Source organism: Nonomuraea turcica, from assembly GCF_030718205.1.
GTDB lineage: Bacteria > Actinomycetota > Actinomycetes > Streptosporangiales > Streptosporangiaceae > Nonomuraea.
In genome coordinates, this window is sequence record NZ_JAUZQF010000034.1 from 57,491 (window position 1) to 101,152 (window position 43,662).

Consider the following 43,662-nt stretch of genomic DNA (forward strand, 5'->3'; position numbering starts at 1 on the left):
CGGGCACGGGTTTGCCGCTGTCGGCGAACGCGGACTTGGCCCGCACGGCGCCCAGCTCGTCCCGCAGGGCCGCCACGCCGACGGTGACGAGCACGCCGCGCAGCGCGTCGATGTAGGTGGCGCGCAGCAGGCCGCGGCAACCCGCCTTACGCAGGGCCTTGGCCGCCTTGGCGTCCACGGAGTCGCACGCGGTGTGCGGGGAGATGCCGATCCTGCTGGCCCGCTCCTGCCCGCCTTGCTCGGCGGAGTACGGCAATGTGGCGGGGAAGATACGTCCCGCGGGCCAGGTGCGCCAGCGCTCGGCGACTTCCCGCTTGGCCGCCGCGTGCAGCTCGGCGGTGCTCGGGCCGCGGGTGAGCTCGGTGCCCGCCGCGCTGCCCGCGACCCCGGCGGCCACCGCGCAGACCAGGGTCAGCGCGGAGGCCACCACCAGGGTCGGCCAGGGGCGGGCTGGGTTCACGCCATCGACCTTAACCGGGGCGTCCGGCAGAGCACCGCCAGAAGATGCTTAATAGCTGGGCAGGCTGGGGTCGACGGTCTTGACCCAGCTGAGCACGCCGCCACCCACGTGGACGGCGTCGGAGAACCCGGCGTTCTTCACGACCGCCAGGGCCTCGGCCGAGCGCGCGCCCGACTTGCAGTGCAGGACGATGCGCTTGTCCTGCGGCAGCTTCTCCAGGGCCGAGCCGTTGAGGAACTCACCCTTGGGGATCAGCGTGGCGCCGGGGATCGAGACGATCTCGTACTCGTTCGGCTCACGCACGTCCACGAGGAAGATGTTGTCGCCGCGTTCCTGCATGTCCTTGAGCTCCAGCGCGGTGATCGTGGAGCCGCTAGCGGCCTCGGCGGCCTCGTCGGAGATCGCGCCGCAGAAGGCCTCGTAGTCCTCGAGCAGCTCGGTGACCGTCGGGTTCTTGCCGCACAGGACGCACTCGGGGTCCTTGCGGACCTTGACGTCGCGGTACTTCATCTCCAGGGCGTCGTAGATCATCAACCGCCCGACCAGCGGGTCACCGATGCCGGTCAGCAGCTTGATGGCCTCGTTGACCTGGATGGAGCCGATCGACGCGCAGAGCACGCCGAGCACGCCGCCCTCGGCGCACGAGGGCACCATGCCGGGAGGCGGGGGCTCCGGGTAGAGGCAGCGGTAGCAGGGGCCGTGCTCGGCCCAGAACACGCTGGCCTGGCCGTCGAAGCGGTAGATCGAGCCCCAGACGTACGGCTTGCCGAGCAGCACAGCGGCGTCGTTCACCATGTAGCGGGTGGCGAAGTTGTCGGTGCCGTCGACGATGAGGTCGTAGCCGGAGAAGATCTCCATGACGTTTTCCGTGGTCAGCGCCGTGTTGTGAATGACGACGTCGACCAGCGGGTTGATCTCGCGGACCGACGCCGCGGCGCTCTCGGCCTTCAGCCGGCCCACGTCGGACTGGCCGTGGATGATCTGCCGCTGCAGGTTGGACTCATCGACCACGTCGAAGTCGATGATGCCGAGGGTGCCGACACCCGCCGCCGCGAGGTACATCAGCGCGGGCGAGCCCAGGCCCCCGGCGCCCACACACAGCACCTTGGCATTCTTCAGCCGCTTCTGCCCCGCCATGCCCACGTCGGGAATGATCAGGTGACGCGAGTAGCGGCGCACTTCGTCGACGGTCAGCTCTGCGGCCGGCTCGACCAGCGGTGGCAACGACACTTTCTACGCTCCCGTTATCCAGGGGATCCCTGTCCTCACCTTGAAACCTAGCTGGCGAGTGGGGCATTCCCCAATCGAGTCTCACCGATCAGACGGCGTGCTTCGGCCGCCACGACCTGCGGCAGCTCCATCATCGCCACATGACCCGCCGTCGGCAGCAACACGATCCTGGCGCTCGCGAACGTACGCAGCGCCTTCGCGGCCATGGCCGGGCGGACCAGGCGGTCGCGCCGGCCGTGCATGATCAGGGTCGGCGCCTGGACCCTGGCCGCCTGGCGCCAGAGGTTGTCCTCACCGCGGCGGAAGTATTCGGCCACGATGCCCCGGGCCGCGCCGATCATCGCCGCTCCGGCGTACGGGACGTCGTCGCGCCTGCGGAGCTCGTTGATCGCGTCGCTCAGGCGTACCGGGTGGACGGCGTTAGCGTCGGCCCAGACCATGGACACGGTGGCGTGGACGCGCTGCTCGGCCGGGACCATGCGCATCATGCCCGCCACCCACTCACCCAGCATGGGGATCGCGGCGGCGGCCACGCGGATGGGGCCATATCTGGGCAGCAGGTCCGGGAGGGCCGGCGAGATGAGCGTGAGCGAGCGGACCAGGTCGGAGCGGGTGGCGGCGACCCTGACGGCGATCGCGCCGCCCATGGAGTTGCCGAACAGGTGGGCGGGGCCCGTCTCCTCCATGAGGCTGATCACGGCCCTGGCCTGCCCGGCGACCGTGTAGTCGCCGTCGTCGGGCTCGGGCGAGTATCCGGCGCCCGGCAGGTCGAGCGCGTGGCCGGTGACCGTGTCCTTGAGCTCGTCCATGAGGTCGGTCCAGTTGGTGGCTGAGCCGGCCAATCCGTGCACGAACACCGCTTGCTCGGCGGGTCCCCCGGGGGTGGACCTGACGTGCACTGAGCCCAGCATGCGTCCTGGCCAGTGCGGGATCGGCTTGGTTGCCATGCCTCCTCCTCGTCGTCACTCCCACGCTGCTTGTCGTTAACCCCCACGATAACCATGCCGCCGCACCAGACAGCCCCATATCGGACATTTCATACTTATCGCCATTTTATGGGGCATAGAGAGTGCCGCATCGCCGCCGCCCGCCGAGGAAGTCGGACAAATCATCTCAATTCATTTGATTTAAGTTTAATGGGAGCAATGAGAGCGTTCGTGTATAGCAAAACCGTTCGATGCTCGTTTGTAGAACCTTCGCATCGGACATCAAAGGGACAGATGACGCATTGTCGCCATCCACGACATTTTCCGATCAACTAGAAAATGTCGGGAACCAGGGCAATCGATCCTTTGGGGGGGAACTCAATGCCCACGTTCAAGACAATCGTCGCAGGGCTGGCACTCAGCACAGCAGCGACCGGCGGCGCCATCAGCATGAGCTCGCTGACCACAGCCTCCGCCAGCGCGACGACCGCCTCCGCCGCCTCCGGCGCCACCACCACGACCGGCTTCCTCGCCGGCTGCCGCAAGCGCTGCGGCTGGGGATGGGGCGGCGGCGGATGGGGCGGCGGCGGATGGGGCCGCCACCACAACCGCCACAAGCAGAAGATCAAGATCCACATCCACAACAACAACCAGCAGCACCAGAACCAGGGTTCGCGACAGGCCCAGAAGCACGAGGTGGGCCAGGACCAGTTCCCGTTCAACTTCCTCGAGGATGACGATGACTGACAGCTCCAGGCAGTGACCCTGGAGCGATCGACGGAAAGGTCCTGAGCGATCGAAAGGCGGTCCTGCGAAGGCATCCTGGTTGACGTGAGCCGTGACCGAAGTCCGTAAGTGTGATCGGGCAGCGTCGAACCGACGAGCCGATGCAGTACGCCGACACGGAGCACCGGCACTGACTCAAGAGCCAGATCAGGAAAGGACACCCACCGAGCGCTCAGGCCACCGGATCGCACCACATGCGCCCTCGGCAATTCACCGCCGAGGGCGCATTCATGCGTTCCCGGCTCCACGGAGCGGACGGACGGCCACCGCACCAAAAGGGACAAAGCATCTCAACTTACGTGAAAGTTACCGAATAATAGCAACGAGAGCGTTAGTGGGGAGCAAAACATCACGAGGCCCGTTACGCGACATTAGTACCCGGAAACAAGAATGAACACGGATGACGCATTAGCCAGCCATCCACGGTGTTTGTCGATCAATCGGGAAACGTCAAGAACAGGGCAACCGAACCTTTGGGGGGATTCCAATGCCCAAGTTCAAGAGTGTCGTCGCAGGCCTCGGCCTCAGCGCCGCCATGGCCGGCACCGTCGCGGGTCTGGACGCGCTAACCACCACCTCTGCTGCCGGCGCGACCACCGCCTCCGCCGCCACCACCACTGCGGCCGGCTATTTGGCCGCCTGCCGCAAGCGCTGTGGATGGAGCGGAACGATTCGCCACGGCCGCTACCGGCTGAAGATCTATATCCATATCCACAACAAGAACCAGCAGAGCCAGAGCCAGAAGCCCCGCGAGGACGAAAACCAGAATCAGAATCAGTCCCTGCACAACACGGCGGACAATACGGCCGGCAACACGGCGGACAGCACGGCCGATAACACGGCGGACAGCACGGCCGACAACACGGCCGACAACACGGCGACCGGCAGCCCTTGAGGCGAGCGCACAGTGCGCCGAACGGTCCAAGCGGGACTCTTGCGACCGTGTCCCGAGTGACGTGAAGCCCGTAACCGAGTGCCCGTGTCGCCCAAGAGCGACGTTGGCACTCTGCTTCACTTACTGCGATCAGGCAGCACACATTCGCCGTCATCCGGATCCCCAGGCTCTCGACGAGAGCCTGGGGCCGCTTGCGAGGCCGACCGCCGTTGACAGCCGCTCCGGCTCCAGGCGCAAGAGAGGGAAGGCGGCCTCACAACCCCCCTCCGGCACCGCAAGGCCGACTCTTCCCTCCAGAATCCACCCTCGCATATCACGCCGCTGAGCTGCAGGGATCGGTTATTCCTAGGAAGACTCTTCCAAGGAAATTTCTCCGCACCGGTGCAATCATCGACGGATATGGACAGCATTGAGGTTGCCTCCTCCAGGGGACCGCTGGCCGATTTCCTCACCGCCCGACGCGCCGCCGTCAGCGCAGCCGAGCATGGCCTGCCCGAACCGCCATACCCCCGGCGGGTTCCAGGCCTGCGCCGGGAAGAGGTGGCCCTACTGGCCGGGATCAGCACCGACTACTACACCCGCCTCGAGCAGGGCCGGGTACGCACCGCCTCCCGGTCGGTCCTGAACGCCATCGGCCGCGCGCTGCGTCTCAACGACGATCAACAACGGCATCTATTCCAGCTGGCCTACCCCGAAGCGCAGGAGCAGTCCGGTGAGGCCGACCAGCGCATCACCCAGCAGACGGCCCGGCTGCTGGCCAACCTCGTCGACACCCCCGCCCTCGTACTCGGCCGCTACCTGGACATCCTGGCCTGGAACCTGCTGGGCACCGCCCTGCTGGGCGACCTGGCCGCCATGAAGCCGGCCCACCGCAACTACGTGCGCCTGATCTTCCTCGACGATCACGTCCGGTCTCTGCAGGCCGATTGGCGCGCCCGCGCGCAAGAAGCGGTCTCCAGCTTGCGCATGGCCGCGGGAGCCTACCCCGATCAGCCCCGGCTGCAAGAACTCGTGGGCGAGCTGTCGGTACGGGACGAGGACTTCCGAACCTGGTGGGCCGATCACCTGGTGACCGTGCACACCTCCGGCCGCAGCCTCCTCCGCCATCCCGTCGTCGGGGAGTTCAGCCTAGACTGGCAGGCCCTGACCAGCATCGACGATCAGGAACAAGCCATCGTGCTGCTCACCGCCCCATACGGCAGTCCCGATCAGGAAGCAATCAAACGACTGGACGCCTGGGCCCGCCGGCAACAACTCCGGCCAAGCCATTCCTAACCGGACGCGCCGCAACAGCAGTCCAAGATCGATAAGTCCAGCTTGCCAGCAATACAACGAATCGCGGGACCCAACGAGGCGCACCCTCGCCGCGTTGGTCAGCGAGAGCGCATTTACACGTCTCAACGGCGGATCGCTACGCCACATTAAGAGCAATTCGGACAAACCGCATCAACTCATTTCATAAATGCTTAATGAGAGCAATGAGAACGTCAGAGTAGAGCAAAACGCCACGAAGCCCGTTTACCTGACAGTCGGCCGGGAAATATGAAATGCAACGGATGGTGCAATCGCCACTATCCGCGATATTTTCCACGCAGTCCGGAAAATATTTAGAACAGGGGCAACAGAACCTTTGGGGGGAAATTCAATGCCCAAGTTCAAGACTGCCATCGCGGCTCTTTTCGCAGCCAGCGCAGCCATGACCGGCGCTGCCGCGCTTACCACCTCCTCACCTGCCAACGCCACGCCGGGCGAGGGCTTCGTCGCCGGCGGCGGGGGCTGGGGCTGGGGCGGCGGCCACGGCAAGCACCGCCACAGGAACAAGCAGAAGGTTCGTATCTGGATCCACAACAACAACCACCAGACCCAGAACCAGGCCGAAAGGCAGGACCAGAAGCAGGCCGAGCTCCAGGCCCAGCTGCAGAAGGCCAAGAACAAGGCCGACGCCGACGCCGACGCCGCAGCCGCAGCCGCGGCCGCGGCTTACCCGCCGGCGCCGTAGCCTCTGAGGGGAAGCCTGACGCGATAATCCCCTAGCAAGAAGCGCCCTGCATGAGCGCATTGAACCGTCGAGTGGCGGTCAGGCGACCGCATCCTGGTCCGCCGGAGCCGCACCAGAGTGCCTGCGTCCCGCAGTGGCGTCATCCGCTTCACCGAAGCGGTGACGCGACGCGGAACGCAGGCACTTCGCTTTTACCAACAACCCGCCGAGAGAAGCTCGAGGGACGCTTCTCCACAGGATCTATATCACACGAACATGCGCTCTCGACATTTCGCTGTCGAGAGCGCATTTATGCGTTTACAGGTCTCCGCATCACTCCACAAGGGGGAAGCGATACGAACCAGTCATCTAGCTCCGCGAAACGCCCAAAGAAGGCGATGAGAGCGTTGGGGAAGGGTAAATTGCCGCGAAGTCCGTTTAGTCCGAGTCGCCCAGGAAACAAAATGGACAGATGGCACATTAGCCATGATCCGCAATATTTTCCATGCAGTCCGGAAAATATGGATAACAGGGGCAACCGAACCTTTGGGGGGAAAAATGCCCAAGTTCAAGACCGTCTCAGCACTCGCCGTCATCACCGCCGTGTCCGGCGCCGTTGCCGCGCTGGCGGGTTCCTCTACCGCCAACGCCGCCACGGGCTCCGCGGTCACCTCGATGGCCAACGGCTTCGTTGCCGGCAACGGCTGGGGCGACCACAACCGCCACCACAACAGGCAGAAGGTACGCATCTGGATCCACAACAACAACCAGCAGAACCAGAAGCAGCACGCGTACCAGAAGCAGAAGCACCACCAGAGCGAAGGCCAGTCGTCCTTCCTCGATTCCTTCTTCAATGACTGAGGTGGAGAAGTAATCCAGCAACGCTCAGCAGTAGCGTGCTGAGCGACTGCTGGGCGGATCATGCCACCGGATCCCGGTCGGCATGAACCGCGGCCGAGGTGCCTGTGTCGGCAGACATGCCACACGCTCCGGCGAGGCGATACCGGAACGAAACACAGGCACCTCGGCTTTATCATGCGCCAGGGCCGGTCATGCACCTGGTCGGCGCCGTCGTTGATTATGCGAGCTGGTTATCTGATGTGGGCGACCATACGATCCCGTGATGGGAATCCAGCTCAACAAGGGCGGGCGGTTCTCGATATCGACGATACGAGAACCGCCCGCCCTGATAGTGCCTCATGGTTGGGCAGCCGCCCATGGAGTGCAGTTGGTCAGGGGACCGCTGATCGGGAACAGCACCGGCGACGCAGGAACTGCTGAGGAAGTTCCTCCGTTCTGGACATGGCATCGCGTCTCGAAGACACCGGCAGCGGTCCGCGCCCTGATCAGCAACTGGACGTCGCCGGTACCATCGAGACCGCCGCGATCACCCGCGATGGAGACGTTGTACACGTAGTTGCCCTGGCTTCCCGGCACTCTCCTGAGGCTTTGCCAACGCTGCCCGGCAGGCAGGCGAGGGTCGTACACCCACGCGACACCGCGGTCGGCCGCGACGGCGAAGAGTCGGCCTTCATATGAGCCCGCGGTGCTGCCCCGGAGTGCCACGGACGCCGAGTCGTACCAAGGTCCGCTCCCCGGAACTTCCTGCTGGTGGGCAGGGGCCCCCTTCGATCCGGTGGCTGCGTGGGCGGTCGTCGCACCTGAGAGTCCCACGGCCCCGTAGGCCATCGTCGTCGCGACGGCCCACGTCAGCAGGCGGCGGGTGACGCCCGCGTGAGGCCGCGCTGCTCATACGAGAAACCAATTGATTTCCCTCCATTGCGAGAATTGGTTTTTTCGGGGACATCGCGAACGCAGAGACAAATGCGCAATGATGGCAAAGAAGCGGAATGGCGATACAAAAGATGCTTGCACAACATCCGCCTTTTCCGATTTAGCCTCGATTCGTCAGCGGGCTGTGTTGTGTGAGAGGCACCGCGGTTCGCCCGTAATGTCCCCGATGCGGTTGGGGTGGGCCGTCGCATGACGCTGCGGGGGCGCCGGGTTCTACGGGCCCGGGCTGGGCTCCTTCCTGATCGTTGCGGCGAGGTCCGGCTCTCAGGCGAGGGCGGGTAGCTGGGTGAGGCGCTGCCAGGCCAGGACGAATGCCTGTGCCCAGGGCCAGCTGCGCTCGATCCGCAGGTGCCGGCGCCGGGCGTGAGTGCTCAACCGGGCTGGCAGGTGGTAGAGCCGGTAGCGCATGGTGTCCGGCTCGGCGCGCTCCAAATCGTCTTGATCGTGAAGGGTCAGCAGACGTACCCAGCAGTCCAGGTCGTGGCCGAGGTTGGCGGCCAGCATCCACCCTTGGTTGACGGTCCAGTCCTGGCTGGGCGAGCGGACCGTCGATGAGATCGGCGTTGGCCTGCTCCTGCACCGCGTGATCACGATGCTGCTCCCCGCCTGGAGCAGGGTATAGGGGCTGTCGGTGAAGATCGGGTAATAGCGGTAGGCGGGAAACAGTTCGCCCTGACCATCGGCGGCGGGCGGATCGAGCTTCTTCTTGACTTGCCGCACGATGAGCCGGGCCGTCACCCGCTTGCCTTTCTTGCTGGTGAAGGCGGTGTAGGAGGTCTCGGCGACCTCGGCGTCGGACACCCAGCCGCCGGCCTGCTCATCAAAGACGGCTCGCGGGTATTTGATGGGTGTCCAGGCACCTGGATCGATGGCGGCGAGCGCTGCCTTGACCTTGCGGTCCAGCTTGGCCGTGATCGAAAACCGCGTGTCCTGGGCGCGGCAGGCGGCGACGACCTCAGCGCTGTAGAACGCCGAGTCGCCGCGGAGGATCAGGGCGCCGGTGCAGCCTGCTTGCCGGGCGGTGGGAATGGACTCGGCCACCAGCGACTTCGCGCCGCGTGCAGAGCCGTCACGCGATCGTCGCGGCGGATGTGTCGGGCTGCTGGGACGGTGAACAGACCCTGGCCTACTCCCTGTACGAGCTGCTGGTGGAAGACATGCTGCTGCTCGCCGATCGCGGCTTCTACAGCTTCTATGCCTGGGGTCAGGCCCGCCGTAGCGGCGCCCAGCTGCTGTGGCGAGTGCAGGCCGGGCTCCGCCCGTACTGGCTGTGTGACCTTGACGACGGATCCTGGCTCGCGGTCATCACCAACCCCGTGGTCGGCTTGCACAGGTCGCAGAAGGACCGGCTGCGTGAAGACGCCCGCCAGAGCCGCTTGCTACCATGATCGCTGGGAAGCGGAAACCGGCATCGACCAGCTGAAGACGCACCTGCGCGGGCCGGGCCGGACTCTACGGTCCCGCACTCCCGACCTGGCGCGCCAGGAGACCTGGGCCTACCTCCTCACCCACTGGGCCTTAGCCACCCTGATCTGCGTCGCGGCCACCACCGCAGGGGTCGACCCCGACGGGATCAAGTTCCTGGCCACCCTGCGCATCGTGCGCCGCTCAGTCACCGACCGGGCGGTCTTTCCGCCTGCACACCACGGCACCCTCTGGACGCGCACCGTCCACCAGGCCGGCCGGCCTCGCAATCGCAACCCCCCCGCCGGCACCGCAGCTACCCCCGAGCCGTCAAAGGCACCCGACGAAGCGGCTACAGAGAACGCCGCCCCTCCGACAAGGGCATCCGACACGCAGGACCGCCCACCGTCGCGCTCTTGCCGCGGCAATCTCGAACCAGAGCATGATCGTTAACTAAACGGCATTGGGGTCAACACCAGTCAGCCACACGCCACGGAGCACGCCATCAGGCCGCCCCGCAAGAGGCCCGACCCTCGCAACGCCGCTTCCACTGAGCCAGACGAAGGAACGTCAGCGGAACCGCCAACGCCTCGACGCACCGCCACTCCCGTCCGGGGGCGCGTCGCGACCTGGACCAGCCTGCACAACACGGGCACCCGCGTGGATCAAGCCACCGATAACCGCATGACGAAGGCACACGACCGCACCGGCAAGGGCGTCAGGGACATCTGGGAAGACGCCATCAACTCCTACTGCGACAAGCTCGGCATCCCGAAGGAGATGCCCGAGGACGCCGAACTGAAGATCCCCGCGCCGAAGAAGAACAACATGGGCGGTGGCAAGCTGACCATGGTGCGGCTGACTCGGAACACACGAGCGCGTCTCGTCGAGGGATGCCCTGCGGGAGGACCTGGGCGGCCGGCCGTTCATCTCGGATGCACTGAACGACTACTTCGACGACTTGGGAATCCCTCGGCCGAAGGAACCTCAGGAGCCCGGGGTACCATCTCCCCCATCTCTGTGATGAGAGATCTTGAAAGGCCGCCCCCGCTCACCAGGGGCGGCCTTTCTGCGTGGTCGGTGTGCGGGATCTCTCCAGGATGGGCGTCCGTCTTTCTCTCCGGTCCTGCACGCATACAAAGTGCAGATGATCATCGATCCAGGAGAGCTCGGCTGTGACCCTCGGCGTCCAATCATCGTGGAGCCTGCCGGGGCGCAGGGACACATCAAGCCGGGCTTGCACCTCCGTCGCCGGCCCGCTGCCGCTCCGCGATGGATCGACGCAGACAGGATGGACTGGGTTACTCGTCGTCTCCGCTCGCGGCGGCTGCGGCCGCGTCGCCGTCGTCGCGTTCGCACGCGGAGCTCGCGGCGGCTGCGGCTGCGGCTGAACCTCCGCACGCGGAGCTCGCGGCGGCTGCGGCCGCGTTGCCCGCGGCGGCGGCCGCGGCCGCGTCGCCGTCGTCGTCGCCTTCGCACGCTCCGGCGGCGGCTGCAGCTGCGGCTGAACCTTCCGGTACTTCCTGGCAGCAAAGCACTGAACCTTCGCACGCGGCGGCGGCGGCGGCCGAACCGCCGTCGCCTCCGCTCTCCGGTGGCTCGATCAGGGGCCGGTTCGGGAACTGGTTCAGGAACTGGTTCTTGCCCATGGTGTAACCGCTGCTGGGCGCGGCGTGGGCAGTGGAGGCGGCCAGCGCAACGACGGCGCCGGTCATAGCGGTGCTGGCGGCGAGAGCCGCGATGACACTCTTGAACGTGGGCATTGAGTTTCCCCCAGGGTTCAGTCGCTCCAGTTTCGCGATATTTTCCGGACTGGTTGGAAAACATCGTACATGATGGCTAATGCGCCATCCGTACGGTTTATTGCCAGAGCGATCGTCACGTAAACAAACTTTGTAGTACTTTACTCTACTCTAGCGCTTTATTACCCCTTCTCGAGGCTTGCAGGTGAAATGGGACGAATTGTCTGGATTGCTCCCTGATTCATGATGAACAAGGGCTGCAGGAAATTATTGCGCCCCCCGGCACTGGAATGTCGATAGTCGTATGGCTGTGCCTTACTTCAACTAATCACGCCATAATGAGTGCTCGACCGGGTCCAATGCCGTTTAGTTAACGATCATGCTCTGGTTCGAGATTGCCGCGGCAAGAGCGCGACGGTGGGCGGTCCTGCGTGTCGGATGCCCTTGTCGGAGGGGCGGCGTTCTCTGTAGCTGCTTCGTCAGTTCAAGACTGCCATCGCGGCTCTTTTCGCAGCCAGCACAGCTATGACCGGCGCTGCCGCGCTTACCACCTCCTCACCTGCCAACGCCACGCCGGGCGATGGCTTCGTCGCCGGCGGGCACGGGGGCTGGGGCTGGGGCTGGGGCGGCGGCCACGGCAAGCACCGCCACAGGAACAAGCAGAAGGTTCGCATCTGGATCCACAACAACAACCACCAGACCCAGAACCAGGCCGAAAAGCAGGACCAGAGGCAGGCCGAGCTCCAGGCCCAGCTGCAGAAGGCAAAGAACAAGGCCGACGCCGACGCCTACCCGCCGGCGCCGTAGCCACTGAGGGGGAAGCCTGACGCGATACCCCCTAACGAGAAGCGCCCTGCATGAACGCGTTGAACCGTCGAGCGGCGATCAGGCGACCACATCCTGGTCGCCGCGAGGCGCACCAGACTGCCTGTGTCCCGCAGCGGCGTCATCCGCTTCACCGAAGCGATGACCCGATGCGGAACGCAGGCACTCCGCTTTTACCGGCACCCACCTAGAGAAGCTCGAGGACGCTTCTCCACAGAACCCATATCGCACAACCATGCGCTCTCGACATTTCGCTGTCGAGAGCGCTTTTGTGCGTTTACAGGTTTCCCGCCTCACACCCACAACGGAAGCGTTACGGACCAGTCATCTGACTCCGCGAAACGCCCAAAGAAGGCGATGAGAGCGTCGAAGAAGAGTAAATTGCCGCGAAGTCCGTTTAGTCCGAGTCGCCCGGGAAACAAAATGGACAGATGGCACATTAGCCATCATCCGCGATATTTTCCACGTAGTCCGGAAAATATGGAAAACAGGGGCAACAGAACCTTTGGGGGGGAAAATGCCCAAGTTCAAGACCGCCGCGGCTCTCGCCGTCGTCACCGCAGTGTCCGGCGCCATTGCGGCGCTGGCCGGCTCCTCGACCGCCAACGCCGCCACGGGCTCTGCAGTCACCTCGGTGGCGGGCGGCTTCGCCACGGGCCACGGCTGGGGCGACAATAACCGCCATCACGGCAGGCAGAAGGTACGCATCTGGATCCACAACAACAACCAGCAGAGCCAGAGGCAGAGTCATCACCAGAAGCAGACCCACAAGCAAAGCCATGGCCAGTTCCCGTTCGACTCCTTCCTCAATGACTGATGAAGGGGGAGAGAAGTAATCCTGCAATGCTCGGCAGTAGCGTGCTGAGCGCCCGCAGGGCGGGTCATACCACCGGAACCCGGTCGGCGTGAACCGCGGCCGAGGTGCCTGTGTCGGCAGAAAGGTCGCACGCTCCGGCGAGGCGACGCCGAAACGAAACACAGGTACCTCGGCTTAATCATGTGCCAGGGCGGGCGGTTCTCGATATCGATACCGAGAACCGCCCGCCCTGATCGTGATCTTATGGATAGATGGCCGCCCATGGAGTGCAGTTGGTCAGGGGGCCGGCCGTCGGGAACAGCACCGGCACCTCAGGAGCGGATGGGGCAGTTCCCTTGGCCTGGACACCGCAGCGCGTCTCCCAGATACCGCTAGCGGTCCGCGCCCTGATCAGCAGCTGGACGTCTCCGTTACCGTCGAGGCTCTTTTGATCACCCGCGACGGAGACGTTGAACACGTAACTGCCCTTGCTTCCCGGCACTCTCCTGAGGCTTTGCCACCGCTGCCCGGCAGGCAGGCGCGAGTCGTAGACCCACGGGACACCGCGCTCGGCCGCGACGGCGAAGAGCTGGCGCTGATACGTGTCCGTGGTGCCCCGGAGTTCCACGAACGTGGAGTCGAGCCATGGCGCGCTCTCCCGAGTTACCTGCTCGTTGGCAGCGCCCTCCGTCGATCCCGTGGATGCGTGGGCGGATGTCGTCGCACTTGAGAGTCCCACAGCTCCGCAGGCCATCGTTGTGGCGACGGCCCACGTCAACAGGCGGCCGGTGGCGCTCGCGCGTGAGGCGGCGCCGCTCATACGAGAAACCAATTGATTTCCCTCCATTGCGGAATCGGTTTTCCGGGACACCGCGTTGCCGTGCGATGCAAGTGCGAAGATACCCGGCCACACAAAATCGAAGGCGCTGACAAACATGCAATGATGGCAAAGAAGCGGAATGGTGACACAAAGATGTCCGCGCCACATCCGCCTTTGCCTATGCGGTTATCCGATCTGTTCCACATATCGACATACGGGTTAATACCGCACTATTAGTTAAGCGGGAATGGCACGGTTTCGGCTCCCTCGTGTGGTTGCGCACCGTGACCGGAGGCATTGGTTGGCCGGGTTGCGGAAGCCGTATGCGCAGCGGGCTTCGAGCTTGATGACGCGGTTGGTGCCCTCGCTCTTGGCGTTGGTGATCCCGGTGAGCAGGAGCGCCTCGATCTCGTTCCACCAGGAGGCGACGGTCTCGGCGAGCGTGACAGGTCGCGTTCCAGGATGGCGATCTGCTCGTCGGTGAGGTCTTCGAGGTTGGAGCGCAGCTGCCGCCAGTGGTCGTATTCGGGATCTCCTGTTCGGCCGCGACGGTCACGCATCTTCCAGGTCAGGCGGCGGCGCAGGTCGGCGAGCTTGCCGTTGGCCAGCTGCACGCGGTGGAAGTGGTCAACCACGGTGATCGTGTGGGGCAGGGCGGCGCGGACCGCGCAGCGGAAGGTCTGGCACATGTCGATCGCCACGTGGGTGACCGCCGTTCGCCATGCCTCGGGGCGGGCGTTCAACCAGGCCGCCACTGATGTGGAGACGCTGCCTTCGACCTGGCCAAGCAGTCCCTGGCCGGTGGCGAGGTCGGTGAAGCCGACATGCCAGCGGTCCGCGGCCAGCCGGTATTTCCCGGTGTCGGGGTCTTGCTCCCAGCGGGGGCGGCCGCGGCGGATCTCGTCGATGCCAATCACGGGGGTGGGTTCGGGCTGGTCGGGCAGTGCCTCGGTGGCGTAGGCGCGTAGTTCGCACATCGCGATGGGCTAGGAGAGGCGGTGATCGCGGGCGGCTTGGGTGACGGTGCGGCCGCCGTCGGCGATCGCGCGTCCACAGGCGCGGCGCAGCCGGGCGGTCGTCCGCATCCCGGCGCTGACCTGCGGGATCTGCTCGGTGAACGAGCCTCGCGGGCACAGCGGTTCGCGGCAGCTCCACCGGAATTTGTGCCACAGCAGGGTGTACGGGTAGCCGCCCGCGCACAGGTCCCGTGGCCGGGTAGCCACCCGTTCCTTGGCTGTGACGGAGAAGACGCCGCAGGTCGGGCAGGCACGGGCAGATTCGTCGGCGGTGACGACGTGGACGATCCGGTGGCCGTCGTGGTCGCGCTCGACCTTGACCACGTGCAGGCCCTCCAGATCAAGCAGCAGTGTCGCCTCGGTGGAGGTCTCGATAGGGTTGTGCACGCCCGTGGTTCCTTGGGGGTTGACTGCGTAGAGAACAGTCATGATCCACAAGAGCCACGGGTTTCGCATGTCCGGGTCCGACGTCCCCATCAACGGAGACCCGGTTATGCCGGTGCCGGCACCGGCATTCCGGCAGATCAGACAATCGCCGAAGTATGGGAAGACTGGTCAATCGATCGCAGGCGCAGGGCAATCAAAGCCGCCGTACGCGAAATATCCGTCCAGCCACCACCCAGCGGGGTGCCGCGCAACATGTATGGATGGATCAAGGACAAGAAGATGCGAACGGAAAAGCAGCTTCCGACCATCGAACAGCGTTTGGAATTCGACTGGCGATTCTAGATTCGTGAGCGCAGGCACGAGGGAATGGTCCGGCGACCCCCTCGTTGTGTCTGGTGGCACCAGGCTCCTTCCGAGATTCCCCGCAGCGGTGGGGTGATTACGGGTCAATGCGGACAAAGTGCATCTTATCTATATATATAACAATAAACACATGATTAATTGAATCGGGACGTCTATAAAATAACAAGAATAGATCAAAGGTGGGGAACCTCTCGTTTACGACAGAATCCACCCGGGCATCAAGAAGCGCAGGATGACAATAGGGATACGAAGGATATTCCCTGTTGAGTGGAGAATGGCCAACCAGCTCGGGAAACCAAATCTCACCAAGGAGTACATGCAATGTCCAGACGCAAAAGGCTTCTCGCTGGCATGGCGCTAGGAACCGCGATCGCCGGTGGCACTCTCGCTTTGTGTGCCACAGCCGCCAGCGCCGACGACTCGAACAAAGTGGAGCAGCTAATCAAAGATTTGACAGTGACACAGCTGGACAATATAAACTCGGTGATAATCGAAAACATTCGAGAGGAAACAGAGGAAAACGATTAGTGACCCGAGTCGCGGGCCGGATCGGACAACAGGGCGGGGTCACCGAAATAGACCCCAGCGAACAGTCGTCACGCCACCAGCAGGAGACACTTACGTAGCGTAACTCCCAACTTCAAACGCTCTAGCCTGATGTGACAAAAGAACGGCATCGTGGGGGCTTCTGCCTTCGCGATGCCGTTCCGGCTTATTCCTTTGGAACTCTTTTGTTGCTAAGGGTCTTCTTTGGCTTGGCATCTCACTTTAGTTCTGTTTTGGCTTGGAATAGCGGAAGGAGTTCCGCAATACCGGGTCTTCGAAATTAAGCGAGGATGGCTCGGTTTCTGCTTCCGCGAGTGGTTGCGCAGCGTGACCGGACTCGTTAGTTGACGGGATTGCGGAAGCCGTGCGGCAGCGCGGCGCGGATCGCCGAGCGGAAGATGGCACACATGTCGATGGCCACATGAGTGATGGCGCCACGCCGGGCGGCGGGCTGGGCCTTCAGCCAGGCGGCCACCACGGTGGAAACGCGGCCCTCGACCTGGCCCAGCAGGCCCTGGTCGCCGGTCAGGTCGGTGAAGCCGACGTGCCATCGGTCGGCGATCATCCGGTATTTGCCGGTGTCGGGGGTTCTGCTCCCAGCACGGCCGGCCGCGGCGGATCTCATCGATCCCGATCGCGCCGGTCGGTTCGGACTGCTCGGGCAGCACCCGGTCGGCGTAGGCGTTCAGCTCGCGCATCGCCACCGGCCAGGAGACCCGGTGATCGCGGGCGGCTTGGGAGACGGTGCGCCCGCCGTCGGCGATGGCCCGCCCGCACGAGCGCCGCAGCCGCAACGTGGTGCGCATCCTCGCGCCGACCTGGCCGATCTGTTCGGCGAAGGAGTCACGCGGGCAGGCGCGCTCGCGGCAGACCCAGCGCCTTTTGTGCCAGCGCAGGCTGATCGGCTCTCCGCCCACGCACAGGTCACGCAGGAAGGTGACCACGCATTCCTTGACCCTGGTGGCGAACACCCCGCAGGCCGGGCACGCCTTTGCACTCTCGTCATCGGTGCTCACGTGCACCGTCCGGTGTCCGTCCTGGTCTACCTCCACCCGTATCACCGCCACGCCCCCCAGGCCCAGCAGCAGCGTCGCGTCAGAGGATGTCTCGACAGAGTTGTTCACGTCCGTGGTCTCTTGAAGATCGGCTGCGTAGAGAACAGCCATGATCTACGAGAGCCACGGACCTTGCGTATCCGGGATGATCACCACTTGCCACCGTCACCCACAGTGACTGCCGCCAGGCCTCGATTCGCATACTCCCCGATCGAGCTCGAAGAGCGGGTTTCGTAGTTGAATGTCCGTTTTGTTGGCGTCCCTGTAGGGCTGTCTGGCATGCCAACGAAAACTCGGTCCAGGTTGAGCGCCCGGAGGTGCGACCTTGGCGATGATGTTGCTGGCCTCCGGGCCGCGGCGGGCGATGATGGCGGTCATGATGCGGCCGATCGTCAACATACAGAGAACGATCGGCGAGCATTCGGTAAGGAAGAGACGGGCGAAACGCACATCTTCCCACTGCCGACATATAACGGTTTCGAGTGAACACGCCGCCAACATTCCAGGCGAAATGTTCGGACAGCCGACAAAGCGTGGTGGACCGAAATGGCACGTGAGATCACGAGATCTCTTTTGCTCGCCGCAACAGTGCTCGGGGGTGGAGTCGCATGGGGAAGCATCGGGTCGGCGACGGCCACGTACGGCAGGCCATACCCGCCGCACCCATCACAAGAGCGGGCGACCCAGTTCCAGCACAAGGACAGGGACGCGAAACAGACGTCGAGGCGGCAGCAGAGGAGCCACTCAACGGAAGACGTCCACGTCCGCCTTCGCCACGACGGTGACGAACACGAGCACAGCGTCCACAAGTCGTACGTGAACGACCGATGAACGGGGTACCTGCGGCGTCCACGACCGCGACAAGTGCGGGCCTGCTGCTCGCCGGAACCTCCGGCACAGCGATCGCCACGCGGCGTCGCGAAACCGCCGGTGCGAAGTAGGAGCTGATCTACCAGTGAAAAATAGGAAACGTCGGCTCGTGGTCATGGGCCTGGTCTGCCCCGCGGCAGGCCTCACGCTGGCCGTGGGCTGGACGGCGTACCTTGGCTTGAGCGTGCGGGGTCACCTGGAGGCGGCCGAGGACGCACTGACGCGGCTGCGTGCGAGCGATAGGTCAGGGGCGGCCGGAGCTCTCGCCGACGCGCAGCGCCATGCCGAAGAAGCACGGCAGATCACCAGCGGTCAAGACTGGTCGTTGATCGGTCGCATCCCACCGATGGAAGAGGGCGCGGCGACCGTCCATGGACTCGCCGTCGCTGCCGCCGATCTGACCGGCGTGCTGACGGACGTCCACCGCGTCGTGACGAAGCTGATCTCAGTGAAGGGTCTCTCCCTCGACAACGTCGACACGCTCCCAGCCAGCCTCGAATCGGCGACCCCGGTGCTGCGCGACGCCGCCGGCCGCATCGAGCAGATCCGATCCGGCCTCGCCGCCACCCCGGCCAACACCGGCCTCGACGCGCTGAACCAGGCCCGTGCCACAGCGCTGAGCGAACTGGACAAGCTGCAGGGCTGGCTGGATGTGGCCAACGACCCCATGGTGCGCGAGACCGCTGCTTTGCTGCCAGAGATGCTGGGCTACCACGGGCCGCGCCGGTACTTCCTGGCGTTCCAGACCAACGCCGAGGCGCGAGGAACTGGAGGGCTGGTCGGCGCGTTCGGCATCCTGAAAGCCGACCGTGGCCATCTCAACATCGAGCGGCTCTCTTCCAACGCCGGCCTGATAGGCGGAAAGGTCGTGGTGGCCGATCACGGCCCCGCCTTCCTTGAGCGTTACGGTCCCAGCGCGGTCTCCCTGATGGCCAATTCCAATCTCTCCCCCCATTTCCCGTACGCCGCGAAGACTTGGGCGGCGCTGTGGAAACATGAGATCGGCGAGCAACTGGACGGCGCGATCGCGACCGATCCGGTCGCCCTCTCCTACCTGCTAAAGGTGATCGGACCCGTCACCCTGCCCAGCGGCGAGAAGGTGACCGCTGACAACGTGGTCGACCTCACCGAGCAGGAAGCATATGCACGATACCCAGATCCGCTGAAGCGCAAGGAATTTCTCCTTGCGATCGCCAGCACCGTTAGCAAAGCCATAACCCAGTCCCACCCGGACCCCCTTGCCCTGGTATCCGCCCTGTCACAAATGGTGGACGAGCGGAGGATTCAGGTCTGGAGTCGCAGTAAGTCCGAACAGCGACGCTTGGCGGCAACCCCGCTCAGCGGCGTACTACCCAAAAAGCCGGGGCCGTTCGCCGGGCTCATGATCATCAACTCCGCCGGCACCAAGCTCGACTACTATCTGGACCGCTCGCTCAGCTACGAGCTGGGGCCATGCCGTAGCGACGGGATGCGTGCCGCCAAAGTGCGGATCCAGCTCACCAACAACGTGCCGCAGGGAGTGAACCTGCCCAAGTACGTCATCGACCGGCTCGATCATCCCAAAGGTTACCGCGCCCCGGGATCCAACCTGCTGTGGGTGTCATTTTACGCCGGAGTCGGTGCAAAGACGGAAGCCCTGCGGATCGACGGCAAGTCAGCTCGTCTGACGAGGCAGACGGAACGATCCCATCCTGTCCACAACGCCCTGCTGGAGTTCGCCCCCACACAATCAAGGACGCTGGAGTTCGACCTTCTGGAGCCTTACTCGGCCACGCCACCGATGGTTCCCGTGCAGCCACTGGTCCGTCCCCAGCACACCCGCATCACCGAGGATCGCACGGGCTGCCCAGCGCAGCCGTCCAACCCGGACGTGCAATAGGAGGCAAGGACGGGCGCGCCGAGTGCACTGCCGATCTTCCGCGGAATACGGCTGGGCCAAGTTGCTTGCGGCCCAGCCATATCTTGTGGCCAGCGCAGACACGGACGCGAGGCCGGGCAAGCAGATGATCGAGCGCACGACAGAGCTGAGCCGTCTCGGCGACAATCCCCGGGACGCTTCGCTTCCCGTCGACTCACCCCAAGCCGGTGGCCGGCCTCGTGCTGACCGCGGGCTGGTCCCGGTGGACCAGTCCGACATCCCCGTTGCTCATCCGGACACCGGCACCCTGACCTCTGTCTTGGGTTCCGCCACATCACTGTAGCCGTAGTCGTGGCGACAGGCTCTGGCCGGCACGGCGTTCAGGACAGTCCCCACCACGCGGGCCTCAACCGATGACAGCAGTTCCTTGGCACGGGTGACGTGCTCCTGCCGGGTCTTACCGTACCGCACGACGAGGATCGCGCCATCGCAAGCGGCCGAGAGCGTTGCCGCGCCGGTGTCGTTCAGCAGCGGCGGCGCATCGATGATCACCATGTCGTAGCTCTTCATAAGTTCCTTGAGCACCCGCCCCATGCTATGGGAACCAAGTAGTTCGCTCGGATTAGGCGGTATCTGACCACTCGGCAGTATGTGCAGGTCAAGCTCCCCCCACCGTTGTATCGCGTCGCCTAGCTGCGCCTTGCCAATGAGCACATCCGTCAGACCCACTGCGCCCTCGATGCCGAAGAAGTCCGGGACTCGCGTATGGCGAAGGTCACCATCGATCAAAATCACCCGTCGTCCATCCTGCGCGAGGGCAATCGCAAGATTGGATGCGGTCGAGGACCTCCCCTCGCTCGAGAGACAACTGGTGACCACAAGCGCCTTTGGTGGCCGGTCGATATCGATGAACTGCAAATTCGCACGCAACGAGTGATACGCCTCAGACCTCAACGAGCTGCCCATGTCACGGGCGATCAGAGGGCGACGCCGTGCATCCTTCTCGTAAGGGATGATTCCAAGCGTGTACCTCTGAGACAACTGCTGGAGCAAATCGGAGCTCTTGATAGTGGTATCCAAGCGATCACGAAGGAAAACTGATCCAATGCTGACGAACAGTGCGATCAACGCTCCGAACGCGACATTCACCGGCGGCCTGGGGCTGATCGGTTGAGTGGGCATCCCCGGCCGGTCAACCACCAGTACAGTTACGCCGGAAGGGCTACTGGGGGTCTGTCGCTCCATTTCTTCAACCATTTCTGTAAACCTGAGGCCAAGGACATCGGCGAGGTGCTTGGCACGGGCGGCGTCGCCATCGGTGACTGTCGCCTGTACGAGCAGGCTATCCGGTAGGACTTGCGCTGTAATGTTCTGCTGAAGAGCGCCAATCTCGGCCTCCGTGTCTACGATCTGTTCGATCAGGCGTCGACTGGACAGCAGGTTGGCATAGGACTTCACCTGCTGTAGAGAGATTGGCTGATACAAGCCGGGAGAGTTGGCCTTGGCGCCCTTGGGCATCATAGTGATCATCGCGGAATATTTCGGCGGTGTGTTTACGGCAACCAAGACCGCTGATGTCACTCCAATGACCAGCGAGATGAGGATAAACATCCAGTTACGACACAAGAGCCTCAGGAAATACACCGGATCCATTGGATCAACCCCGCCTTTCAGGGATTCCGGGCATGGGGTGCTCAATCGGCGCGTACACGCTTACACCCTGTAGCAAATTGATGAGGAGGATGACAGCTCCACTCGCGACCATCGCCGTGATCGGTGGCGATATCCATCCCAGAGCCATCGCCAGGCCACAGGCACCGGCCACGGCCGCTGTCAGGCCGAGCACCACAGCTACCGCTCGGGCGCGGAGCCCCATCCGGCGCAACCGGTGGGACACGTGGTCGGTGCCGCCCAGCAGAGGAGAGCGCCCCACCCGCAGCCGCGAGAAGAACACGACGCCTGTGTCGACGGTCGCCACGAAGGTCGGGAGGAGGAGCCCGGCGACCATGGTGTCCGGGTCTTTTCCCGACACCAGCAGGACGGAGGACCCGGCGAGCACGAATCCCGTGAACAGAGATCCGGAGTCGCCCATGAATATCTTCGCGGGCGCCCAGTTGTGCGGCAGGAAGCCGAGGCTGGCGCAGGCGAGTGCGAGCAGCAGCACCGCCAGCGACGGCTCGCCCGACACGAAGGCCGTGACCGCGAGGAATGCCGCGGTGACGGTGGAGACGGCTCCCAGCGCACCGTCCATGTTGTCCAGCAGGTTGAAGGAGTTGGCGACCACGACGATCCACAGCACCGTGAGAACACCGTCCAGCCATCCGCCGAACAGGGTGATGTGGACTTCAGAGGAAACGACTCCACTTGCCGCCACGGTCCCCGCGGTCAGTTTGGTGAAGGGCTGCAACGGCCTGACGTCATCGATCAGGCCGACCAAGGCCATCACCCCAGCGGCCCACAGCACGGCGATGATCCGCCGATCTGTGAAGCCGATTGCCGTGATAGCGGGGACGAGCGCGCCCAGCATTATCGCGATGCCACCGAGATAAGGGGTCGGGCGCGCGTGCGCTTTGTTCGCGCTGGGGTGATCGGTCAGGCCCCAGCGCAGCGCCCAGCGCTTCAGCGGCACGACGGCCACGAAGCTGATCAGAAAAGCGGCCAGGCCTACGGCCCAGGCCGTCGTGGCGTTCATCGGACGGACGCCGGAAGGTCTTTGCGCGCCTCCTTGACGACCTCGATGAGGATCTCGTCCAGAGTGCGCCGTGGAACCCAGCCGGTGAGCTCGCGAAGCTTGGTGGTGTCGGGCACCCTGCGCGTCATGTCCTCGAAGCCCTGTATGTACGCCTCGTGATAGGGGATGAGTTCGATCTCGGACGTGGACCCTGCGTGCTGGATGATGAGCTTCGCCAATTCCAGGATGCTCACCTCCTTGTCCGAGCCGATGTTGAAGGTCTGCCCCACTGCCGCCTCGCGGTCCAGGAGCATGAGCAACGCATCGACGACGTCCGTGACGTGCGCGAAGCAACGGGTCTGCCGCCCATCACCGAAGACCGTGAGGGGTTCGCCGTTTACCGCCTGCCGTACCAGGCGAGGGATGACCATGCCGTAGGCCGGGCTCTGCCGCGGTCCCACGGTGTTGAACAGTCTCACCACGATCGTCGGAAGGCCCCGCTCCCGGTAGTAGGCATTGGCCAGGATCTCGTCAACGGCCTTCGCCGTACTGTAGGCCCACCTCACGACGGACGGGCTGCCGAGAATGCGGTCCGCGTCCTCCCGCAGCGGTCCTGAGGAGTTCTTGCCGTAGATCTCGCTGGTGCTGGTGATCAGGACCTTTTTCCGGTGACGATACGCGGCCTCGATGACGATCTCCGACCCGCGGATATTGGTCGTCAGGCACCGCAGCGGCTGTTCGACGATCAGCTTGACGCCGACCGCCGCCGCGAGATGGACCACGACGTCGCACTGGCGGGTGAGCTCATCGACCATGAGCTCGTCCAGGACGGATCCGTGCACGAAGCCGAGGTTGGGATGCGGCCGGAGGTTGTTCAGCCGCCCGGTCGACAGGTTGTCCAGCACCACGACTGAGTCACCGCGGGCGAGCAACGCATCAGCCAGATGCGACCCGACGAATCCGCTGCCGCCTGTTATCAGGTAGGTAATCTTTGCTGCCTTGCTCACAGAATTCCCCTTGGGTCACATATGTGGAGAGGTGTAATTTCCGGGGGGAAGTGGCGAGCAGGCAGGGGCACCCGGGCTGGACAGGGCGGCGTTCTCGAACCAGGCCACCGTCATGCGAAGTCCTTCGTCGAGTTCCACCGGACGCACTGACGGGAACAGCTGACGCAGCAGAATGGGCGATGCCTGTGATTCCCGGATGTCGCCGATCCGGGGAGGCAGGAAGGTCGCGTCGATCAGTCGGCCGAGCACCTCGCTCAGGGCGTCCTTGAGGTGCCGCAGGGTCACACGGGTGCCGAAGGCGAGATTCACCGGTTTGGTATGGGTGACCTGGCGAATGATCGCGTCGACGACCACCTCTGCGACCGACCCCACAAAAGTAAAGTCCCGCGCCTGGTTTCCGTCGCCGTAGATGGGCACCGGCCGGCCGCGCAGCGCCATCGACACGAACGTCGGGACGACGGCGGCGTAGGCGTGGTCCGCCGGCTGCAACGGGCCGTACACGTTGAAGAACCTGAAGGTCAGGACGGGCAGGCCGAAGCTCTCAGCGAACGCCAGCGCATAAGCCTCAGTCGCGAGCTTGCTCGCGCCATAAGGACTGAGTGGCCGGGGAGGTAGATCCTCATGCTTGTACGTCTCCTGGCAGTCGCCGTAGACGGAGGATGACGACGCGAGGACCAGGTGAGGCTTCGTCGGACGGCATGCCTGGAGCACGTTGAGGGTGCCCGTGGCGTTCACGGTGTGCGAGGCCATGGGATCTGCCAGCGATCGCGGCACCGAGGGCCGGGCGGCCAGGTGAACCACCGCGCCGGCGTCGGCCGCGAGCTCGTTCAGGGGAGCCTCCTCCAGGATGCTGCCCTTCACGAAATCCACCTCGACGCCGTCGAGGTTGGCGAGGTCTCCACTGCTCAGGTCGTCCAGGACGGTGATCTTCTCGACTTCCTGCCGCGCCGCAAGCGCGCGGCACAGGTTCGCGCCGATGAAGCCTGCACCGCCGGTTACCAGCACTCTCATCTGCTCACTCCTTCGTGCTCGGGCGGCGACGTGTCGATTCCGCGCTCCTGGACCAGCGATCGATAAAGGGCTTCGGTATCCGCGACGAGGCGTTCCACCGAGAAGGAGGCATTCGTCCAGTGACGGGCAGCCTCACCCATCCGACGGGCGAGCGTGGGATCGGTGAGCAGCCTCACTGTCTGTTCGGCCAGCTCGTCTGCGTCATTCGAGGCCAACAGGCCGGTCTCGCCGTCCTTGACGATCTCCGCGACGCTTCCCACCCGCGTGGAGACGCTCGGCGTACCGGTCATTCCCGCCTCGATGAGGGTGAGCGGCGTACCCTCGTTGTCGGAGGTCAGCAACACCACGTCGGCGGCGGCGTAGACGCACTCCACGTCGTTTCTCCAGCCGAGCAGATGGAAGGACTGCCGCACGGATTCGACGCTCCGCTCAACCTGCTCCTGGAGTTCCCCCCCACCGCAGATCACGAAATGACAGTCAGGCACCCGATGGAGTACAGCTCTGGCCGTCGCGACAAATCGGTCAGGCCGCTTGATGCGAGTCAGCCGCCCCACATAGGCGACGACCGGCGCGTCTGGCGGCAGACCCAGAGCGAGACGAGCTGTCGTGCGGTCGGGGACGGGACCGATCTGAACGCCCGGTCTGATCACCACATACTGCTCGGGACGACCGATCCCTGCCTCGAGGAGATCGTCGCGAACCCGCGATCCAACGGTCACCAGCCGATCGGACCTGGAAGCGAGGAACCGCTCTGATCGCACGTAGAGAGCACGCTTCAGCGGCGAGAAATAACCATGGAGAAGGTGCCCGTGGAACACATGTACCCGGGCAGCGCCGACACCGGATAGGGACGACGCCACTCGCCCGAGAGCGCCAGCCTTGGCCGTCCGCGTGTGGACAACGTGCGGCCGGAACTCACGTATGGCGGCTATCAACCCGCTGAGAGCGCGGTAGTCATCCAAGGGCTTGACCGCGCGGCCCAGACCCGCCACTCGGCGAACTCGAACCGTCGAAGCTTTCAGGTCGAGGTGATCCCCTTCATCGGTGTCTACATTCCCCGTGTAGAGCCGATGGTCGAACTCGGCCTGGTTCAGACGCTCACACAGTCCCATTACCTGGGTGGCGGGGCCGCCTACGTTCAGCCGCGCGATGATCTCCATGACACGGATCCGGCTGTCCGGTTTCATGCGGGCTCCTCAGCAACTGTCCTGATCAACGCTTGAGAAGCTAACCCGGCGTTCGTGTCACTCCACTCATGACGTCGCTATAGCGGCGAAATGTTTCCTCATTCCCTACCTGCACATGGCCCATAGATCCCTTCCGCCTCAGCTGCTCCAAGACACTCCATGGATGGGCCGCCTGTCCGAAGAGTGAAAATACACCGAGCCGGTCCGCCGACTCCGCCAACTCGCCCGCTACCGATCATTTCGGTTCATATCGGTGCGAATACGGACCAACTACAAGACGAGGCCTATGAGCCGCCAGCCAAGCCCAGCATCGCGAGCTGCACCGATATCGTCGGCCCTGATGGCCTAACCTGTCTCAACGGGCTGAGCCTGCCCCAGCCATATGCTTGCACTCTGCTCGCTGCTGCTCATCGCCGGCATCTTCACCGCGAAATCGAACTGCCAGGGCGATCGGAAGTCTCAAGGCGCCCTTATTGCCTTGCCGTCGCGACACCGAGAAAGATCATCATCGAGGTCGCGACCGCTCGCGAGCTGCCCACTCCCGGTCTTCTATGCCCTTCAAGACGGCCTAAGCCGGCACCGCGGCGCCCCGACCACAAACAAGAAGAAACGGGTATCAATCAAAAATAACCCATTTCACCACAGCTCGGTCGAGCCCATCCCTTGAAGGATGAATGGATACGACCAGATGTGACGCACAGGGACTTCGAGCGTTGCGATGCAGGACAAAATCTCCATTCTTGACTACGCTTCGTCGATACGGCCCATGAGCCAGCGATGACTCATGATGTCACGCATAGACCAGCACAGCATTGGTGCTATCGCTACACGATTCTCCAATGTGATACTTCTTCATAAATTGGTGCACTTTGGGCAAGATGGTAACAGGTATTCGTAACGTGACCGGCGGCCGATCAATCGGCGCAGCGGACTTCCGGGCGGCACTCCTCGTGATACCCGTCGGTCAACCGGGGGGCAGTCCTGAGCGGGAGCTCGAGTTCCGCGCTCTGGATGGCAGTTTCGCGCACGCTCTTCGTTGTCGCACATGTTGCGGTAGATCCCCATCCGCTCCGACCACCTCATTACTGCGTCGACTTCCTGGCCTGCCTGTTCATCTTTAGCTTCCGCTTCCCCCCGTTAATACCGCTCACATCGCCTTTCCGTCTACCTGCTCTCTTAGAAATGCTCACAGGGGCTGGGTCTTCTTGCAGCAGCAATCGCATCGCCCGCGCAGCCCCCGGAAACTCGTCGAAGTGATAGCAACTACCCCGTCCAGGACTCAACGATGAGCACAATCTCACCTTCCAAAGGCGTCATGGTCCAACCGAAGATTCTCACCAACAAGCACCTCCTCACCGTGGCAAAGGTCGGACTACGGGGCCGCAACGCCATGTCCGGCTGTCATGTGCGCATGCCATCGACACATCGGATCCCCAGCTTCGACCAGCGCGAGCCTGCGACGCGCCGGTGCGCCGGCATAGGTGTCGGCACGCGCCACAGGGAGGAGGACATGAATGTATACGCAAATAGAGTGTCGGTTTTCTCCATCTCGCCACGACATAGTGACGCTTGTCAGATCTTGTCGAAAACCGAGACACGCGGGCCTATAGATCTCTTACCGGCACACCTAAGGGCCCTGCATGCAGAAGTCGCCGCCATGTTCAATGGCAGCAGGTGCACCTATCACAGGTGTAGGAATATCAAGAATGAGCCCTTTTATGCTTCTCCGCCGATCTCTTAGTCGTTGATGCAGGTCAGCACCTAATCGGTTCCCCATGCTCCATCACCTCGTGGATGAGTTCACGCCACTCCTCCATTTCATCACTCCGAATACCTCCTCGCCACAGCAACATGCAGATAGGAACCAAAGAATGACAAAGAATAATTCTGAGCTGAACGAGGATCGCTTCGCGTTCGGCGCCAACTGGCAGGACTATCTCAACGTGGTGAACGAATCACGCGTCGAGATAGCGAAGAGGTCGCTGACTGAAGCACTCCGGCTCGATGACCTCACTGGCCGCTCGTTCCTCGACGTCGGATGCGGAAGTGGGCTGTTCTCTCTGGCCGCGCACCTGCTTGGTGCCAAGGTACGTTCCTTTGACTACGATCCGAATTCGGTCGCCGCGGCCATGGAGTTGCGGCGTAGATTCGCACCGGACAGCGACTGGAAAATCGATCAGGGGTCGATCCTCGATAAGGCCTACGTAGCGGGGCTGGGAGTGCACGACATTGTGTATTCGTGGGGGGTCCTGCACCACACAGGCGCCATGCGACACGCAATCATCGCCACGTCCACACTGGTCGCTCCCGGGGGATCGCTGTTCATCTCGATCTACAACGACCAGGGCCTGGCCAGCCAGCTGTGGTGGCGGGTGAAACGGCGCTATGTGCGATCCGGACCACTTGGACGGCGCGCACTCGTCCTGGCCGGTGGTCTGTACTTCAACACCCGCCGAATCGCGGCGGTCACCGCGAAGCGAATGTGCGGCCAACCGGTTGTCCGAACCGTCCGCCCCCGCGGGATGTCGTCCCGGCATGACCTCGTGGACTGGATCGGCGGTTTCCCGTTCGAGTACGCGACGCCCGAAGAGGTCTTCAATCTTCTCCGGGAAAGAGGCTACGAACTGAGCTTTCTCAAGACCTGCCGCGGCGGCCTGGGCTGCAACGAGTACGTCTTCGCCTTGCCGAGCTGATCATTTGATCGGCAACACGTCTGATGTTTTTGGACACCTGGACGACCAGCCAGCCATAGCCACTCGAAAACGCATCGCTCCTCATCGAAGAGTGACGATTTATCAGCGTGCTCCTGACATTGAGGTGATCTAAGGAGATTATAGGTTTCTGCACCCCGGAATAGCGTTCCGTGAGATTATGATTACATGGCGTTGAATGGTCGGCGGGCCACTTTCGATGAACGGCTGCACGCCGTTCGCCTCTTGGAGCAAGGCGAGTCTCCCGATGATGTCGCTCGGATTCTGAATCTGTCCCGGCGGTCGCTGTTCGCCTGGCAACGGGATTACCGCGAGCACGGCGAAGACGGCTTGAGGACGAAGAAGACCCGCGGGCCAGACTCCAAACTCACCTTCGAGCAGATGTCCAGCCTGTATGCGCTGCTGGTGGGCTGCGATCCGCGCCAGTTGAGCTTCGGGCTGGCGCTGTGGACCCGCAAGATGGTCCAGGAACTGATCTGGCGGCGCTTTGGAGTCAGGCTGAGCGTCGCGAGCGTCGGGCGCGTGCTACGGAACCTCGGGATGTCGCCACAGAAACCGCTGTACAAGGCCTACCAGCAAAATCCCGAATTGGTTGCCCGGTGGAAGGCCGAGGAATACCCGAAGATCGTCGAGGAGGCGAAGGAAGCCGACGCGATCATCTACTTCGCTGATGAGGCGGCCGTCGGCACCCACTACCACTCCGGGACGACATGGGCGCCGGTCGGGCAGACCCCTGTCGTGGCGCACACGGGGGCCAAAAGGTCGGCGTTCATGGTGTCGGCCGTCAGCCGGCAAGGCGCGCTCCGGTTTCAGTTGTTCGATGAGAGCCTCAAGGCTGCCGACTTCGAAGCATTCTGTAAACGACTGATGTCAGACAGTGATGGGCGCCCGGTGTACCTCATCCTGGACAACAGTCGCGTCCACCGAGCCAAGCGCCTGAAGAAGTTCGCCGACGACAGCGAGGGGATGCTGAAACTGTTCTTCCTACCTGCCTACTCGCCCGAACTCAACCCCGACGAGTGGGTCTGGAAGAACGTGAAGCATGACCATGTGGGCCGCGCCGCCGTCGACGGCATCCAGCAGATGAAAGCGCTCATGCTCTCCGCGCTGCGGCGCCTGCAGAAGATGCCCGCACTCGTCCAGAGTTTCTTCCGCGATCCCGCCCTCGCCTACATCGCCGCAGCACATCCATAGTGCAGAAACCTATGAGCGGGTTAGATCTCAGCGAAATAGTTCGGATGAACTGGGATTTCTTGGACGCCGCTGGTGGCGTCCCGAGCCTGTCGGGAGGAGTTGCCGAAGGCCGGAAACAGACGTGGACGGACATTCGGCCCGGCGCCTCAGCAAGATCAGACGCTATGCGCAGTGGCGGCTGGCGCAGTTCATGCGCCGACGTCACCGCCGCAGCATGGCGTTCGGCTGGCAGGTGCTGCTCAACTCCCGCCCGCCGGACTTCGGACTGGGCAGCTTGTATGGGATCACTGTCGTACCCAGGGCGGGCAAGCCCTGGCGGGGTAAGGCCGAATGCCGCCGGTGAACGGCATCGGTGAGCCGGGTGCGGGAGAACCGCATGCACGGTTCGATGCGGCGGGAGCTGGAAACGGAGCCACGAACCTGGTCATGGTCATCGGGGACGGCACAGCCGACCGGGTGACCGGCGGAAGACAGGCCCCGAGAGCCCTACCGCCAGGAGACGTCACCGCGCCAGCTCCCGACCCTACATCCTGATGGCCTGGTTCAGCAGGCTGGCAGAGAACAGTGCCTCCGGTACCTGTCAATTTGATCAAGGCAGTTGAGCTGGGCTAATTCTGTGTCGACTTCTCTGTGGCGTCCTCGTTCTGTGTTTCGGTCTTGGGCTTGTTGATCCAGGCGGGGTCGGGCAGGGCGGGTGGGGTGGGAGTCCCGCCGCTGGCGAACCGTTCGGGGTGCGTGGCTTGGGCGATGGCCAGGACGGCGGCACGTCGGTCGCGGATGGCGGCGGCGCGGCCGTAGTGCACGTCGACGGGATGGTGGTAGCCGATCCCGGAGTGATAGTGCTGGTGGTTGTACCAGGTGTAGAAGCTCTGGCAGAAGGCGCGGGCGTCCTGGATCGAGCCGAACCGGCCGGGGAAGTCCGGGCAGTACTTGAGGGTCTTGTAGCTGGCCTCGACGTGTGGGTTGTCGTTGGAGGTCTTGGGCCGGGAGTGGGACTTGGCCACGCCCAGGTCGATGAGGAGTTCGGCGACGGTCTTGGACTTCATCGAGCTGCCGCGGTCGGCGTGCAGGGTGAGGGTGCCTTCGTCGATGTGATGTTTGCGCGTGGTCTGGCCGATGAGGTGTTTTGGCCAGGTCGGCGGACTCACGGGGGGCGATCATCCAGCCGACGACGTAGCGGCTGTAGATGTCGATGATGGTGTAGAGCGAGTACCAGACGCCCTTGTCCGGGCCGCGGAGCTTGGTGATGTCCCAGGCCCACACGCGGTTGGGGGCATCGGCGAACAGCTCGGGGATGGTATCCATTCACGCCTGCCGTTGAGCTGGGGTCTGGTTTGGGGTAGACGCGCCGGTTTCTGCTGAATGCAGGGATCTTGGGATGGGTCGTCGTAGTTTGAGCTCGTGCCCGGCCCCCAGGAGCTCAGCCGTGAGGAGCTGTTGGCTGCTCTGGACGAGCTGCGGGCCGCGGTCGCGGAGCGGGATGCCGTGATCAGGGCGTTGCTGGCTGAGGTCGAGCAGCTGAAGCGGCGTGCGGGGATGGATTCGTCCAACTCCTCGATGCCGCCGGGTTCGGACGGTCCGGCGTCTCGGGCCAAACGCGCCAAGAAACCGAAGAAGCGCTCGCCCCGGCCGCGCGGTGGGCAAGCCGGGCACGAGGGGCATGCGCTGGCCTGGCGGAGCGTACCGGACCAGATCACCATCATCGCCCCCGACGCATGCGCCGGGTGCGGCTCCACGCTGGCTGATCTGGCGGGGAAGGTCGTCGCGCGGGTGCAGATGTTCGACACTCCGCCGGTGAAGCTCCAGGTCACCGAGTACCGGATGGTCAAGGTGACCTGCCCGGCCTGCCGGGCGACGACCCGGGCGGCCACCCCGGCGCATCTGGCCGGGCCCTGCTGTTACGGCCCGAACGTGCGCGCCGCGACCGCGTTACTGGCGTGCGCAGGGCATATGAGCATCGAGCGGGCAGCCGACCTGATGGGCGTGCTGCTGGACACCCCGGTCTCCACCGGGTTCACCGGCGGGCTGGTCAAGCGCGTCGCCGGCCATCTGACCGACTTCGAGACCGCGCTGAAGAAGGCGTTGCGGGCTGCGCCGGTGCTGCACCACGACGAGACCCCCGCCCGCGTCGCTGCCGACGACGCAGATCGGCTGCTGTATGTCTACACCGCCCGCGCCGGCCGGCTGGTCTGGTTCGGCGCCGCCGACAACCGCGGCCATGACGCCCTGGACGGATTCGGCATTCTGCCCGGCTACCGCGGCACCCTGGTCCGCGACGACTATGCCGGCTACGCCAAGTACGACAAAGACCTGGCCGGAGTGCAGCTGTGTTGCGCGCATCTGCTCAGGTCATTGCGCGGGCTCGGCGAGTTGGATGCCGACGGCAGCCGGGTACAGCGCTGCTGGACCGAGCCGGTCATGAGCGCACTGACCGACGCCAAGGCCGCAGTCGCCAAGGCCCGCGCCGAGGGGGCCACCACCGTGGAGGCGGAGGCTCTGGACGGGCTGCGCACCCGCTATGACGAGGCGGTGGCCTGGGGCATCGCCACCAACGCCCACCGCGACTGGCCCCACGGCCGACATCCCGGCTACCCCCTGGCACGACGGCTGCAGACCCGGGTCACGCAGGTCTGGCGCTTCACCGTCGACTTCGCCGTGCCCTTCACCAACAACCCCGCCGAACAGCCACAGCGCATGGTCAAACTGCAGATGAAGATAGGCGGCTGCTGGCGCAGCGTGCGCACCGCCGCCCGCTACTGCCTGATCCGCTCCTACCTCGGCACCGCCCGCAACCACGGCATCCACCCACTCGATGCCCTCCGCGATGCTCTGGCCGGAAACCCCTGGATGCCACCACAAACGCCTGATCACTCACAGGCGTGAATGGATACCGGGGATGGTCTTGGGCGGGTGGGTGGCCTGACGGCGCCGATCCGGCCGACCTCGTCGTGCCGGCGCAGGATCCGGTACATCGTTGATTCCGAGGCCAGGTAGAGGCCCTCATCCAGCAGGGAGAAGTACGCCGTCGCCGGGGAGGCGTCGGCGAACCGCTCGTTCAGCACTGCGCGGACGTGGTCGCGCTCGGCCTGCGACAGTGCGGACGGGTGCGGCTTTCGGGGCGTGACGGGCCGGACCGGGGCGGGGCTCTGGCGGTTCTTGCGATACCAGGTGGCCTGCGATACCCCGACCGCCGCGCATGCGTTGCGACGCCCGAGCAGCGGGGCCAGTTCGGTGATTGCCTCAGCCTGGGCCCTCTGGATGACCCCGGTCACTGCTCGCCCCGATCCGGCGGGGTCTCGCTGCTGGTGGCGAGCTGATCCAGCAACGCGAAGAGCTTTCCCTGCACCTCGATCACCTGGCGGGTCTTGCCGAGCTCGGCGCGTAGCCGCTCGACCTCCGCCTGCAGCGCGTCGATCTTCTTGTCCCGCGGGTCGGCCTTCGGCCGGCCGGCCGGGCGGGCCAGCGCCTCGGCGGCGCCATGGTCCCGCGCGGTCCGCCAACTGGAGATCAGTGAGGAGTACAGGCCTTCCCGGCGCATCAACGCGCCCTTGCCGGCCTTGTCCAGCCGGTCGTACTCCTCCAGGATCCGGGCCTTATAGGCGGCGGTGTAGCGGCGAGCACCGGCTCGCTCGCGTACGGAACTGGACCCGGTGATCGCGGCGGCGATCCGGTCGATGTATCACAGCAAGCGGCAGCCGCCACTACCCGTCAGGGTCCGGGACGAACTGGGCGAACTGTTCGGCGACGCCGAGTTCGCCGAAGCGTTTGGGAGCAAGGCCAGGCCGGGCTGGTCACCGGGCCGGCTGGCGTTAATCACCGTGTTGCAGTGGGTGGAGGGTCTTACCGGCCGGCAGGCCGCCGAGACCGTGCGAGCGGACTTGAGCTGGAAGTATGCCTTGGGGCTGGCGTTGGATGATCCCGGTTTCGATGCGAGTGTGCTGAGTGAGTTCCGGACTCGGGTGGTCGCCCACGGCATGGAGGAGAGGGTTCTGGACCCGCTGCTGGCCAAGCTCGCCGGCACCCTGCACCAGCGCGACACCGAGGCGATCGTAGTCAAGTTCAGCGGCGAGATCTGCCGGCCGTGTCCGGTTCGCTCCTTGTGCACCTCGGCCAAGAAGGGCGGACGCCAGCTCACCATCCGCCCCCCTTCAACAAGCCCCTGACCAGGCCCGTGTCGATCAGACCAGCAAGGACTGGCAGGACAAATACAAGCTCCGCGCCGGAGTCGAAGGCACCATACGCCAGGCCGTCACGGTCACCGGTGTTCGCCGGGCCCGCTACCGGGGACTGGCGAAGGTCCACTTCGAACACGTCTTCTCCACCGTGGCGCTCAACCCACCGCCTGGACGCCTGGTGGAACGGGCACCCGATCGACCGGACCCGCACCGGCCACCTCGCCCGCCTCGAACTCGCAGAACTCGCCCTCGCGGCCTGAGACGAGTTAGCCAGCAGCGTCTTGACGCAGCCCCTATTCCTCCTCAGCGGCCTTCTCCAACACCTCCACAAGCTCGAGATCGAGGGCCATCCCAGCGGCGTGGTGGTGGGCACGGGCCGTGATGGAGTCCACGCTGACCAGACCCAGGTCCGCGCCCGCGGGCAGAGGCCTCAGCTATCACGGACTCCATCAGGCGCTGGAAAACACCCGTCATCGCCCACGACCGGAACCTGTCGTAGACGGTGGACCACAGCCCGTACTCCTCGGGCAGATCCCGCCACGGGCTGCCGGTGCGAAACCGCCACATCACCGCGTTGAACTGCCGCCGCAGATCCGGGATCGGGCCCCGCTCACCCAAAGGCAGGTGAGGCTCGATTAAGGACCACTCGTCGTCGGTGAGATCGCCACGCGCCATGGCGATGGCTTACCAGGGTCGGAGGCTACCGTGCAGGAGAATCCGCAACCTCGTGATCTCAACTCCGTACAGGCCCTATTCGGCTGGGCCAACATCGCCGCCGCCACCGACCACTACCGCAGCCACCCCGCCGAAGGTCTTCAGCTACTCGGTTTCACAACATGAGAACGCTTTGGCCCTGCTCGTCACCCGCTAGCGCCGTACGTCAACACGCCGTCACGGTCCGTGACATAGCGTGATCAACCACGTACTATAAAGCCCTCCGACCCGGGAATTTCGCAGAGGGTCATCAATGTTCCGGGAAAGCGAATGATGCGTCGATAAGGCGAGACTGGCAGTATCATGCAATTGCTGGCGGCGTCAGCTCTAGCGTTTCCCATACGTATGTTGCGGCACGCTAGATTTCATGCTCGATACAAGCTCAGAGCTCACGTATCATGTCTTGAATTATAGAAGAATTCGAATAGAGGGACGTTGCTCCATGAACCTCGTGGAAGCCAATGCAAATAACAATATCGGCGCGGCGGCGCCAGAACGACGAGTAGTAGTGACTGGAGCCGCGGGATTTATCGGCTCCCACCTTGCGCAAGAACTGCTCGATCTCCGTTATTGTGTCGTGGGAATCGATGACTGCTCGGGCCATTCCAAGGCTGTCGCGGAAAGAAATCTGAAGCCGAATCAGAATAACGAGCGTTTCACGCTGGTACGTGGCGATCTCACGGAAATTTCCTTGGAGGCATGGCTTCAAGGGGCCGACACTGTGTTTCATTTGGCCGCACGGCCCGGTGTCCGCGGCTCCTGGGGTAAGGACTTTGCTAGCTACATGAGCAACAACATCCTGGCAACCCATCTTCTGATGGAGGCGGCTGTCCGGTCGGGTGTCCGGCGTGTTGTTGTGTCGTCTTCTTCCAGCGTCTATGGCGGCGCGTCCAGCGGACCAGTTGGCGAGAAAGAGTTGCCTTGCCCACTATCTCCCTATGGCGTAACAAAGCTCGCCGCGGAGCAGTTGGCACTCGCTCACGCGTGGCGATCGAATTCCCGAACAACGGTTGTGGCCCTTCGCTATTTCACCGTATATGGCCCCCGTCAGCGCGACGACATGCTGATCAGTCGACTGATCACTGCGGCGTTGACCGGGATGCCGATCACAATTCTCGGTGATGGGCGGCAGCGTCGCGACTTCACTTTCATCCAGGATGCCGTCCGAGCCAACGTGATGGCCATGAATGCTGACGTCGAGGCTGAGGTGGTGAACATCGGAACTGGTCTCACCACGCCGGTCCTTGATGTGGCCGACATGATCGGTGAGATCGCTGGGCAGCCAGTTCTCCTTGAGTTCGGGCAAGAGCAAGCTGGTGATGTGCGGGATACTCATGCCGACGTTTCCCTGGCCAAGGCAAAGATCGGGTATCGGCCAATCGTCGATTTGCGAAGCGGACTGAAGACGCAGTTCGAGTGGGCTCGCACCAATATGGCAGTCGGCACTCCGACAGGGCTGAAGGTATCCATTCAGGCCCGTCGTTGATCGTGCCGGGTTTGGGGTAGACGCGCCGGTTTCCGGATGAGTCGGGGTGTTGCGGGGCTGTGTTCGTAGTTTGAGAGGGTGTCCTCCACTGGTGACCCCGATGCCCTCAGCCGTGAGGAGTTGCTGGCCGCGTTAGCCGAGCGGGACGCGGTGATCGCGGCGCTGCTGGCCGAGATCGAGCAGCTGAAGCGGCGGGTGGGGATGGATTCGTCGAACTCCTCGATGCCGCCGGGTTCGGACGGTCCGGCGGCGCGGGCCAAGCGCGCCAAGAAGCCCAAGAAGCGCTCGCCCCGTCCGCGCGGTGGACAGCCGGGGCATGACGGCCACGCCCTGGCCTGGCGGACCACCCCAGACCAGGTCACCATAGTCTGCCCGCCCCACTGTGCCGGGTGTGGCCACACGCTGGCCGACCTGGAGGGCAAGGTTGGTGCGCGGGTGCAGGTGTTCGACACTCCGCCGGTGAAGCTCCAGGTCACCGAGTACCGGATGGTCCAGGTCGCGTGCCCGGCCTGTCGCCGGACGACCCGGGCGGCCACCCCGGCGGGGCTGGCCGGGCCGTGCTGTTACGGCCCGAACGCCCGCGCCGCGACCGCGTTGCTGGCGTGCGCCGGGCATATGAGCATCAGCCGGGCCGCCGACCTGATGGGCGTGCTGCTGGACGCGCCCGTTTCCACCGGGTTCACCGGCGGCCTGGTCAAGCGCGTCGCCTCGCGGCTGGCCAGCTTCGAGACCGCGCTCAAGGAGCGGTTGCGTGCCGCCCCGGTGCTGCATCACGACGAGACTCCGGCCCGCGTCGCCGCCGACGATCAGCTGCTGTATGTCTACACCGCCCGCGCCGGTCGGCTGGTCTGGTTCGGCGCCGCCGACAACCGCGGTCATGACGCCCTCGATGGGTTCGGGATCTTGCCCGGCTATCGGGGCACGCTGGTCCGCGACGACTACGCCGGCTACGCCAAGTACGACAAACACCTGGCCGGAGTACAGCTGTGTTGCGCGCATCTGCTCAGATCGTTGCGCGGCATCGGAGAACTGGATCCCGACGGCAGCCGCGTGCAGCGCTGCTGGACCGAGCCGGTCATGAGCGCACTGACCGACGCCAAGGCCGCGGTCGCCAAGGCCCGCGCCGAAGGCGCCACCGCCGTTGAGGCAGAGGTTCTCAACGGGCTGCGCACCCGCTATGACGAGGCGGTGGCCTGGGGCATCGCCACCAACACCCACCGCGACTGGCCCAGAGGCCGACATCCCGGCTACACCCTGGCACGACGGCTGCAGACCCGCGCCGCGCAGGTCTGGCGCTTCACCGTCGACTTCGCCGTGCCCTTCACCAACAACCCCTGCGAGCAGCCACAGCGCATGGTCAAACTCCACATGAAGATCGGCGGCTGCTGGCGCAGCGTGCGCACCGCCGCCCGCTACTGCCTCATCCGCTCCTACCTCGGCACCGCCCGCAACCACGGCATCCATCCCCTCGACGCCCTCCGCGACGCGCTCGCCGGGAATCCCTGGATGCCGCCACAAACCGCCTGATTAATCACAGGCCTGAATGGATACACCTCATCGACTTACGGTGGCGCCGGATCACCCCGGCGACGTAGTTCAGAGTCTGATGCGACAAATCGACGGCGGCACGATAAAACAGCACCGGAAGCTCCTGGTTGCGACGGTGTGGGTTGTGGTGATCAACCCGTCTACCAGGAGCTTCTTCATGTCACCGGCTGAACACCGGCATCGCGATCACGCTGTGACCAGGGCACCCGTCGGGGAGGTTGGAAAAGGTTCCTTCTACAGTCGGCGCAGGCTTCATTCCGCAAATAGGTCCGGACTCCACTTGAGGCCCACAACGAGTACTGAGCCGGCAGCTCGCATCGTGAAGTGATCATCACGAAGCTGTCCGGAGGACGCGGGGCACCTCAAGTCGCAATATCGGTCATCAGAAGATGGCGTTGCTGGACACCGCATGCGCTCGGTGCCAAAGCTCGAACTGCAGCAACGCCCATATCCGAACACTATGATCATCCCCGCGCATGTGCCGCTGGAGCAATGCCCGGACCGCAGATGGCCGGAACAGGCCTCTGCTGCGAGCCGTGTCATCCGTGAGCATGTCATAGACCAGATCTCGCAGCTCACAGCGCAGCCAGGCAGCAAGCGGCACGCCAAAGCCCTGCTTGGGGTAGCGCAGCAGTTGTTGAGGTAGCCACGGCGCCACTGCCCGTTTGAGCAGTAGTTTCGTCTGTCCATTACAAACATGGAGGGAGCTGGGAATCGTAGCCGCCCATTCCATCAGGTAATGGTCCAGGAAGGGCGAGCGGGCCTCCAATGAGTTAGCCATTGTCGTTATATCGACTTTGACTAGTAGATCACCCGGAAGATACGTGAGAGTATCGATATCCAAGACTCGGGCGAGATCTGTTCTTGCTGAGGACTTTCGAAAGAGCTCCTCAAACAAATGATAGCTGTCCACCCCAGCCAATAGGTCACGGAGGGAGTCGCTGTAGATCGCGGCTCTCTGTTCCGGCGTAAAATAGGACATCAGCCGGGCGTATCGTTCCGATGGAGGTGCAGCGACAAAGGTCATCAGTCGGCCTAGCTTGCGCAGCAAGGAACCGGAAGCGCTCCGCTCGCTCATGAGCACTCCACTGCGATTGAACACCGTCGCCAGTCTGCGCGGTATAACAGGAATCCTGCGGGCTTGGTTCATCAGCGCGTAGCGCTCATAGCCACCGAAGGACTCGTCTCCGCCGTCTCCGTTGAGCGCGACCGTGACATGCTGTCGACTCAGCTGAGCCACATAGAAGCTAGGAATCGCGGAGGAATCGGCGAACGGTTCATCGAAATGCCACGCCATGCGGGGCAAGATATCGAGCAGATTGGTGGTCACGACCAACTCATGGTGATCGGTGGAATACCGCTCAGCAACCATTCGCGCTTTGTGGCGTTCGTCGTATCGACTGTTCTCGAAGCCGATGCAGAATGTCTTTATCGGGGCGCTGCTCTGCATGGCCATGGCCGCCACAACAGCGGAGGAGTCGATCCCCCCTGATAGGAATGCGCCGATGGGGCGCTCACTCACCATGCGGACCCGAGTCGCGTCGAGGAGCAGCTCGCGCAGCTGCTGTTCCTCCGCCCGCTGGTCCCGCACGGACCGCTGTCTGCGGTCCAGCTCCCAGTAGCGGTTCACCGTGACCTCACCGCGTTCCCAGACGAGCACGTGAGCGGGAGGAAGTTTGTACACATTCCGGTAAATGGACCATGGGGCAGGAATGTATTGGTAGGTCAGATACTGATCCAGAGCGACCGGGTCGATCTCGCGTCTCATGTCCGCATCCTGCGCGAGAGCCTTCAACTCAGACCCGAACCAGATCGAGGAGTGGTCGGAGCGCCAATAGAGCGGTTTCTTGCCCACGCGATCTCGGGCTAGAACCAGGCGTTGGCGCTCTCGGTCCCAGATTGCGAAGGCGAACATTCCGCGGAGCCGCTCAGCTAGATCTACACCAAACTCCTCGTAAAGGTGCACGAGACATTCAGAGTCTCCGGCGGTGCGGAGGTGGTGCCCTTTGGCGAGCAAGGCGTTGCGTAGTTCGTCAAAATTGTATATTTCTCCGTTGAAGACACCCACGATCCGATTGTCTTCGCTGTAGACGGGTTGTGCACCTGTTGCCACATCGATGATGGCTAGTCGGCGCATACCGAGTGCCGCATGTTGGTCGCTGTAAAAACCGTCGTCGTCAGGTCCCCGGTGGACTAGCACCTTACACATGCGGCGAACGAGTTCGAGGTCCGCGTGCACCATCGAGGCCATTCCGGCTATCCCACACATCGATCATCCAAGAGTCCGTGATAGAGATTGAAATGCTGATTTACCACAAACGTCGTGTCGAGCCCTCGACACCCGCCGTGCTTATCTTGTTTGTTGGCATGCCCTTGACCATCCGCGAATCCTCGGCGACGACCGCCGCATTGGCCACAACGTGTTCGATCATGCAGGTCGTCGCCTTCTCCAGCACGTGCACACGCCGCAGCTTTCCTGTCTGTTTGCTCAACCCCCGGCGTTCTGCAACAATGACCGCATCTCGGGCCATCAAGGCGGCAGGAGCAGCGAGAAGGTAACCCTCAAAGAGAAAGACGTGCACCACTTGGTGCCCGTGAACAAACCGATCGTTAAGGCGACTGGTGCGAGCTGGATCGGGAGAGGCGCCGCCCCATGAGAATGACCATCGACCACAACACCATGGCTTCGTGATGCTCTGACTAGTGACACAACGCATCAGCATGCGCCCACACGTTTCTCCAGCTCAGACCACGTGTTCATGTGCTCTCTTCAGACACCGCTGCGGAACGCAGGTCATAGGTTGGATTTTCGGGTGAGACACCGTTCCCGGGACGAACGATCACGGCCCCTTGTTACCTTGCCATCACACGAAACGGATCGGGACGGCTTCTCCGGAATGTAGCTTGCGGCCCCATGGTTGTCTCGTGAGGCCTTGGACCACGCAACTGCAGCCAGCAGGCTGCAGACCATGACGATTGGCATACGCTGGCGAACGATAAGTCCGATGTTGGCTATTGTGGTAGCATAGGCGATCAGGCTCGGCACGATGAAAAACAGCAGGATCAAAAGCATATTGCGATCACAATGCCAGAGTATGCGCATCCCACGTGTAGCACTATAAAGCAGGTAGTAACAGATAAGAGCTTCGATCTTTCCGAGCTGCAGAAAAACGCTGCCATCCATCCACGGAAATGGAGAAAGAAGCGTGTAAAGAAGCTTTAGCCCCAGGTTGCTCCAGGGGATTTCCCCTTCGAACGTCACCCCCGAGCCACCGCCCGCTAGGGCCTGGATGGTCTGTTCAGACTGCCCATACTTCAACTGGTCTTGTATTGTATCAAATATATCGACCTCAACGCCCGCCAGCGCGCTAACTATGAAGATCGACATCGCAAGAAAGGCAGAGGTAACATACATAGACACTGCCCCTCTAGAGCGCAACAAGCTTATGATCAGGGGCGGCACACACATGAAAACCATGTATGGGCGCACATACCAAAGCGCCCATAGGAGCGGCACAAGAAGGAGCAACTTGCGCACGTCAAAGCGTTTCATATTTGAGCAGGCTAGAGCAATACAAGAAACGACCAGGAATGCGTTAAAGCCATCTTTAAATGTGTCAGACGTGTGCACCAAAAATGCTGGCGCAAACGCCGTGATGATCAGCAGCCTAAAAGCTGAACGCTCATCGGCGCCAAGAAGCTGCGCGAATCTATATATTATCATACACAACGAACAAGCTATAAGTGCTACCACTGCGGTACAGGCGAGCGAGGCCCTCCCGTCACTCAAATAAATAATCACCGCAAAAAGGTTGCACGGCAGCGCAACCGACTTCAGATGAGCGAGGTCGGATGTAACGAAATGAAAATTTTGTTGTTTCCACTTCTCGGCTATTTCTATTGCCGCATTCTCGTATGTAAGGTTATCGCCACCATACCCGACACCCATACTTCGCATCAATAGGGTATGGATGGCCAGTCTGACAGCTAGAGCTGCCAGCAGCACAAACAGCACCCGCCATGCCGCATCCTTGGTTACGCTTGCATATACGAGAATCACTAGAGCAAAGAGAACACAAACGACAATAATATATTCCATATATTATACTTCCCTGACCTTGGCGCGATCTTGTCAGATGGCACTATTACATCCCACGTGACATCCGATTGAGAACTCGCAAAAACCGCAGATTCCTCCTCGTGGCACCAGGTACCGAGGCGGCATCGGCAACTCGTAGTGCGGTGAGAGTCAATCGAGAGTGTCTATCACGGACTGTTGGCGAATCGTGAGACCCATGTATCGATTTGTTTCCGAGAGGAATCACGTAATGCGATATGGTCCCGCCACTGGCAGCCGCCCTAACGCACCATGCCGGTCGACAGCAAAAGCGCCATGGCTCTGCCGACAAGGGCATAAAGCAGCTCGGGTAGCCGGCTCGACCGGCGAACCATAGAGACGTGCCTGGATGAGCCACAAGCTGTGAGAATGACGGTTCGAGACGGCGTCGGCGAGCACGGCACCCGAAAGATCAAGAGATGTAACGCCTACTCCCGACCCGCATAGGACTTCGCTGAAGTGTTCGGCACTGTTACCGCATTCGTACACGTCCTCGCCTCGAAATTCCTCGGCAGACCAGCGGCTTTTCAGGAACAAGGGGCCACACGAGACACGGATGCCGCTGACGAATCGAGTTGGTCAGCCGATGCTTATTCCGTACAGAAAGGATCGTGATCAATCGCTCTCTAAATGGCATCGGCCACCGGTGGAGCGACCGGCGGCTCGGCGCGGTCAATCGTTTTGCCAAATCCGAAAATGAGCGGCTGAGCATAAGCTGCGCACAACCCCAAGAACCGCCGGATACCATAACTCGCGATCGCATCATTCCTTGATGGCGAATGCGCAAAGATGCGGCTTGCGTCCACCCAGTCGGCGATACAGAATGCGGCCAGGACCGAACCGCGCACCCGCTACCATTCCCGCGAAATAGCGGGCATTGACATTCCAGATCCCCGGCCATGCCGGTATCTGGTGACGGCTGAAGTTCACGGCTTCAACCCTACTCACCCTGAAGCCATATTTCTCGATGGTAACGGCAAGGCTGTCGGCGTCGAAGCGGCGAACGTGCTGCATCCTGTGATATGAAGCGCCACAGAAGGGGCAGTAAACGTTTACGTCGGCACTGGTGAGGTCTTCCTCGTTGGGCGTGGTGAAGAAAGCTATGCCGCCAGGCTTGGTCGTCTGCCATAGATCGGCGAAGAGTTTGCCTTCTTCCTGCTCAGTGACATGTTCGATAGTCTCGAGGCAGGTCACGAGATCGAACTGGCGAGTCCGGTGAGGCGCTCGCGGATCGTTCACCAATCCGGCTCCTTGCCAGCCGTGTTTCCCAGCCAGGGTGTCGTTCGTTACCTTTATCGAAGCGGCTGATCCATCACAGCCCCAGCATTCGACTCCCTCCCGGACGAGTTGAGCGGACAACGCGCCATTCCCGCAACCGTAGTCAAGGACATCACCACGCAGCACTCCGCATTTACGAAGGTACGCGACCACGCCCCGGCCCACTTGCTCTGAGAAGTACGATGAGCACGCATTGTCTTGCTGGTGCCAATAATCCCAGAACGCTGTGACACGCTCGGGTGTCCAGTCCTGGGGTCCCATTTTTCTCACCAGCATCTCGTTGCTCCTGTCCAATGCCTCGCGCGGCAATTCCACACTCGGGGCAGGTATGGTCGCCACGGCTCCAGACGCAAGTTTCACAGTCGCGCCTCTTCGCCCCGTCCGTTAGTCAACCGGGAGTACGACTGATCCGGGTGTGCCCACGGCCCCCAGTAAATACCACCCGTCCTGCTGACAAGTGCCCTGCCATCCGCGCCGGGGAGAGCCCTTGCATAAGCCTTACCCGGAACACATGGTTGCTTTTGATTCCAACCACGCGAAAGTTGAATCGCCCCCGGGTTCGGAAGAGACCTCAGACTGCCCCAAGTTGTGCGGAGTCGGGTTACTGATCTTACGCTACAGGGCTTAGCCTCGATTCGTCAGGGGCTTGTTGACGTTCATCGAGTCCGCGGTCTTGCCCGTTATATCCCCTGCGCGGTTGGGGCGGGCCGTCGCATGTCGCTGCGGGGGCGCCGGGTTCCACGGGCCCGGGGCTGGGCTCCTTCCTGGTCGTTGAGGTGAGGGTCCGGCGCTCAGGCGAGGGCCGGTAGCTG

At 63.1% G+C, this 43,662-nt stretch carries 38 protein-coding genes and 4 pseudogenes (1 of these 42 running past the window's edge); 19 read left to right on the forward strand and 23 right to left on the reverse strand.

All coding sequences use genetic code 11. The features are described 5' to 3' along the window. The 3 genes in view from Q9G87_RS52345 to Q9G87_RS52355 are tightly spaced (at most 48 nt apart) and all read right to left on the reverse strand, a layout consistent with a single transcriptional unit that may run on beyond the window. Nucleotides 1-460, reverse strand: the 5' portion of a protein-coding gene (locus Q9G87_RS52345) for a hypothetical protein (RefSeq protein WP_305924186.1). 257 nt of this gene lie to the left of the window's left edge; the window shows 460 of its 717 coding nt (coding positions 1-460); its start codon is at nt 458-460; its stop codon lies beyond the left edge, outside the window. Nucleotides 461-508: 48 nt separating this feature from the next. Beyond that, the gene (moeZ, locus tag Q9G87_RS52350) at nt 509-1,690 is read right to left on the reverse strand and encodes an adenylyltransferase/sulfurtransferase MoeZ (protein WP_305924187.1); all 1,182 of its coding nucleotides are present in this window, start codon (nt 1,688-1,690) and stop codon (nt 509-511) included. 47 nt (nt 1,691-1,737) lie between these two features. Beyond that, entirely contained in the window at nt 1,738-2,637 is a 900-nt protein-coding gene (locus Q9G87_RS52355) for an alpha/beta fold hydrolase (protein ID WP_305924188.1), read from the reverse strand. Nucleotides 2,638-2,997: 360 nt separating this feature from the next. Here Q9G87_RS52355 and Q9G87_RS52360 point away from each other — a divergent pair, with 360 nt between their 5' ends. The 5 genes from Q9G87_RS52360 (at nt 2,998) to Q9G87_RS52380 (ending at nt 7,136) form a co-directional block, all read left to right on the forward strand. After that, nucleotides 2,998-3,363, forward strand: a complete 366-nt coding sequence (locus Q9G87_RS52360) for a hypothetical protein (protein WP_305924189.1) — start codon at nt 2,998-3,000, stop codon at nt 3,361-3,363. Nucleotides 3,364-3,889: 526 nt separating this feature from the next. Continuing rightward, nucleotides 3,890-4,297: a hypothetical protein gene (locus Q9G87_RS52365; RefSeq protein ID WP_305924190.1), complete on the forward strand. Its 408-nt coding sequence runs from the start codon at nt 3,890-3,892 to the stop codon at nt 4,295-4,297. A gap of 399 nt (nt 4,298-4,696) precedes the next feature. Further along, complete coding sequence (locus Q9G87_RS52370) at nt 4,697-5,572, forward strand: helix-turn-helix domain-containing protein (RefSeq protein WP_305924191.1); 876 nt, start codon at nt 4,697-4,699, stop codon at nt 5,570-5,572. Nucleotides 5,573-5,942: 370 nt separating this feature from the next. Further along, nucleotides 5,943-6,296 carry a hypothetical protein gene (locus Q9G87_RS52375; protein WP_305924192.1) on the forward strand — a complete coding sequence of 118 codons (354 nt, stop codon included), beginning with the start codon at nt 5,943-5,945 and terminating at the stop codon, nt 6,294-6,296. Nucleotides 6,297-6,833: 537 nt separating this feature from the next. Beyond that, nucleotides 6,834-7,136 carry a hypothetical protein gene (locus Q9G87_RS52380; protein WP_305924193.1) on the forward strand — a complete coding sequence of 101 codons (303 nt, stop codon included), beginning with the start codon at nt 6,834-6,836 and terminating at the stop codon, nt 7,134-7,136. A 1,197-nt stretch (nt 7,137-8,333) separates the two neighbouring features. On the opposite strand, the gene Q9G87_RS52385 is transcribed toward Q9G87_RS52380, so the two are convergent. Next, complete coding sequence (locus Q9G87_RS52385; protein ID WP_305924194.1) at nt 8,334-9,110, reverse strand: transposase; 777 nt, start codon at nt 9,108-9,110, stop codon at nt 8,334-8,336. Nucleotides 9,111-9,127: 17 nt separating this feature from the next. On the opposite strand from Q9G87_RS52385, the gene Q9G87_RS52390 reads away from it, so the two are divergent. Next, the gene (locus Q9G87_RS52390; protein WP_305924195.1) at nt 9,128-9,457 is read left to right on the forward strand and encodes a hypothetical protein; all 330 of its coding nucleotides are present in this window, start codon (nt 9,128-9,130) and stop codon (nt 9,455-9,457) included. After that, nucleotides 9,423-9,926 (forward strand): hypothetical protein, encoded by a 504-nt coding sequence (locus Q9G87_RS52395; protein WP_305924196.1) that lies wholly within the window; start codon nt 9,423-9,425, stop codon nt 9,924-9,926. Before Q9G87_RS52390 ends, Q9G87_RS52395 begins: the two co-directional genes overlap by 35 nt. An 848-nt stretch (nt 9,927-10,774) precedes the next feature. Here Q9G87_RS52395 and Q9G87_RS52400 read toward each other — a convergent pair. Further along, nucleotides 10,775-11,236 (reverse strand): hypothetical protein, encoded by a 462-nt coding sequence (locus Q9G87_RS52400; RefSeq protein WP_305924197.1) that lies wholly within the window; start codon nt 11,234-11,236, stop codon nt 10,775-10,777. Between the two features lie 504 nt (nt 11,237-11,740). Here Q9G87_RS52400 and Q9G87_RS52405 point away from each other — a divergent pair. Continuing rightward, the gene (locus tag Q9G87_RS52405) at nt 11,741-12,022 is read left to right on the forward strand and encodes a hypothetical protein (RefSeq protein ID WP_305924198.1); all 282 of its coding nucleotides are present in this window, start codon (nt 11,741-11,743) and stop codon (nt 12,020-12,022) included. A 535-nt stretch (nt 12,023-12,557) separates the two neighbouring features. Then, nucleotides 12,558-12,857, forward strand: coding sequence for a hypothetical protein (locus Q9G87_RS52410; RefSeq protein ID WP_305924199.1), 300 nt, complete (start codon nt 12,558-12,560; stop codon nt 12,855-12,857). Between the two features lie 241 nt (nt 12,858-13,098). Here the strand turns inward: Q9G87_RS52410 and Q9G87_RS52415 are convergent, their stop codons facing one another. The 3 genes from Q9G87_RS52415 to Q9G87_RS52425 form a co-directional block, all read right to left on the reverse strand. Beyond that, nucleotides 13,099-13,773, reverse strand: a complete 675-nt coding sequence (locus tag Q9G87_RS52415; RefSeq protein ID WP_305924200.1) for a hypothetical protein — start codon at nt 13,771-13,773, stop codon at nt 13,099-13,101. A 116-nt stretch (nt 13,774-13,889) separates the two neighbouring features. Beyond that, nucleotides 13,890-14,633: a transposase gene (locus Q9G87_RS52420; RefSeq protein ID WP_305924201.1), complete on the reverse strand. Its 744-nt coding sequence runs from the start codon at nt 14,631-14,633 to the stop codon at nt 13,890-13,892. 9 nt (nt 14,634-14,642) lie between these two features. After that, nucleotides 14,643-15,059 carry a transposase family protein gene (locus tag Q9G87_RS52425; RefSeq protein ID WP_305924202.1) on the reverse strand — a complete coding sequence of 139 codons (417 nt, stop codon included), beginning with the start codon at nt 15,057-15,059 and terminating at the stop codon, nt 14,643-14,645. Nucleotides 15,060-15,743: 684 nt separating this feature from the next. On the opposite strand from Q9G87_RS52425, the gene Q9G87_RS52430 reads away from it, so the two are divergent. Beyond that, nucleotides 15,744-15,950, forward strand: a complete 207-nt coding sequence (locus Q9G87_RS52430) for a hypothetical protein (protein ID WP_305924203.1) — start codon at nt 15,744-15,746, stop codon at nt 15,948-15,950. 358 nt (nt 15,951-16,308) lie between these two features. On the opposite strand, the gene Q9G87_RS52435 is transcribed toward Q9G87_RS52430, so the two are convergent. Both Q9G87_RS52435 and Q9G87_RS61105 read right to left on the reverse strand, forming a co-directional pair. Further along, on the reverse strand, nt 16,309-16,593 hold the full coding sequence (locus tag Q9G87_RS52435) for a transposase (protein ID WP_305924204.1): 285 nt from the start codon (nt 16,591-16,593) through the stop codon (nt 16,309-16,311). A 286-nt stretch (nt 16,594-16,879) separates the two neighbouring features. Next, nucleotides 16,880-17,134, reverse strand: a pseudogene (locus Q9G87_RS61105) (hypothetical protein); the annotation flags it as partial. An 874-nt stretch (nt 17,135-18,008) separates the two neighbouring features. On the opposite strand from Q9G87_RS61105, the gene Q9G87_RS52440 reads away from it, so the two are divergent. Next, complete coding sequence (locus Q9G87_RS52440; RefSeq protein WP_305924223.1) at nt 18,009-19,772, forward strand: DUF4012 domain-containing protein; 1,764 nt, start codon at nt 18,009-18,011, stop codon at nt 19,770-19,772. Between the two features lie 267 nt (nt 19,773-20,039). Here the strand turns inward: Q9G87_RS52440 and Q9G87_RS52445 are convergent, their stop codons facing one another. Genes Q9G87_RS52445 through Q9G87_RS52465 form a run of 5 tightly spaced genes read right to left on the reverse strand, consistent with a single transcriptional unit; the run spans nt 20,040 to nt 25,627 of the window. Further along, nucleotides 20,040-21,404 (reverse strand): polysaccharide biosynthesis tyrosine autokinase, encoded by a 1,365-nt coding sequence (locus Q9G87_RS52445; RefSeq protein WP_305924205.1) that lies wholly within the window; start codon nt 21,402-21,404, stop codon nt 20,040-20,042. A 4-nt stretch (nt 21,405-21,408) separates the two neighbouring features. Then, nucleotides 21,409-22,443 (reverse strand): glycosyltransferase family 4 protein, encoded by a 1,035-nt coding sequence (locus Q9G87_RS52450; RefSeq protein WP_305924206.1) that lies wholly within the window; start codon nt 22,441-22,443, stop codon nt 21,409-21,411. Then, nucleotides 22,440-23,429, reverse strand: coding sequence for an NAD-dependent epimerase/dehydratase family protein (locus tag Q9G87_RS52455; RefSeq protein ID WP_305924207.1), 990 nt, complete (start codon nt 23,427-23,429; stop codon nt 22,440-22,442). Before Q9G87_RS52455 ends, Q9G87_RS52450 begins: the two co-directional genes overlap by 4 nt. A gap of 15 nt (nt 23,430-23,444) precedes the next feature. After that, a complete protein-coding gene (locus Q9G87_RS52460) occupies nt 23,445-24,440 on the reverse strand; it encodes an NAD-dependent epimerase/dehydratase family protein (protein ID WP_305924208.1) in 996 nt (331 codons plus the stop codon). After that, on the reverse strand, nt 24,437-25,627 hold the full coding sequence (locus tag Q9G87_RS52465; RefSeq protein WP_305924209.1) for a glycosyltransferase family 4 protein: 1,191 nt from the start codon (nt 25,625-25,627) through the stop codon (nt 24,437-24,439). The genes Q9G87_RS52460 and Q9G87_RS52465 overlap by 4 nt, the downstream gene beginning before the upstream one ends. A 1,871-nt stretch (nt 25,628-27,498) precedes the next feature. On the opposite strand from Q9G87_RS52465, the gene Q9G87_RS52470 reads away from it, so the two are divergent. The 3 genes from Q9G87_RS52470 to Q9G87_RS52480 all read left to right on the forward strand — a co-directional run bounded on the left by Q9G87_RS52470 (nt 27,499) and on the right by Q9G87_RS52480 (nt 29,875). Then, the gene (locus Q9G87_RS52470) at nt 27,499-28,320 is read left to right on the forward strand and encodes a class I SAM-dependent methyltransferase (protein WP_305924210.1); all 822 of its coding nucleotides are present in this window, start codon (nt 27,499-27,501) and stop codon (nt 28,318-28,320) included. 186 nt (nt 28,321-28,506) lie between these two features. After that, on the forward strand, nt 28,507-29,532 hold the full coding sequence (locus Q9G87_RS52475; RefSeq protein WP_305924211.1) for an IS630 family transposase: 1,026 nt from the start codon (nt 28,507-28,509) through the stop codon (nt 29,530-29,532). A 121-nt stretch (nt 29,533-29,653) separates the two neighbouring features. Further along, nucleotides 29,654-29,875, forward strand: a complete 222-nt coding sequence (locus tag Q9G87_RS52480) for a hypothetical protein (RefSeq protein ID WP_305924212.1) — start codon at nt 29,654-29,656, stop codon at nt 29,873-29,875. Nucleotides 29,876-30,140: 265 nt separating this feature from the next. Here Q9G87_RS52480 and Q9G87_RS52485 read toward each other — a convergent pair. Next, nucleotides 30,141-30,825, reverse strand: a pseudogene (locus Q9G87_RS52485) (transposase); the annotation flags it as partial. A 108-nt stretch (nt 30,826-30,933) separates the two neighbouring features. Here Q9G87_RS52485 and tnpC (Q9G87_RS52490) point away from each other — a divergent pair. Next, nucleotides 30,934-32,415, forward strand: coding sequence for an IS66 family transposase (gene tnpC / locus Q9G87_RS52490; RefSeq protein ID WP_305924213.1), 1,482 nt, complete (start codon nt 30,934-30,936; stop codon nt 32,413-32,415). Here the strand turns inward: tnpC (Q9G87_RS52490) and Q9G87_RS52495 are convergent. Next, the gene (locus Q9G87_RS52495) at nt 32,400-32,804 is read right to left on the reverse strand and encodes a hypothetical protein (RefSeq protein WP_305924214.1); all 405 of its coding nucleotides are present in this window, start codon (nt 32,802-32,804) and stop codon (nt 32,400-32,402) included. The two genes, tnpC (Q9G87_RS52490) and Q9G87_RS52495, sit on opposite strands and share 16 nt — an antisense overlap. Further along, the gene (locus Q9G87_RS52500) at nt 32,801-33,070 is read right to left on the reverse strand and encodes a transposase (protein ID WP_138720372.1); all 270 of its coding nucleotides are present in this window, start codon (nt 33,068-33,070) and stop codon (nt 32,801-32,803) included. Before Q9G87_RS52500 ends, Q9G87_RS52495 begins: the two co-directional genes overlap by 4 nt. Before the next feature lie 163 nt (nt 33,071-33,233). Here Q9G87_RS52500 and Q9G87_RS52505 point away from each other — a divergent pair. Both Q9G87_RS52505 and Q9G87_RS61110 read left to right on the forward strand, forming a co-directional pair. Then, nucleotides 33,234-33,536 (forward strand): annotated as a pseudogene (locus tag Q9G87_RS52505) (transposase); the annotation flags it as partial. 202 nt (nt 33,537-33,738) lie between these two features. Further along, nucleotides 33,739-34,089, forward strand: a pseudogene (locus Q9G87_RS61110) (transposase); the annotation flags it as partial. Here Q9G87_RS61110 and Q9G87_RS61115 read toward each other — a convergent pair. Continuing rightward, nucleotides 34,011-34,382, reverse strand: coding sequence for a transposase (locus tag Q9G87_RS61115; protein ID WP_371825969.1), 372 nt, complete (start codon nt 34,380-34,382; stop codon nt 34,011-34,013). The pseudogene Q9G87_RS61110 and the gene Q9G87_RS61115 sit on opposite strands and share 79 nt — an antisense overlap. A gap of 481 nt (nt 34,383-34,863) precedes the next feature. On the opposite strand from Q9G87_RS61115, the gene Q9G87_RS52515 reads away from it, so the two are divergent. Both Q9G87_RS52515 and tnpC (Q9G87_RS52520) read left to right on the forward strand, forming a co-directional pair. Further along, nucleotides 34,864-35,907: an NAD-dependent epimerase/dehydratase family protein gene (locus tag Q9G87_RS52515; RefSeq protein ID WP_305924215.1), complete on the forward strand. Its 1,044-nt coding sequence runs from the start codon at nt 34,864-34,866 to the stop codon at nt 35,905-35,907. A 78-nt stretch (nt 35,908-35,985) separates the two neighbouring features. After that, the gene (gene tnpC, locus Q9G87_RS52520) at nt 35,986-37,434 is read left to right on the forward strand and encodes an IS66 family transposase (protein ID WP_305924216.1); all 1,449 of its coding nucleotides are present in this window, start codon (nt 35,986-35,988) and stop codon (nt 37,432-37,434) included. A gap of 403 nt (nt 37,435-37,837) precedes the next feature. Here tnpC (Q9G87_RS52520) and asnB read toward each other — a convergent pair whose 3' ends face one another. The 4 genes from asnB to Q9G87_RS52540 all read right to left on the reverse strand — a co-directional run bounded on the left by asnB (nt 37,838) and on the right by Q9G87_RS52540 (nt 43,126). Next, nucleotides 37,838-39,724, reverse strand: coding sequence for an asparagine synthase (glutamine-hydrolyzing) (asnB, locus tag Q9G87_RS52525; RefSeq protein ID WP_305924217.1), 1,887 nt, complete (start codon nt 39,722-39,724; stop codon nt 37,838-37,840). Nucleotides 39,725-39,764: 40 nt separating this feature from the next. Then, on the reverse strand, nt 39,765-40,040 hold the full coding sequence (locus tag Q9G87_RS52530) for a hypothetical protein (RefSeq protein ID WP_305924218.1): 276 nt from the start codon (nt 40,038-40,040) through the stop codon (nt 39,765-39,767). 209 nt (nt 40,041-40,249) lie between these two features. Beyond that, a complete protein-coding gene (locus tag Q9G87_RS52535) occupies nt 40,250-41,554 on the reverse strand; it encodes a hypothetical protein (protein WP_305924219.1) in 1,305 nt (434 codons plus the stop codon). A gap of 780 nt (nt 41,555-42,334) precedes the next feature. Further along, nucleotides 42,335-43,126, reverse strand: a complete 792-nt coding sequence (locus Q9G87_RS52540; protein WP_371825971.1) for a class I SAM-dependent methyltransferase — start codon at nt 43,124-43,126, stop codon at nt 42,335-42,337. Nucleotides 43,127-43,662 lie beyond the last annotated feature (536 nt).

Bases quoted from the DNA above. Each gene is read 5' to 3' on its own strand.
- Q9G87_RS52355 (WP_305924188.1), bottom strand. From the start codon at position 2,637: ATGGCAACCAAGCCGATCCCGCACTGGCCAGGACGCATGCTGGGCTCA.
- Q9G87_RS52360 (WP_305924189.1), top strand. From the start codon at position 2,998: ATGCCCACGTTCAAGACAATCGTCGCAGGGCTGGCACTCAGCACAGCA.
- Q9G87_RS52365 (WP_305924190.1), top strand. From the start codon at position 3,890: ATGCCCAAGTTCAAGAGTGTCGTCGCAGGCCTCGGCCTCAGCGCCGCC.
- Q9G87_RS52370 (WP_305924191.1), top strand. From the start codon at position 4,697: ATGGACAGCATTGAGGTTGCCTCCTCCAGGGGACCGCTGGCCGATTTC.
- Q9G87_RS52375 (WP_305924192.1), top strand. From the start codon at position 5,943: ATGCCCAAGTTCAAGACTGCCATCGCGGCTCTTTTCGCAGCCAGCGCA.
- Q9G87_RS52380 (WP_305924193.1), top strand. From the start codon at position 6,834: ATGCCCAAGTTCAAGACCGTCTCAGCACTCGCCGTCATCACCGCCGTG.
- Q9G87_RS52400 (WP_305924197.1), bottom strand. From the start codon at position 11,236: ATGCCCACGTTCAAGAGTGTCATCGCGGCTCTCGCCGCCAGCACCGCT.
- Q9G87_RS52405 (WP_305924198.1), top strand. From the start codon at position 11,741: ATGACCGGCGCTGCCGCGCTTACCACCTCCTCACCTGCCAACGCCACG.
- Q9G87_RS52410 (WP_305924199.1), top strand. From the start codon at position 12,558: ATGCCCAAGTTCAAGACCGCCGCGGCTCTCGCCGTCGTCACCGCAGTG.
- Q9G87_RS52415 (WP_305924200.1), bottom strand. From the start codon at position 13,773: ATGTTTGTCAGCGCCTTCGATTTTGTGTGGCCGGGTATCTTCGCACTT.
- Q9G87_RS52420 (WP_305924201.1), bottom strand. From the start codon at position 14,633: ATGTGCGAACTACGCGCCTACGCCACCGAGGCACTGCCCGACCAGCCC.
- Q9G87_RS52430 (WP_305924203.1), top strand. From the start codon at position 15,744: ATGTCCAGACGCAAAAGGCTTCTCGCTGGCATGGCGCTAGGAACCGCG.
- Q9G87_RS52435 (WP_305924204.1), bottom strand. From the start codon at position 16,593: ATGAGATCCGCCGCGGCCGGCCGTGCTGGGAGCAGAACCCCCGACACC.
- Q9G87_RS52440 (WP_305924223.1), top strand. From the start codon at position 18,009: ATGGGCCTGGTCTGCCCCGCGGCAGGCCTCACGCTGGCCGTGGGCTGG.
- Q9G87_RS52445 (WP_305924205.1), bottom strand. From the start codon at position 21,404: ATGGATCCGGTGTATTTCCTGAGGCTCTTGTGTCGTAACTGGATGTTT.
- Q9G87_RS52450 (WP_305924206.1), bottom strand. From the start codon at position 22,443: ATGAACGCCACGACGGCCTGGGCCGTAGGCCTGGCCGCTTTTCTGATC.
- Q9G87_RS52460 (WP_305924208.1), bottom strand. From the start codon at position 24,440: ATGAGAGTGCTGGTAACCGGCGGTGCAGGCTTCATCGGCGCGAACCTG.
- Q9G87_RS52465 (WP_305924209.1), bottom strand. From the start codon at position 25,627: ATGAAACCGGACAGCCGGATCCGTGTCATGGAGATCATCGCGCGGCTG.
- Q9G87_RS52470 (WP_305924210.1), top strand. From the start codon at position 27,499: ATGACAAAGAATAATTCTGAGCTGAACGAGGATCGCTTCGCGTTCGGC.
- Q9G87_RS52475 (WP_305924211.1), top strand. From the start codon at position 28,507: ATGGCGTTGAATGGTCGGCGGGCCACTTTCGATGAACGGCTGCACGCC.
- Q9G87_RS52500 (WP_138720372.1), bottom strand. From the start codon at position 33,070: ATGCGCCGGGAAGGCCTGTACTCCTCACTGATCTCCAGTTGGCGGACC.
- Q9G87_RS61115 (WP_371825969.1), bottom strand. From the start codon at position 34,382: ATGGCGCGTGGCGATCTCACCGACGACGAGTGGTCCTTAATCGAGCCT.
- Q9G87_RS52515 (WP_305924215.1), top strand. From the start codon at position 34,864: ATGAACCTCGTGGAAGCCAATGCAAATAACAATATCGGCGCGGCGGCG.
- asnB (WP_305924217.1), bottom strand. From the start codon at position 39,724: ATGTGTGGGATAGCCGGAATGGCCTCGATGGTGCACGCGGACCTCGAA.
- Q9G87_RS52535 (WP_305924219.1), bottom strand. From the start codon at position 41,554: ATGGAATATATTATTGTCGTTTGTGTTCTCTTTGCTCTAGTGATTCTC.
- Q9G87_RS52540 (WP_371825971.1), bottom strand. From the start codon at position 43,126: ATGCTGGTGAGAAAAATGGGACCCCAGGACTGGACACCCGAGCGTGTC.